We start from the raw sequence: 54,580 nt of genomic DNA on the forward strand, positions 1-54,580 counted from the left end.
CATTGCGGTGAACGTGGGAGTGATCACAACGGGGACCAGCGCTGGCGTGGGAGCGCCGACACGCTCGAACAGCAACTTGCGCCAGCGGAACAGCTAACTGACGTATAGACCGGCCCGGCGGGCGACATCCGAGGTCGACACACCCGGTTCAAACGAAGCGGCGACCAACCGCTGCTTCTCCGCCCGCGTCCAGCGTCGACGCGGCTCGGCTCGGCTCTCACCAGTTCGATACCTGCCGGAGTCATGCTCAAGGACCTAGGATTACTCCTATGACCTCAGCCTCGACGGGCCAGCTCACAAGGCGGCCTTCGCCGGATGCGCACGACGGTTCGGGCTTCGCCGGTCTTCGTCACCCTCAGATGCACAAACGGAATGCCGCCTTCGGTTCGTATGTCCTCACGGTGAAGGTTCGTCAGTTCGGCAATTCGTGCCCCACTGTAGGCGGCCAACCACGGGCACCACCGACGGGCGGCACGCCGGGTCGGGTTACGTGCGTCTGGTGTGACCTCAAGGGCTGCCGACAGAATCACCGCAATCTCGTGGTCCCGGAAAGTCCGCTCCCGCTGTGGTGCGATCCTTGGCTCATCCAGGGATATGCCGGCCGCCGGGTTTGAGGACAGGAGTTGACCTGAGGCCCGACCCGCACCCCATCGGAGCACCGAACTGAGGGCTACCAGATCGTTCTTGTTGATCGCGCGTGGGCTGATGCCTTCCACGTCACGTCGGCGCACAGCCCATGCGAACACGTCATCCCCGGTCAGCGTCCGAACGTCCCGCCCTTTGGCGAAGGCTTCGAATGACCGGATGCTCCCACGGTAACGCTTGATCGTGTTCGGGGCCCGCTTGTCCGCGCGGTCCGAAGCCCATCGTTCAAACAGGTCCCCTACGTTCAGGGAAGGCGTTTCAGACGCGATAGGAGAGGGGACTAGGGCTGGCGTGATGATGCGTGCAGGGGAGGGGGCCACGACGGCATCCGCTGCAATCTGAGCGTCTGAGGGAGTTCCGCATCGTTTATCGTGCCAAAACCCTTTGAGTGCACCATCGGCTATCGAGTGCCTGATCCGTGCTTCCCGAGGCTCTTTGGTCCTGAGCGATGCCTGGACGATAGAGCCCACGGTTACGGACGCCCAGGCTCCACCGATTGGAAGGGAGACGGTCTGCCCCTTCAACCGTGGGATCAGATCGGTCGGGGTGCGTTGGCGAAGATGGTAGACCCCCGTCTTAGGGTCCTTCCACGGTCGGGCAGTTCTGAGGGACAATGGGTGGGACCGCTGTGTGAGAGTCGGTCGCCTTCACCACATCGTTCTGCTCCTAACCTTTTCTCATCATTGAAGAAAAGGTTGGTGCGGCCAAGAGGACTCGAACCTCCACCCCTCTCGGGACTAGCACCTCAAGCTAGCGCGTCTACCAATTCCGCCATGGCCGCATCGGACGCGAAGACCGGTCCGTTCGCCCGACCGTCGCGCGCCGCGGGAGAACCCGGGGCCGCTTTCGTGTCGCGCGGCGCAGCGGATAACAGATCGTCCGGCCGCCGACAAGCGCAGTCACGGGGAATCGTAGCCGCCCTCCAGGAAAGGCGCCGCGCCGTCGCCGATGCTGACGCCCGGCTCGACGATCGAGGCCGCCTTGCGGATCAGCTCGGTCACCTCCACGGAGATGCGGTCGCCCGTCACCACGATCTGCCCGCGCGCGATCGGGTGGTCGTTGGCCAGGATCTCGACCATGTCGCTGTCGCTGGCTTCGAGCTCGATCACGGCGCCGCGGCCCATCCGGAGGAGCATGTGCAGCGGCATGCGGGCCCGGCCCAGCACCACCGTCAGATCGACCTTCAGGGTCTCGAAGACCGCCACCGTCCGCCATCCCGTCTCGCAGCCGGAACCTTGCAACCGCCGGCCGCGGATGTTGAGGCTTCGACCATCGACGCAGGATGGTGAACTCTTGGTAAACGCGCCCCGCCTCACGGTCAGCCCGCCCGCCTTCCCGAAGCGGCCCGGCACCGATCCGGTCGCCGGCCCGGTGGGCTGGCGCGTGAGCGACGCGGCAGTGGATTACGCCGCCGCCCTCGCCTGGATGGAGGCGCGCGCGGAGGCGATCGCCCGCGGCGCGGCGCCCGAATGCGTCTGGCTGCTGGAGCACCCGCCGCTCTACACGGCGGGCACGTCGGCCCGGCCGGAGGATCTCGTCGCGCCGGACCGGTTCCCGGTCCACGCGACGGGGCGGGGCGGGCAGTACACCTATCACGGCCCCGGCCAGCGGGTGGCCTACGTGATGCTCGACCTCGACCGGCGCAGCCGCGACCTGCGCGCCTACGTGGCGAGCCTGGAGGCGTGGCTGATCGAGACGCTGGCCGCCTTCAACGTCCGCGCCGAGCGCCGCGAGGACCGGGTCGGCGTCTGGGTGCGCCGGCCCGAGAAGGGGCCCGGCGGCGAAGACAAGATCGCGGCGATCGGCATCCGGGTCCGCCGCTGGGTCAGCTTCCACGGCATCAGCCTGAACGTGGAGCCCGACCTCGCGCATTTCGACGGGATCGTGCCGTGCGGCGTCCGGGAGCACGGCGTGACGAGCCTCGTCGACCTCGGCCTGCCGGTGAGCATGGCCGAGGTCGACATGCAGCTCCGCGCCGCCTTCGAGGCGATCTTCGGGGCGACCGCGATCGAGGCGGCGGAGTGAGCAGGGCCGCGCCATCGGGCGATGCCGCCGTCGTCGCGAGCGCAGCGACCCAGGGGGCGTGTCGTCCGGAGCCCGGACCGGATCGCTTCGCTCGCGAATACGCATAGCGTCCGAACGCTCCGGCCGGAGGCCGTCTCACCGGCGCCGATCAGAAATCGGCGTGCAGCCGCGAGGCGAAGAAGTGCGCCGGCCCGCGGTCGCGATTGTATCCGGGATTGTCGATGAACTGGTAGTCGAAGGTCAGGGTGACGAACTTCGTGAGGTTCAGGGCGTAGTAGGTCTCCAGCGCGCGCTCGGTGCCGTAGTTGAGACGCCCGTCGCCGATCAGCAGCCCGAGATAGCCGGCCGCGAAGGCGGCCCGGTGCGAGGGCGAGAGCCCGTTCATTGCGGCGCCGATGCCGACCGTGTCGTCGGGGCGGTCCCAGGCCTTGCCCTTCAGCGACAGGCCGCCGGAGAAGCTCCGGTCGATGTCGGTGAACGAGATGTTCTCGGTGCCCCCGTCGTTCAGGCTCGCCCGGGCGAACAGCCCGAGTTCGGGCGTCAGCGCCTGCTCCAGGTTGATGTAGCCGCCGGTCTTGCGGCGGGGACGCCGGGTCGCCGCGACGGCGTCGTTGATGTCGTCGAACAGGCCGAGCTGGGTCAGGGTGACGACGTCGCGGTTGTTGGCCGAGACGCCGACATTCGAGAACAGCCCGATGCGGATTTTGCCGGGCTGCTCCAGCCACGGGAGCACGTGCCGCTCCTCGAACTCGACGTTCAGCCCCGCGCGCCGGAACACCCGCGGGTCGAGCACGTCGCTCGACGGCTCCTTGGGCACCTGCGTGTAGGCGGCGCGGATCGCGAATTCGGGGCGGTTGTACTCGGCGTAGACGCCCTGCGTGAAGCCCGGGAGATTGGCCGGGAAGTCCCAGGCCGAGGAACCCCAGAGCGACCAGTTGAAGAAGTCCACGCGCGGGTCGTGCGCGTAGATGTTTCCGTCGAAGAAGTCGCCCAGCGCGAACTTGCCGGCGATCAGCGTGATCCGCTCGGCGTCGTAGCGGGTGGCCACTTGGTTCGGTCCGTCCGGCACCTCCACGGTCTCGCCGCCGAGCCCGAAGGTCTGCTTCACGTAGTAGCGGTTCGAGCGCAGCTTCGGGAACGGGGCGCCGGCCTTCTGCGCCTCGCCGTTGACGAAGCCGGCGACGCCGAGCGTCCGCGACAGGCCGAAGCCCTGGCTGAACTCGGGATTGTAGTAGATCTCGGTGCTGTCGGTGAGCTTGAGGCCGAGGAAGATCGTGGCCGTCGTGGTCTGCCGGGCCTGATGGGGGATCAGGCTCTGCGCGCCCTCGTAGGGCGAGCGGAAGCCGGGAACGCCCTGCGCGATCAGCGTCGTCTGGCCGTGGAGCGAGAAGCGGCCAGTATCGCCGTTGTCGGGATCGTGCGGGGCGGTCTCGTCCGGGTCCGGCGGGACCTTCAGCCCGTCCGGAAACCACATCAGCCGCGCGAACAGTTCGTTGGACGTGAAGCGCGCCCGGGTCGTGACCGGCCCGCCCGCGTCGCCGGGCACCGTGCCCAGCGGGAAGCGCCGGCTGCCTCCGAGATCGATGTAGCGGTAGTCGATGCCCAGCGCGAGGCTGTCGGTGATGGCGTACTGCACGCCCGCGCCGAGGGTGAAGCCGACGTAGCCGAGGTCCCGCCGCGCGGTGGTCTGGCCGCCCGTGTCGAGGTCCGGGTAATTCGCCAGGATGCGCGCGTTCGCCCCCGCGAGGCCGAAGGTGCCGTAGATCAGGTAGCGGTCGAAGCTGTAGCCGAGCCGGGCGCGCAGGGTGCCGTAGAGATCCGTCTTGGCGCGCACGATGTTGAAGGCCGGGTCCACGTTCGCGTAGCCGAAGCCCGCGATCGTCGAAGGGACGGGCCGCTTCAGATTCGCCGCGTCGAGACTCGCCTCGACGCCGTAGACCCACGGCCCGGCCTGCCAGTTCCAGCCGCCGAACAGGCCGCCGACCGCCGTCGTGGCGTTCTTGCCCTGGTCGCTGCGGCCGGTGGAATCGCCGCTCTTGAAGGCCGGGACCGGCCGGGCGCCGATCGTCGTCGGACCGAAATTGTAGGCGCCGTAGGACCCGCCGGCACTGCCCTCGAGGCCGACATAGCCCCCCGACCAGTCGGTGTAGGACGGCGCCTCGGCGGGGCGCAGCGGGGAGATGTCGGCCGCCCGCGCGGCGGCGGGCGCGAGGAGGGGGACGGCCAGGACGAGCGCCGCGGTGCGGACCAGGGACACGGAACGGGATCTCATCCGACTCACAGAAAAGTATAGCATTTGCTAAAACGCGTCACGGGGCCGCGCAAGCCGGGTCGCGCGCTCGTGATCGCGGGCCATCATGCGATCCATGGCCTTGCTGCATCGCATCCTCGGTTCGTCGCATGGCACTGGCGTGACGATCCAGCCCGCGTTGGATTCGTCAAGATCCAGAGGGCATCGCACCGCGAATAGCTTCGTGAAAGTGCGTCGTAATCGACCTTTTTCGATGCAACGACATGCGAATACCGTAATGTCGATGCAGCTGACCGGCAGATTAGAATTGTTATTATTTGACTGTCGTGCGATTCCGGTTTGAACTTCCCGCGGCCTGGATTATGTGCGGTCGCATGCACGCCTCGCACATCCTCCCGGTTCTCCGCGGCCTCGCCGCGGCCTCGCTCCTGGCGTTCGCCGGTGCCGCGGCCGCCAAGGAGGTGCCGATCGGTCCGCACGTGACGCGCAACGGCCTGGAGGTCGCGGCCGTCTATCTGCAGCCGATCGAGATGGATCCGCCCGGCATGATGCGCGAGGCCGCCAAGTCGGACATCCACCTCGAGACCGATATCCGCGCCGCCAAGGACAACCGCAACGGCTTCGCGGAAGGGGACTGGGTGCCGGCGCTCGACGTCCGCTTCGAGGCGGTGAAGCTCGACGGCGACAAGCCCACCGACCAGACGGTGTCGGGCATGCTGATGCCTATGGTCGCCAACGACGGGCCGCATTACGGCGACAACGTCAAGCTGTTCGGCCCGGGTCGCTACCGTCTGAAGGTCACCGTCGCGCCGCCCGGCAAGGACAGCCATTTCGGCCGCCACGTCGACAAGGAGACGGGCGTCGGCCCGTGGTTCGAGCCCTTCGAGATCACCCAGGACTTCACCTTCGCCGGCGTCGGCAAGAAGGGCGCCTACTGAGAGTGCCGGAGCTGACCGTGTCCCGCCTGCCGCGCTCCCTCGTCCGAGCCATCCCGCTGCTGCTGGTCGCCGCCGCGTCGGCCTTCGCGCCCGCGCGCGCCGACGACATGCCGGTCATCAAGGTGGAGATGCGCGACGGCGTGATCATCCCGACGGTGATCGAGGTTCCGGCCAACACCCGGTTCAAGCTCGAGATCTCGAACACCGGCCAGACGCCGGTGGAGTTCGAGAGCACGGAGCTGCGCCGCGAGAAGGCGCTGGCCGCTGGCTCGACCTCGGCGATCGTCTTCCGCACCCTTGATGCCGGCACCTACCAAGTGTTCGACGATTTCCACCCGGAAGCGAAGGCGACCCTGGTGGCCAAATGAGCGCGTCCACGACAGCGCCCGGCTCCCTGGCCGTCGCCGACGTCACGCCGCGCCGCTCCGCGGTCGACGCGCGGCTCGCCCGGTTCGGCGACGCGTTGCGCCGGTACGGCTGGATCATCCGGTCCGTGCAGTGGCTGATCGTCGCCGTCTACGCGGTGCTGGTGATCGTGCCGGCCCTGCTGCCGCTGCCCGACAACGCCGCCCACATCTGGACCAACCTGACGCTCGCCGCGCAGTTCGCCTTCTGGGGGATCTGGTGGCCGTTCGTGCTGGTCAGCATGGTCCTGGTCGGCCGGGCCTGGTGCGGCGTGCTCTGCCCGGAGGGGGCCCTCAGCGAGTTCGCGAGCCGGTGGAGCCGCGGCTACGCCGTGCCGCGCTGGATCACCTGGCAGGGCTGGCCGTTCGTGGCTTTCGCCGGAACCACCGTCTACGGGCAGATGACCAGCGTCTACGGCTACCCGAAGCCGGTGCTCGCGGTGCTCGGCGGCTCCACCCTCGCGGCGATCGTGGTCGGCCTGCTGTACGGGCGCAACAAGCGCGTCTGGTGCCGCTATCTCTGCCCGGTCAACGGCGTCTTCGCGGTGCTGTCGAAGCTCGCGCCGGTGAGCTTCCAGGTTGACCGCGCCGCGTGGGCGGCCTCGCCCAAGCCCGTCGGCGGCACCGAGGCCTTCAACTGCGCGCCGCTCGTGCCGGTCAAGACCATGCGCGGCGCGGGCGCCTGCCACATGTGCGGGCGCTGCAGCGGCCATCGCGGCGCCGTGCACCTCGCCCTGCGCTCGCCCAACCACGAGATCGTCCACGTGGCCGGCGAGGAGCCCAGCCTCGACCAGACCATGCTGATCCTGTTCGGCATGCTGGCCCTGGCGGTAGGCGCGTTCCAGTGGTCCTCGAGCCCCTGGTACGTCGACGCCAAGCAGTGGGCCGCCACGTGGCTCATCGAGCGCGGGACGACGTGGCCGCTGGAGCACTCGGCGCCCTGGTTCGTGCTGACGAACTATCCCGACCGCAACGACGTCATGACGCTCCTCGACGGCGGGCTGCTGCTGGCCTACATCGGCGCCGCGACCATCGTGCTCGGGCTCGCCCTGTCGGGGATCGTGGCGCTCGCGACCCTGAGCCTCGGGGGCTGGTCGCTTCGGCGCTTCCACCACCTGACCCAGACGCTGATCCCGGTGGCGGGCTGCGGCGTCTTCCTGGGCCTGTCGGCGCTCACCGTGACGTTCCTGCGCGGCGACGGCATCGTGATCCCCTACGTGGCGGAGATCCGCGCGGGCCTGCTGGCCGGCGCGAGCCTGTGGAGCGTCTGGCTGGCCTGGCGTGTGGCGGGTCTCGCCGCCGGCGGCCTCCGCCGTGTGGCGGCCTCCGCCTGCATCGCCGGCGCGGCCGCCCTCTCGGTGGCCAACTGGGTGCTCCTGTTCTGGATCTGGTAGCGCGCGGTTCGCGCGCGACGTCACACGACCTCACAACTCTTGGAGACCGCCATGATCGGCGCCTTCGTCATCGCCTTCCGCGAAGTCATCGAGGCAGGCCTCATCATCTCGATCGTGCTGGCGGCGACCCGCGGCATCCCGGGCCGGATGCGCTGGGTCCTGCTCGGCATCGCCGGCGGCCTCGCGGGCGCCGCCCTGGTGGCGCTGTTCGCCGAGACGATCTCGGACGCGTTCGAGGGCAGCGGGCAGGACATCCTGAACGCCGCGGTCCTGATCGTCGCGGTGCTGCTGCTGATCTGGCACAACACTTGGATGAGCAAGCACGGCAAGGAGCTGGCGGGCGAACTGCGCGCCGCCGGCGCGGCGGTGCGCTCGGGCGAGCGGGAGGCGGCGGCCCTGTCGATCGTGATCGGCGCCGCGATCCTGCGCGAGGGGGCCGAGCTGGTCCTGTTCCTCTACGGCCTCGTGGCCTCGGGCACCTCGGGCGCCGACATCCAGTTCGGTGCGGTCGCCGGCATCGGCGCCGGAGCGCTCCTCTCGGCGGTGACCTATCTCGGGCTCGCCTCGATCCCGAGCCGCTACGTCTTCTCGGTGACCAGCGTCCTGATCATCTTCCTCGCGGCCGGCCTCGCCGCGCAGGCGGCGCAGTTCCTGGCGAATGCCGGGGTGGTCGAGGTTCTCGGATACACCCTCTGGAACAGCTCCGGCGTGATCGCCGAGAATTCCTGGCCGGGCCGCGTCCTGCACGCCCTGGTCGGCTACACCGACCGGCCGACCGCCCTCCAGGGGCTGGTCTACGTCGCCACCATCGCGGTGATGGTCGGCCTGATGCAGTGGAGCGCCGCCGACAAGCGCCGCGTGGTGCGGCCGGCCTAGTTGCGACGGGCCGGCGGGCGGCGGGCATCGACCTCGCCCGCCTCCGCGGCGTCCGATCGCCGCGCGCTACGGCGCCCCCGTCGCCACCGCCCGGGCCGGGTCGGCGCCCCATTCCGACCAGGAGCCGTCGTAGAGCCCCCGCGCCGGGCGGCCCATGGTCTCCAGCGCCAGCGCGATGATCGCCGCGGTCACGCCGGAGCCGCAGGTGGTCACGATCGGCCGGTCCGGATCGACGCCGTTCTCGGCGAAGACCGCCTTCAGCTCCTCGGGGCTCTTCAACCGGCCGTCGCGCTGGAGGGCCGCGTAGTGCAGGTTGCGCGCGCCGGGCATGTGCCCCGGCCGGACGCCGGGGCGGGGCTCCGGCTCCTCGCCGCGGAACCGCGTCCCCGAGCGGGCGTCGACGACCTGCGCCGAGCCGCTGCCCAGGGCGCGGGCGACGTCGTCCGCGTCCGCCACGGCGCCGTGGTCGAAGCGGGCGGTGAAGTGCCGCCGCTCGGGCTGGCGCGGGTCGCCCTCCTCGGTCGGGTAGCCCGCCGCCACCCAGGCCGGCAGGCCGCCGTCCAGCACCAGCGCGTCGCGCACGCCGAAGGCCTTGAGCATCCACCAGACCCGCGGGGCGGAGAACAGCCCCTGCCCGTCGTAGACGACGATCTGAATGCCGTCGCCGACGCCGAGCGCGCGCATCCGCGCCGCGAACACCTCGGGCCGCGGCAGCATGTGCGGCAGGCTCGACTCGGTGTCGCTCATGGCGTCGAGATCGAAGCGGCGGGCGCCGGGTATGTGGGCGGTGCGGAACTCGGCCTCGGGATCGCGGCCCGCCGCGGGCAGGTACCACGAGGCGTCGAGCACGACGATGTCGGGGGCCGCGAGGCGGTCGTGCAGCCATTCGGGTGACACGAGGGGCGCTTGGGCCATGGTCGGCGGATCCGGCTCTGTTCGCGTTGCGGGCTCACAGAACCACAGGTCGCACCGCGTTGCACGCCCGGGCCATCGCGGGACGGCGGCGTTCGGGCGGATTCGTCAGCCGCGCCAATGCCAATCGAGCGCGCGCCGGATCGGGGGAGCTACGCATCCCGCACCGTGGTCCGATGCATCCAGCGCAGGCTGGTCTTGTTTTAAAGAGCCGTAACCCCAGTTACGACACCATGATGACGCCAATCGCGTCGGCCGTCCGGCCGGCATCGTGTTGGCCGCCCCGGACGTTCCGCTCGCGGACGCGATACGGGGACGTCGCCTGAACGAGATGCGTTCAAACCTTCCCTGTCTGCCCGGGTGCCCGACCCACCGTGCAGGATGCTTATTGAGCCGATCGACACCATGAATCAACTCGTCCGCATGTCCCAGATCGGCGACGCCGAGTCCGTCGAGGAGCCGTCGGCCGACCTGCGCGTGCCCTTCGCGCAGTCCGGCGCCTTCGTGTGCAAGTACATCATCGGCGAGCCGAACGACCGCGCCGTCTGCTGCGGCGCCCCCGTGTCCGACGGCAAGAGCTGGTGCGCCTACCACCGCCGCATCGTGTTCGAGCCGACCCGCCCCGGCCGCATCCGCTGAGCCTCTCCCTGCGCCATCCCGGCCGTCACTGCGTCCGCATGATCTGGATGACCGCCGGGGTGATGATGACGACGAACAGCACGGGCAGGAAGAACAGGATCATCGGCACGGTGAGCTTCGGCGGCAGCCCGGCCGCCTTCTTCTCGGCCTCGTTCATGCGCATGTCGCGGCTTTCCTGGCTCAGCACCCGCAGCGCCTGACCGACCGGCGTGCCGTAGCGCTCGGCCTGGATCAGCGCCGTCGCCACGGACTTCACCGGCTCGAGGCCGGTGCGCATCACGAGGTTCTCGTAGGCCTGGCGCCGGTCGGGCAGGAACGACATCTCGGCGGTCATCAGCGCGAGTTCCTCGGCCAGCACGACCGAGGACGTGGCGATCTCGGTGCTCACCTTCCGGAACGCGTTCTCGATCGCCATGCCGGATTCGACGCAGATCAGCGTGAGGTCGAGGGCGTCCGGCCACGCCTTGCGGATCTCGGTCTGGCGCTTCTTGGCGGTGTTCACCAGGAACAGCTCGGGCGCCTTGATGCCCATGTAGGCCGCGCCGATCACCAGCCCGAACCGCATGAGGTACGAGGCGTCGAGCACCTCCAGCACGAACAGGTAGAACAGGGCCGCGATCACCGCCGCGACCGGCACGACGAGGCGGAAGAACAGGAAAGCGGTCTCCGCCCCCTGGCCGCGGTACCCTGCCTGCATCAGCTTGCGCTTGGCCGTGTCCGTGCCGAGCCAGCGGCGCAGCTGGTACTTCTCGACGACCGACTTCATGTAGGCCTTCGGCTCCGTGCGCAGCGTCGCCCGGCTTCCGGTCCGCTCCGCGCTCAGCCGCTCGCGCCGCCGGATCTGCTCGCGCTCGTCGCTGACGAGCTTCATCCGCTTGCCGAGGCGGTCGGTCTCCAGGAAGGGCTGCGCCACCGCGTAGGCGGTCGCGGCCGCCGCGACGGCGGTCAGCAGCGTGCCCATGAAGCGGGGATCGAACAGCTTCTCGGCGATGGCGTCGATCATCGGGCGGGATCCGGCAGACGGCGCACCGCGCCTAGAACTCGAAGGCGATCATCTTCTTGATGGTGAAGATGCCGATGGACATCCAGATCGCCGCGCCGACCAGGGCGATCTTGCCCGTGTCGGTGGTCCAGAGCAGCGAGATGTAGTCGGGGCTGGTGAGCGCGGTGATGCCCGCCACAGCGAAGGGCAGGCAGGCGATGATCGAGGCCGAGGCCTTGGCCTCCATGCTCATCGCCTGGACCTTGCCGCGCATCTTGGCGCGGTCGCGCAGCACCGTGGAGAGGTTGTTCAGCGCCTCGGAGAGGTTACCGCCCGATTGCTGCTGGATGTTGATCACGATAGCGAAGAAGTTCACCTCGGCGGTGGGCACGCGCTCGAACAGCCGCGTGCAGGCCTCGCCGAGGGACAGGCCCATCGCCTGCGTCTCCACCACGGTCCGGAACTCGCTGCGCACCGGCTCCTCGGCCTCGCGCGAGACCATGCGGAAGCAGTCGCCCACCGGGATGCCGGTGCGGATGCCGCGTACCACCACGTCGACGGCGTTGGGCAGCTCCTTGTTGAACTTCGCGATGCGCTTGAGCCGCAGGTGGCGCAGCAGGTAGGCCGGCAGGCCGAAGCCGCCCGCGAAGGCGGCGCCGAGCGCCACCAGGGCGTTGTCGGTGATGACGAAGAGCAGGAGCCCGAAGACGACCCCGCTCAGGGCCGAGACCCCGTAGAAGGTCTGCTTCGTCCAGCCGAGGCCGGCGCGGGCGAGCTTCAATTCCACGCTGGCCTTCGAGGCGCCCTTGGCCTTCGCCTCGATCTCGCTCAGCGTCTTGGCGACCTGCTCGCGCCGGTTGACGGCGACGCCCCGGGTCGCCGCCCCCGAGGCGGAGACGCTGATCGTCTTCAGGCGCTTGGTGGCCCGGCGCTCGCCGCCGAGCAGGGGCAGGACCGCCACGTAGGCGATGGCGGCCACCGCGATGCCGGCGAGGCCGGCGGCGATCGGCAGGTTGGAGGCGTCCGCCATCGGCTCAGTTCCGGTCGACGACCTCGGCGGCGTCGAGCGCCTCGCCGAGCCGCTGTTCGAGGCCGTAGTAGCGGGCGCGCTCCCAGAATTTCGGCCGGCCGACGCCGGTGGAGCGGTGACGCCCGATCAGCTTGCCGTTCGCGTCCTCGCCGACGATGTCGTAGAGGAACACGTCCTGGGTGGTGATGACGTCGCCCTCCATGCCGAGCACCTCGGTGATGTGGGTGATGCGCCGGGAGCCGTCGCGCAGACGCATCGCCTGGATCACGACGTCGATCGAGCCGCAGATCATCTCGCGCAGGGTCCGCGACGGCAGTGTGAAGCCGCCCATCGAGATCATCGATTCGATACGCGACAGGCACTCGCGCGGGCTGTTGGCGTGGAGCGTGCCCATCGAGCCGTCGTGGCCGGTGTTCATCGCCTGGAGCAGATCGAAGGCCTCCGGTCCGCGCACCTCGCCGACGATGATCCGCTCCGGGCGCATGCGCAGGCAGTTCTTGACGAGGTCGCGCATGGTGACCTGGCCCTGGCCCTCCATGTTGGGCGGCCGTGTCTCCAGGCGCACGACGTGCGGCTGCTGGAGCTGCAGCTCGGCCGCGTCCTCGCAGGTGATGACCCGCTCGTCGTGCTCGATGAAGGCGGTGAGGCAGTTGAGCAGCGTGGTCTTGCCCGAGCCCGTGCCGCCCGAGATGACCACGTTGCAGCGCGACTGGCCGATGATCTTGAGGACCTCGGCGCCCTCGGGCGAGATCGCCCCGAAGCGCACGAGCTGCTCCAGGGTGAGCTTGTCCTTCTTGAACTTGCGGATCGTGAGCGCCGGGCCGTCGATGGCGAGCGGCGGCGCGATGACGTTGACGCGGGACCCGTCCGGCAGGCGCGCGTCGCAGATCGGCGAGGCGTCGTCGACGCGCCGGCCGACCTGGCTGACGATGCGCTGGCAGATGTTCATCAGCTGCTGGTTGTCGCGGAACCGCACGCTGGTCAGCTGGATCTTGCCGTTGACCTCGATGAAGGTCCGGTGGGCGCCGTTGACCATGATGTCGGCGATGTCGTCGCGGGCGAGCAGCGGCTCCAGCGGGCCGTAGCCCAGCACGTCGTTGCAGATGTCGTCGAGCAGTTCCTCCTGCTCGGAGATCGACAGGACGATGTTCTTGAGCCCGATGATCTCCGTGACGATGTCGCGGATCTCCTCGCGCGCGGTCTCGGCGTCGAGGCGCGAGAGCTGCGTCAGGTCGATCGCCTCGATCAGGGCGCCGAAGATCAGGCTCTTGGTGCGGTAGTAATCCTCCGAGCGCGCGGTCTCGACGACGACCGGGGCCGCCGGCGCCGGGCGCTGGGCCGGCGCGGGCGCCGGCGCGTCGCGCAGCACCGGCGTGGCCGGGGCCGGGGTCCGCATCTGCGGCATCGGCGGGGGCGGCGCCGACGCGCCGCCGGACTGTCGCCTACCGAACATGGGTCAGAGCCCCGACGCTGACCCGCGGCACCGGCCGGGTGAGGGATCGCGTCCGCATCAGGATGCCTTGCGGCCGGAAAGCTTGGCGAGCAGCGGCTCCAGCAGGCTCGGACGGCCCCGCCGGCTCTCGGGACGCCCGAGGGTCATGGCCGCCAGGTCGTTGAACAGCTCCGCCACCTTCGAGCCCGCCTGGATCTCGGCGATCATCTGGCCGTTGTTGGCGGCCGTGCCGAACAGGGTCGGCTCGAACGGGATCGTCAGGGCCACCGGCGCCTCCAGGGCCTTGGCGAACTCGGCGGTGCCGATCTCGGGGCGCTTGGGCACGCCGACGCCGTTCAGCACGATGCGGGGCGGCTGGTCGTTCGGGCGACCGTGCTTCAGCGCGCCGAGGAGGTTCTTGGCGTTGCGCAGGCAGGCGAGGTCGGGCCCGGTCACGATCAGGATCTCGTCGGCCGCCGTGAGGACGCGCTTCGTCCACGCGTTCCACTGGTGGGGGATGTCGAGGACCACGCACGGGACGCTCGCCCGCATGTGCTCGATCAGGGTGTCGAAGGCCGGCTCGGACAGGTCGATGGTCCGGTCGAGGCTCGCCGGGGCCGAGAGCAGGCTCAGGTTGTCGCTGCACTTGGACAGCAGCCGCTCGACCAGGGCGGAGTCCAGCCGCTCGGGGGCGAACACCGCCTCGGCGATCCCCTGCGGCGGGTCCTGGTTGAAGTTGAGCGAGGCGGTGCCGAAGGCGATGTCGAGATCGGCGATCACCGTCTGGACGCCCTGGCCCCGGGCCACCGACCACGCGAAGTTGTGCGCCACGGTCGAGGCGCCGATGCCGCCCTTGACGCCGTAGACCGCCACGGTCCGGCCCACCGGCTTGACGCCCGGGGCCGTGAACAGGTCGGAGATCGCCGCGATGAGCGTCAGGGGCTCGACCGGCGCCATCAGGTAATCGGACACCCCGCGCTGGATCAGCTGGCGGTAAAGCATCACGTCGTTGACGTGACCGATCACCAGGACGCGGGTCCCCTCGTCGCAGACCTCGGCCAGGGCGTCGAGGCACTCGATCGGCCGCGAGCGCGCGCCCTGGATCTCGAGGACGATGACGTTGGGCGTCGGCGCGTGCCGGTACGCCTCGATCGCCGCGGCCCCGCCGCCCATCCGGACCTTGACCTGCGCCTTCTGCATGCGCCGGTCGAGGGCCGCGCCCTCGATCATCGCCGCGGTCTCGCCGGTCTCGCAGAAGGCCTGGATGGTGATCCGGGGCACCGGGGCGATCGTGCGCTCGGTTGTCTCGGACAGCTCTGCCATGACGGCGCTTTCGGGTTCGCGTGCGGGGTGCGGCGTTGCGATCGGCGGCGGGGCTGCCCATCCCCGGCGCCGGCTGTCTCAGTTCGTGACCTGGGCCTTCACGGCGGTCTGACCATCTTGCCGCCATGTGGTTGACGGATCCTTGCCGTCCCGCAACTGGCCAATGTCCCGGACCCGCTTGACCGTGTCGATGCGGCCCTCGGGCCGGCCGCGCACGAGGTCGACCGGGTCGGCGACCTGCGCGGCGACGTTGGACTGCATGGCGCAGCCCAGGTTCCAGCTCGGCCGATTGTTGTAGTCGGTCGCGAAATTGCCGGCCCCGAGGTCCTGAGGCCAGAGGCCGCAGGCGTCGGCCACCTTGGCCTGCATGCGCTGGAAGCTCAGCCGGATCGGCGCGGCGAGGGTCGGCGCCGCCACCGCGTAGCCGCTGACGGCGATCTCGCGGGCGTTGACGCCGTTCTGCGTGCCGAGCCGGCCGAGAACCGAGGCCGTCCGCTGCACGGCGGCGACCTGGTCGGGCGGGACGCCCTGGGGTACCTGCATCAGAAGGGTTCCGCGGCCGTAGCGCCGGTACTCCAGCATGAAGGCGTCGACATCGGTCGCCTGGCGCGGGTCCAGATGGCCCGTGCCGGTCGGGAACACGTCGAGGCTGCGGGGCCCGTCGGTCAGCACGATCGGGTGGCGCGCGCGGTAATCCGTGACGTCGATGCCGCCGGTCGTGACGGGATCGGTCTTGCAGGCCGCCGCGAGGGCGGAGAGCGCGCAGGCGGCGAGCACGCTCGCGGCGCGGCGCGGCAGTGCGGGCGGGTGACGTCCGGTCGTGGGTCCGGTCATGGGTCCGATCCTGGGAGGCGCGGCGGGGCGCTACTCGACGATGAAGCCGACGCGGCCGCGGTAGGTGCGGCCGAGCGGCGCCGCGGCGGCCGCGCCGGGCGGGGCGACCTTGCCGTAGATGCGGTTGATCTGGCCGAGCAGCACGGCTTGGCCGTCGCTTGAGTCGACGAAGTTGTCGTCGGGCCGGCTGACCTGCTTCGCCTCCATCGGCCGGGCGATGTAGGGCGTGCACATGATCATCAGCTCGGTCTCCTGGCGCTGGTAGTCGCGGGAGCGGAACAGCGCGCCGAGGATCGGGAGGTTGATCAGGCCGGGCAGGCCGGCGATCGCCTGCTTGTTGAACTGCTGGATCAGGCCGGCGGTCATCATCACACCGCCGGAGGGCAGCTCGACGGTGGTCTCGGAGCGGCGCACCCGGGTGCCCGGCACTGCGACCGAGGTGTTGCCGATCACATAGTTGAAGCTCTGCTGCGTATCGATCTCGGTCACGTCCGTGGCGACGCGGATCGAGATCCGGTTGTCGGCCAGCACCGTCGGTGTGAACGACAGGGCGACGCCGTAGGGCTTGTATGTGATGCCGGGCGAGCAGACGCCGCCGACGGCGCAGGTTGCCGAGGCCGGCACCGCGAACTCGCCGCCGGCCAGGAACTTGGCGGCCTCGCCCGAGATGGCGGTCAGCGTTGGCTCCGCCAGGATGCGCGAGACGCCGGCCTGCTCGAACGCCTTCAGGGTCGCCTGGAGCGAGAAGCCGCCCCCCTGCACGGAGGCCTGAACCAGATTCCCGGTCGGCGTGTTCGTGTTGATCGGGAAGGGCAGGTTGTTGGTGATAACATTCGGGATGTACGCCGGGACCTGCGTGGCCGCCGCGGTGCCGCCGTTCACGAGCGTCTGCCCCAGGTTTCCGACCGGGTTCAGAGCCGACCAGTTGCCGGCCATGTTGATCCCGAACTGCTTCAGGACGTTGCGGGACACCTCCACCACGGTGACGCGGAGCATCACCTGATCCTTGTTGCGGATCGTGAGGTTGTTGATCACCGCGCCCCGCGAGCCGGCGGCGACGCCGCCGCTGGCCGCGCCCGCGGCCCCCGCGGCCCCGGCGCCGCCCAGGCCCACGAAGGCGTTGGCGATGTCGATCGCCTGCTGCGCGTCCGCCGAGGAGTTGACCGCCCCCGACAGGAGCACCGAGGCGCCCGAGGAGCGCACGTCGAAGCGTCCGCCCGGGATGCTCTGGTTGAGCAGCTCGCGCAGGGTCCCAAGGTTCAGGTCCCGCGCCACCGTCACGTCGAGAGCGGCAATCTGGCGGCCCTCGGCATCCATGATGAAGATCGAGGTCGCGCCGTCCGCCATGCCGATCACGAAGACCTTGCGGGTCGAGCGGACCACGGCGTTGGCCACCGCGGGGTTGGCCACGAACACCTCCTTGGCGTCCCGCGGCAGGTCGACGATGACGGACCGGCCCGCGGTCAGCTCGACCCGCCGGGTCGAGCTCGCTTCCGCGGCTCCGACCGTCAGGATCGGCGCCGGGCCGAAGGTCTGGCGGTCCTGGGCAGAGGCCGGCCCGGTCAGGGCGACGAGCAGCGCGAGGGCGCCGGCCGAGCAACGGCGCGGGCCGCGGTCAGGGCGCCGCGTCGGGCGCGTGAGGGGCAGCGAAGCGGTCATGGCGGTCACGGCGTCTGCTGCCGCGCGACGCCGAAGCGCACCACGGTCAGGGCGGGTTCGGGCATCTGCGCGGCGGACGCGTCGGCCAGCGGCACGGCTTCCGGCGGCAGCCCGGCATCGGCGAGGCTGCGCAGGGAGAGCGTCAGGGCGCCGACCTTCTGGGCGAGCGCCAGGGTCTCGGCCTGTGCGGGCGTCACGGCCAGCGTCGCGGTCTCGCCGGTGACGACGTTGGTGCCGTTCTTCTCTTGGACCAGCTGACCGATCGCCAGGACGCGGATGTCGGTGAGGATCGTCTGGGAGAGCTGCACGTCGCTGTTGTTGGCCCGCGAATTGGACTCGTCGCGGAAGGTGCGGATCACGTCGACGCGGTCGTTCGGCAGGATGAAGCCGCCGGCCGAGTTGGTTCCGCGGCTGTCGGTGACGATGGCGACCGCGCGCATGCCGGGCGGCAGGATCGCCGCCATGAACCCGCTCTCCGGGCGCACCAGCTTCTGCGCGCGGATCGGCTCGCCCGTCAGGAAGCCCGAGCGCACGGACGCACCGACGGTCTCCTCGAGGGCCTTGGGGTTGATCTTGCGGGTCATGTAGCCGTTGGCCACGGCGCCGTCCGGCCAGGGCTGCCAGCGCAGGTCCGCGGCCCGGAGCACTTGGCCCATGGGCATGTCGATGGCGGCCACGAGCACGTCGGTCGTCGGCTGCGGCGGCGCCTCGGCCGTCGGCGGAGGTGGCGGCGGTGGCGGATCGCCGCCGCTCATCAGGAAGGCCGCCCCGGTGCCCGCCGCGAGGGCGATTCCGAGGACGGCGAAACGGGCTGGGTTCATCGCATCGCCACGCGCCGGAGACGGCCGGATTGCCGTCCATGACGGGAACCTGCGCGGGGATTCGTGTAATTATGGTTAAGGTATTATAACCTCTGCCGTTGTCGCCGGTCCGGAAACGGGTCGATCGGAACCGCGTCACAATCCGCGGAATCCTTCAGCTCCCGCCCGACCTCGGCCGTGGCGCGGCGCCGGGTCGTCCCCTATCGTGCCGCCGGAACCGCCTCAGAAGCGGGCACTCGGGCGAACCGGGGGGAGACATGATCAGGACAATCGGCGGCGCGGTGATGGCGGCCGCTCTCGCGGGGACCGCGCTCGGCTCCGCTCCGGCGGCCGCGCAGGGAAGCTTCTCGGACAACGCCATACGGATCGGCGTCCTCAACGACCAGTCCGGCCTCTACGCCGAGTACGGCGGCCAGGGCTCGGTCGAGGCCGCCCGGATGGCGGTGGAGGATATGGGCGGCAAGATCGGCAGCGTGCCGATCGAGATCCTCACGGCCGACCACCAGAACAAGCCCGACATCGCCTCGGCGATCGCCCGGCAATGGTACGACCGCGACAATGTCGACGCGATCATGGAGCTGACCACCTCCTCGGTGGCGCTGGCGGTCCAGGGCCTGTCCAAGGAGAAGAAGAAGATCACCATCACCACCGGGGCCGCGACCAGCGACCTCACCGGCAAGGCGTGCTCGCCCTACGGCTACCATTGGGCGTTCGACACGCGGGCGCTGGCGGTGGGCACCGGCGGCGCGCTGACCCGGGCGGGCGGCAACACGTGGTTCTTCCTCACCGCCGACTACGCCTTCGGCTCGGCGCTGGAGGCCGACACCAGCAAGGTCGTGCTCGCCAACGGCGGCAAGGTGCTGGGCAGCGTCCGGCACCCGCTCTCGAACCAGGACTTCTCGTCGTTCCTGCTCCAGGCGCAGGGCTCGAAGGCCAAGGTAATCGGGCTCGCCAATGCCGGCCTCGACACCTCGAACGCGATCAAGCAGGCCGCCGAGTACGGCATCGTCGAGGGCGGCCAGAAGCTCGCGGCGCTGCTGTTCACACTCTCGGAGGTGCACGGGCTCGGCCTCAAGGTCGCCCAGGGCCTGACGCTCACCGAGGGCTGGTACTGGGACGCCAACGACGAGACCCGCGCCTTCGGCCAGCGCTACATGAAGCGCACCGGCCGGATGCCCAACATGATCCAGGCCGGCACCTACTCGGCGGTCCTGTCCTACCTGAAGGCCGTCAAGGCGGCCGGCACCGACGAGACCGACGCGGTGAACGCCAAGCTCAAGGAGCTGCCGGTGGACGACGTCTTCGCCCATGGCGGGATCGTGCAGCCGAACGGCCGCATGGTCCACGACATGTACCTGTTCGAGGTCAAGAAGCCGGCCGAGTCGAAGGGTCCGTGGGACCTCTACAAGCTGATCTCGACGATCCCCGGCAAGGAGGCCTTCGCCTCTCCGGCCGAGAGCGGCTGCCCGCTGACGGCGGCGAAGTAGGTCTCACCCCGTCATCGCGAGCGCAGCGCAGCGACCCGGGGCGGCGCGTCCCTGGATTGCTTCGCTCCGCTCGCACAGACGGCGGCGGGTCGAATGTCCCGTCTCAGGATGTGCTCTACTCCGAGAGGGTATCACCCCGCCCAGACGCGCCGGTACAGCGCCACGATCTCGTCGGCGCTGGGCTCCACCGGGTTGTTGGCGGGGGAGCCGGAAGCCAGCGCCTGGGCCGCCATGGTGGGGAGCAGCGCCTCCCAGCGGGCCGGGTCGATGCCGTATTCCCGCGGTCCCGGCACGTCGAGGTCGTCGTTCAGCGCCTCGAGCTCGGTCACCAGGGCCGACACCGCCGAGCGGTCGTCGGTGTCCGGGCCGGCGATCTTCATGGCGCGGGCGCAGGCGGCGTAGCGGTCGATCGCGGCCGGGGCCGAGAAGGCCGTGACCGCCGGCAGCAGCATCGCGTTCGAGAGCCCGTGCGCGACGTGGAAATGCGCGCCGATCGGCCGGCTCATGCCGTGGACGAGCGCCACGGAGGCGTTCGAGAAGGCGATGCCGGCCTGGGTCGCGCCGAGCATCATCGCCTCGCGGGCCGCCCGGTCGCCCGGATCAGTCCAGACCCGGCGCAGGTTCGGGGCGATCAACCGCATCGCCTGAAGCGCCAGCCCGTCCGAGAACAGGTTCGACTTGCGCGAGACGTAGGCCTCGATCGCGTGGGTCAGGGCGTCGATGCCGGTATCGGCGGTGAGCCGCTTCGGCTTGGTGAGCGTCAGCTCGTAATCGACCAGGGCCGCCACCGGCAGGTAGGCGAGGCCGATGCAGAGCATCTTCTCGTCCGAGGCCTCGTCGGTCACGATGGTGAAGCGGGTCGCCTCCGAGCCGGTGCCGGCGGTGGTCGGGATCGCCACGATCGGCAGGCCGGGCTCGTCCTGCTGGCGCGGCGCCTTGTAGTCGCGCATGTGGCCGCCGTGGCGGGCGAGCACCGCCACCGCCTTGGCGGTGTCCATCGGGCTGCCGCCGCCGAAGCCGACCACGCAGTCGAAATCGCCCGCTTGGAGGGCCGCCAGCGCCGCCTCCACGGACGCCACGGTCGGGTCCGGCACGGTCTCGGAGAAGATCGTGGCCTGCGCGCCCGCCTTGGTCAGCCGCTCGAGCAGCGTGTCGGTGCGGCCGCTGCCGGCGAGATAGGGATCGGTGACCACGAAGGGCCGCGACAGGCCCAGCTGGCCGAGCACCTCCGGCAGGAGCCGCGAGGCGCCGGCGCCGACGCGCATCAGCCGGGGCAGGGCGATCGAGGCGACCATACTCTTGCTTCTCCCACCCGGCGCCTCTGCTGGTGCGCCGGAACGACGATCTTAGGACCTGCGCCCGCCGGGCGAAACTGCCGGTGCTTACACTGCCGGCCCGGCGAAGAGCGCGGCGGCGGCCTCCACCTCGCCCGCGATGAAGCCCGCCACGGCGCGGATATGGGCGGCCTTCCGGTGATCCTCGTGGATGTGCATGTGGAACGAGCGGGTCAGGGACACTGCCCCGGGCAGCACCGGCACGAGACCCGGATGGGCCGCCGCGATGAAGGCCGGCAGCACGCAGAGGCCGGCGCCGCCGAGCGTCGCGTGGACCTGGGCCAGGAGGTTGGTGGAGCGCAGCCGCGCCGAGACCGGCGGGCCCAGGGCGCCGAGATAGTTCAGCTCGCGCGTGAACAGCATGTCCTCGATGTAGCCGACGAAGGGATGCCCCGAGAGATCCCCGACCTCCGCGATCGGCCCGGTCCCGGCGAGGTAGGATTCGGCCGCGTAGACGAGCAGCCGGTAATCGGTCAGCCGGCGCGCCACCACCCGCGCCTGCTGCGGGCCGGACAGGCTGATGACGATGTCGGCCTCGCGCTTCGACAGGCTGAAGATCCGGGCGGTCGCCATGATCTCCACCTCCAGCCCCGGATGGCGCGCGGTGAGCCGGTGCATCCGGGGGGCCAGGAATACGCTGCCGAACCCGTCCGGCGCGCCGATCCGCACCGTGCCGGAGACCGCCTGGGCGGCCTCCGTGGCGGCGCTCGCCGACAGGAACGCGCTCTCCATGGCCTCGGCGACGCCGAGCAGGTTCGCGCCATCCTCGGTGAGCGCGTAGCCGAGGTTGCTGCGGTGGAACAGCCGGGCGCCGAGCCCTTCCTCCAGGGCGCGGATCCGGCGCCCGACGGTGGTGTGCTCGGTGCCGGTACGGGTCCCGGCGGCGCTCAGCGTTCCGGTCCGCGCCACGGCGAGGAAGAAGCGGAGGTCGTCCCAGTTGGGCCCCGTCCTGGCCATGATCGCACCCTCGCTGTGCATCGATGCACGACGGCTGTAAGCGCATCCGGCTTTATCGCTCAAGCGATCCTGATAGGGTGCGCCAAAATCGAACGCCACATCACAGGGAGGCGCGCATGCGCACGATCGGGCATTACATCGGCGGCCGGAACGTCGGCGGCGAGAGCGGGCGGTTCGCCGACGTGTTCCACCCCTCGACCGGCGAGGTGCAGGCCAAGGTCGCGCTCGCCAGCAAGGCCGAGATGCGCGCCGCGGTCGAGAACGCCGCAGCGGCCCAGCCGGCCTGGGCGGCGACCAATCCGCAGAAGCGCGCCCGCGTGATGATGCGCTTCCTCGAGCTCATCCGCGGCGAGAACGATTCGCTGGCCGAGCTGCTGGCCTCCGAGCACGGCAAGACCGTGCCGGACGCCAAGGGCGACATCCAGCGCGGCGTCGAGGTCGTGGAGTTCGCCTGCGGCATCCCGCACCTGCTCAAGGGCGAGTACACGGAAGGGGCGGGTCCCGGGATCGACGTCTACTCCCTGCGCCAGCCGCTGGGTGTCGTCGCCGGCATCACGCCGTTCAACTTCCCGGCCATGATCCCGCTGTGGAAATGCGCCCCGGCCATCGCCTGCGGCAACGCCTTCATCCTGAAGCCGTCCGAGCGCGACCCGAGCGTGCCGATCCGCATCGCCGAGATCTTCCTGGAGGCGGGCCTGCCGCCGGGCATCCTCAACGTCGTCAACGGCGACAAGGAGGCGGTCGACGCGATCCTCGACGACGAGGACATCAAGGCGGTGGGCTTCGTCGGCTCCTCGCACATCGCCGAGTACATCTACGTGCGCGCCGCCGAGACGGGCAAGCGCGCCCAGTGCTTCGGCGGCGCCAAGAACCACATGATCATCATGCCGGACGCCGACATGGGCCAGGCGGTCGACGCGCTGATCGGCGCCGGCTACGGCTCGGCCGGCGAGCGCTGCATGGCCATCTCGGTGGCGGTGCCGGTGGGCGAGCAGACCGCCGACCGCCTGATGGAGAAGCTGGTCCCGCGGGTCGAGTCGCTCAAGATCGGTCCCTCGCACGACGGCTCGGCCGATTACGGCCCGCTCGTCACCCGGGAGGCCGTGCAGAAGGTCGCGAGCTACATCGACAAGGGCGTCGCCGAGGGCGCGCAGCTCGCCGTCGACGGCCGCGGCTTCAAGCTCCAGGGCTACGAGAACGGCTTCTACATGGGCGGCTCGCTGTTCGACCGCGTGACGCCCGACATGACGATCTACAAGGAAGAGATCTTCGGCCCCGTGCTCTCGGTGGTTCGGGCCAAGGATTACGAGGAGGCTTTGGCGCTGCCCTCGACCCACCAGTACGGCAATGGCGTCGCGATCTTCACCCAGGACGGCGACGCGGCCCGCGACTTCACCGCGCGGGTCAACGTCGGCATGGTCGGCGTGAACGTGCCGATCCCGGTCCCGATCGCCTACCACACCTTCGGCGGCTGGAAGCGCTCGGGCTTCGGCGACCTGAATCAGCACGGGCCGGACTCGATCCGGTTCTACACCAAGACCAAGACTGTGACGCAGCGCTGGCCGAGCGGCATCAAGAGCGGGGCGGAGTTCTCCATCCCGACGATGCGGTAGAGCGCGACGGCTCGAGGTGGGGCCCGGGTCCCCCTCTCCCGCGCGGGGAGGGGGTACGGCCCGCCTTGGGGCGGCCGATGTGCGTACCTCGCGCGGTGGCTGACGAACATGAGGGAGTGCCCATGAGTTTCGGGCTCGACGAGGACCGGACCGCGATCCGCGAGATGGCCCTCGGCTTCGCGGCCGAGCACATCGCGCCGCACGCCCTCGACTGGGACCGCGACAAGACCTTCCCGGTCGAGACCCTGCGGGAAGCGGCCGCCCTCGGCATGGCGGGCATCTACGTCCGCGAGGATGTCGGCGGTTCCGGCCTGTCGCGCCTCGACGCGACGCTGATCTTCGAGGCGCTCAGCACCGGCTGCCCGACCGTGGCGGCGTTCCTGTCGATCCACAACATGTGCGCCTGGATGATCGACGCCTACGGCGACGACGATCAGCGCCGCCGCTGGCTGCCGTCGCTCATGGGCATGGAGCGGATCGCCAGCTACTGCCTCACCGAGCCGGGTTCGGGCTCCGACGCTGCGGCGCTCCGCACCCGCGCCGAGCGGGACGGCGACCATTACGTGCTCTCCGGCGAGAAGCAGTTCATCTCGGGCGCCGGCGCCAGCGACCTCTACGTCTGCATGGTCCGCACCGGCGAGGCCGGCCCGGCGGGGATCTCCGCGATCGTGGTCGAGACGGGCACGCCCGGCCTGTCCTTCGGGGCCGACGAGCGCAAGATGGGCTGGAACGCCCAGCCGACCCGCGCGGTGCGCTTCGACGGCTGCCGTGTGCCGGTGGGCAACCGCCTCGGCGCCGAGGGCCAGGGCTTCAAGATTGCCATGAGCGGCCTCGACGGGGGGCGGCTCAACATCGCGGCCTGCTCGCTCGGCGGCGCGCAGGCGGCCCTCGACAAGGCGCTCGCCTACATGGGCGACCGCCGCGCCTTCGGGGCGAGGCTCACCGACTTCCAGGCGCTGCAGTTCCGCCTCGCCGACATGGCGACGAGCCTGGAGGTGTCGCGCACCTTCCTGCGGCACGCGGCCGCCGCGCTCGACGCCAAGGACCCGGCCGCGACCCAGCTCTGCGCGATGGCCAAGCGCCACGTCACCGACGCGGCCTTCGAGGTCGCCAACCAGGCGCTCCAGCTTCACGGCGGCTACGGCTACCTCGCCGAGTACGGCGTGGAGAAGATCGTCCGCGATCTGCGCGTGCACCAGATCCTTGAGGGGACCAACGAGATCATGCGGCTGATCATCGCCCGCGGGCTGACCGGGGGCCGCCGATGAGCGACGTGATCGTCGAGCGGGTCGGCGCGCTGGGCCGGCTGCGGCTCAACCGGCCGAAGGCCCTCAATGCCCTGACCCACGGCATGGTCGGCGAGATCTACCGGGCGCTCGACCGGTTCTCGGCCGATCCGGGCATCGCCGCGGTGCTGCTCACCGGGGAGGGCGAGCGCGGCCTGTGCGCCGGCGGCGACCTGCGCTCCCTCTACGACAGCCCCGACACCGCCTTCGCCGAGACCTTCTGGCGGGACGAGTACAGGCTCGATGCGCGCATCGCGGCCTACGAGAAGCCCTTCGTGGCGGTCATGGACGGCATCACCATGGGCGGGGGTGTCGGGCTCGCGGGCCACGCCGCGCACCGGATCGTCACCGAGCGTTCCCGCGTCGCCATGCCGGAGACCGGCATCGGCTACCTGCCGGATGTCGGCGGAACGTGGCTGCTGCCGCGCGCGCCCGGGGAACTCGGCACCTATCTCGGCCTGACCGGCGAGCCGGTCGGCGCCGCCGACGCGATCTTCTGCCGGCTGGCCGACGCCCTGGTGCCCTCCGCGGGTCTGCCTGACCTGATCGACGCCCTCGTGGCGGTCGACCCGGATGCCGGGCAGGCGGGCGTGCGGGACGCGATCGCACGGCTCGCCCGTGATCCGGAGCCGGCACCGCTCGCCGCGCACCGGGCGGTGATCGACCGCTGCTTCGCCTTCGACATGGTGGACGAGATCCTGTCGGCCCTGGCGGCGGACGGCTCGGATTTCGCCGCCGCGACCCGGGCGACGCTCCTGACCAAGGCGCCGTCGAGCCTCGTCCTGACGCTGTGCCTCCTGCGGCTCGGCCGCGGCGCGCCGAACCTGGAAGCCTGCCTGGAGCGCGAGTTCCACGCCTCGCTGGCGCTGCTAGCGGAGGGCGATTTCCGCGAAGGCATCCGCGCCGCGGTGATCGACAAGGACAAGAGCCCGCGCTGGAACCCGCCGACCCTCGACGCGGTCGATCCGGCGCAGATCGCCCGCTGGCTGGAGAAGCGGGCGGAGCCGGTTTTTTCGGAATCGCGCACGGGGCCGGTGTGATGACGCGTCGCTCGTTCCCACCCACACCCTCATCCTGAGGTGCCGAAGCGTAGCGTAGGCCTCGAAGGAGGGCTCCGGAAGCCGCCGTGATTCCTGGAGCCCTCCTTCGAGGCCCGCGTCGCGGTCACTTCAGGATGAGGACGCGCGTGGAAGACGCGAACGACAGCAATCAAGGGAGAAGCAGGATGGCGCAGACCATCGGGTTCATCGGTCTCGGCAACATGGGCGGGCCCATGGCGGCCAACCTCGTGAAGGCGGGCCACACCGTGCGCGGCTTCGACCTGGTGCCGGCCTCGCTGGAGGCGGCGCGCGCCGGAGGCGTCGCTGTCACCGGCTCGGCCCTGGAGGCGGCCCAAGGGGCGGACGTCGTCATCACCATGCTGCCCGCCGGGCGGCACGTGGTCGAGGTCTGGACGCAGCTCGCCGAGGCCCTGCCCGCCGGCACGCTCCTGATCGATTCCTCCACGGTCGACGTCGAGAGCGCCCGCAAGGCCCACGCCCTCGCCGAGGCGCGGGGCTGCCTGTCGGTGGACGCGCCGGTCTCCGGCGGCACCGGCGGCGCGAAGGCCGGGACGCTGACGTTCATGGCCGGCGGCGCCGCGGCCGCCTTCGCCAGGGCCGAGCCGCTGCTGAAGGTGATGGGCAAGAACGTGTTCCATTGCGGCGATGCCGGCGCCGGGCAGGCGGCCAAGATCTGCAACAACATGATCCTCGGCATCTCGATGATCGGCGTCAGCGAGGCTTTCGCGCTCGGCGAGAAGCTCGGCCTGTCGCACCAGGCGCTCTACGACGTGGCCTCGGTCTCCTCGGGTCAGTGCTGGTCACTGACCACCTACTGCCCGGTGCCGGGCCCGGTGCCGACCTCGCCGGCCAACAACGGCTACAAGCCGGGCTTCGCCGCCGCGCTGATGCTCAAGGACCTCCGACTCGCTCAGGCCGCCGCCATCGCCGCGGGGGCGGCGACGCCGCTGGGCGCGGAGGCCGCGCAGATCTACGGCCTGTTCGAGGGCGCGGGCCACGGGGGAGAGGACTTTTCCGCGATCATCCGTATGCTCCGCGGGCGGGGAGGCGAGTCGTGAGCGACACGTACGAGACGATCCTGACGGAGACGCGCGGGCGCGTCCTGCTGATCACCCTCAACCGGCCGAAGGCCCTGAACGCCCTCAACGCGCAGCTCACCCGCGAGGTGATCCGGGCGGCGACCGAGGCGGATGCGGATCCGGGGATCGGCTGCATCGTCCTCACCGGCTCGGCGAAGGCCTTCGCGGCCGGCGCCGACATCAAGGAGATGCAGCACGCCACCTACGCGGAGATGTATTCCGGCGACCGGTTCGCCGACTGGGACCGGTTCGTCGCCGTGCGCAAGCCGATCATCGCCGCGGTGGCGGGCTACGCGCTCGGCGGTGGCTGCGAGCTCGCCATGATGTGCGACATCATCCTGGCAGCCGACACGGCGCAGTTCGGCCAGCCCGAGATCAAGCTCGGCGTGATGCCGGGGATCGGCGGCAGCCAGCGGCTGACCCGCTTCGTCGGCAAGGCCAAGGCCATGGAGATGTGCCTGACCGGGCGGATGATGGACGCCGCCGAGGCCGAGCGTGCCGGCCTCGTCTCGCGCGTGATCGCGGCCGACCAGCTCCTCGACGAGGCACTGAAGGCGGCCGAGACCATCGCGTCGATGTCGCTGCCGATCGCGATGATGACCAAGGAGGCGGTCAACCGGTCCTACGAGACCACGCTGACCGAGGGCATCCGGTTCGAGCGGCGGGTGTTCCACGCCATGTTCGCCACCAAGGACCAGAAGGAGGGCATGGCCGCCTTCGTAGAGAAGCGGCCGCCCCGGTTCGAGAACACCTGAGCGGGGACCAGGCGATGGATGTGCTGGACCACGACGAAGTCCGGTTCGAGATGGCCTTCCCGCGCGCAATCGTCGCCCAGAAGGCGCGCGGGCGCGAGGAGACCATCAACGAGCACCTCGTGAAGCTGCTCGCCTTCGACGTGCCCCAACGGACGCGGTCGGTCTGGCGGAAAGAGCTGACGCGCCATTTCCGTTTCCTGGCGGCGCTGCGGGTCAAGCCCGGCGCCAGCCTGATCCCGCTCCGCGATTGGTGGGCATGGCTCTACGCGGATCCGTTCGAACACAACGAGGCCGGCTACACGGCCGGCCTGATCGCGCTGAACGCCGACGATTTCGCCCGCAACGACCGCAGTGTTGGGGCGATTGCCGGGCAGATCCGCGACTTCCACGCCGCCATGGTTCAGCGCCTCGCGCAGGGCGAGGCCGGTGAGGATCTGATCCCGGCCTGAAGACGCCGGGTCGGGATCGGTCAACGAGGACGAGGGGGAACGACCATGCCGAGCTTCCGGGAGGCCCGCGACCTTCTGCTGGCCCATCGCACCGACTACGCCGCCGCCGTCGCGGCCTTCGCGTGGCCGGACCCGGTGCCGTTCAACTGGGCGCTCGACTGGTTCGACGCCGTCCTCGCCGGCCCCGAGAGCCGCGACCGCGCCGCCCTGCGGATCGTCGAGGCCGGCAGCGGGGCCGAGCAGAGCCTCAGCTTCGGCGAACTCGCGGCACGGTCCAATCAGGTGGCCAACCACCTGCGTCAGCTCGGCCTGAAGCGCGGTGACCACCTGCTCCTGCTGCTCGGCAACGTGCCGGCCCTGTGGGAGACCATGCTGGCCGCGATGAAGCTCGGCGCCGTGGTCATCCCGGCGACCACGCTGCTCACCGCCGACGAGCTCGCCGACCGCCTCGCCCGCGGCCGCCCGCGGGCGATCGTGGCCGGGCCGGAGCAGATCGCACGGTTCGCTGGCCTCGACACGGGCGGCGCCGTCCGCCTCGTCACCGGGGCTCCGACGGAGGGCTGGGCGGCCTACGACGACGCCTTCACGGCCTCGGACAGCTTCGCGCCGGACGCCCCGACCGCCGCCGACGACCCGCTGCTCCTCTACTTCACCTCCGGCACCACGGCGAAGCCGAAGCTGGTGCGCCACAGCCACCGCTCCTACCCGGTGGGCGCGCTCTCGACCATGTACTGGCTCGGGCTGCAGCCGGGGGACGTGCACTGCAACGTCTCCTCGCCGGGCTGGGCGAAGCACGCGTGGTCCTCGTTCTTCGCGCCCTGGAATGCCGGCGCGACGATCCTGGTGATCAACCAGGCGCCGTTCAACGCGGCCGCGCTGCTGGCGCAGCTGGAGCGCACCGGCGCCACGACGCTCTGCGCGCCGCCGACCGTCTGGCGGATGATCATCCAGGAGGACTTGTCCGGGAAGCGGCTCGCCCTGCGCGAGGTCTGCGCGGCGGGCGAGCCCCTGAATCCCGAGGTGATCGAGCGCGTGAAGAGTGCCTGGGGCCTCACGATCCGCGACGGCTACGGCCAGACCGAGACCACCGCGCTCATGGCCAACACGCCGGGGCAGCCGGTGGTGCCGGGCGCCCTGGGCCGGCCTCTCCCGGGCTACCGGGTGCGCGTCCTCGACCTCGACGGTCAGCCGGCCACCGAGGGCGAGGTCTGCCTCGAACTCGGGGCCTACCGGCCCGCCGGCCTGATGCAGGGCTACGACGACGGCCAGGGCAACCTGTCGGGCGCGGCCGGCGACCTCTACCACACCGGCGACGTCGCCTTCGTGGACGAGCAGGGCTGCTACACCTTCGTCGGCCGCGCCGACGACGTGTTCAAGTCGTCGGGCTACCGGATCAGCCCCTTCGAGCTGGAGAGCGTGCTGATCGAGCACCCGGCCGTGGCCGAGGCGGCGGTGGTGCCGGTGCCCGACCCGATGCGTCACACCATCCCGAAGGCCTACGTGTCCCTGGTGGCCGGAGCGAGCCCCGGACCCGAGACGGCGCTCGACATCTTCCGCTTCACCAACGCCCGGCTCGCGACCTTCAAGCGCCTGCGCGGGCTCGAATTCGTCACCGATCTGCCCAAGACGATCTCGGGCAAGATCCGGCGGGTGCAGCTGCGCCGCCTGGAGCACGAGGGCATCACCGAGGACCCGCACCGGGGCCGCGCCTACACGCAGGCGGACTTCCCGGAGCTGAAGGGCGAGGCCGAGCGCAAGCTCGACCAGACGGCGGGCTGAGCGTTTCCACCTTGTGATCGCGGGCGCAGCGAGGCGACACAGGGCAGCGCGACATCGGTCGGCCTAGCGCAGTCCTGGCGCGCCCCGCTGCGCCCGCGATGGCGGCGGCGCTCCTGAAGGCTCGGGTCCCCGGGTGACGAACCCTCAAGGTTTCCGGTTTCCGAAGCCGAAGCCGCCGATTTACAGGGGTTCTCAAGTCTCCCGTCGACGCTGTCGCGCGTGAGCGGGCCCGCGCCGGCGGATCGGTAAAATTGCGCGCATCCGCTTCAGCGCCGCGGAGGCTCTGCGGCGCAATCCTGTCCTCAACAACGGGGACGGGTTCGATGGGCGCGGCGCTTCTCAGGACGGTTCGGGGGATGCTGGTCGGAGCGGCGACGCTGCTCGGCCTCGCCGCTCCGGTTCAGGCGCAGACGCTGGCGAGCCTGCCCGCGGACGTGGGCGCCAAGATCCTGGGCGACGCCAAGCCGATCGCGGCGTGGGTGACGTTCTGTCAGAATTACGCGGCGGAGTGCGCGCTGGACCGGGGCGAGCCGGCCCGGATCAGCCTGACGCCCGCCACCTGGGCGACGATCGTGTCGGTGAACCGGCGGGTCAACAAGGCGATCGAGCCGATGACCGACCAGGACCACCTGCACGTGGCCGACCGCTGGGACCTGGCCGAGGACGGCATCGGCGACTGCGAGGACTTCCAGCTGCTCAAGCGCCACATGCTGGCCGAGGCCGGCCTGCCGCGGCGGGCGATGCGCATGACCGTGGTGATCGACGAGAAGGGGGAGGGCCACGCCGTGCTGACCCTGATCACCGACCGGGGCGACCTGGTGCTCGACAACAAGACCAGCGCGATCCTGCCCTGGCACAAGACCGGCTACGTGTTCATCAAGCGCGAGAGCCAGGACGCCGTCGCCTGGGTCTCCCTCGGCGGCGTCACCTCCCCGGTCACCACCGCAAACCGGTGAAGCGGCCTCAGGCCGCCCGGCTCAGCGACGGCTGGGCGAGGCTCGCCACGTAGGACTCCACCCGGCCGATGAAGGCCGCGAGATGCGGGGCGACGCCCCGGAGACTGGCGAGATCCCGGACCAGGATGTCCCGCGACAGCGCCCTGTCGCCCTCGCTCGGCGCGTCGGCGAGGTAGGAATCGACCGCGTGCTCCGCGATATTGATCGCGCCGGCCCGACCATCTTCGGCGAGCGCTCTGATCACCTGCTGGATGGCGGGCTGCATGGCGGGTCCTTTCCTGGGGTGCGGCCCCGTCGGCGACGGGCTGGCCGGCTTCACGCGTCTCGATCGAGCCCGCCGCGAATCCCCCGTGCGAGCCGTGCTGAGAAGCCGGCAAAGCTGACCTGAATCAAGGCCTTCCGAGAAAGCGCAGAGCGGCTATTCACTCAGTGCATACGGCTTCGGCCAGCCCCGCGGATGCAACACTCTCTTAAATCGGAACCGATACGGCTCCCCGCGCGTTAGCTACCTCGCCCTGACCCATTGTGCGTCGCACGTGGCCGTGTCACCCTTCCGTCATCATCGGGCGGCGGGGGCTTGAACCATGCGGCACGCGGATGGCGATATCTCGTGTCAGGTCTTCGGCCCGCTCCGTTGGCGCGGGTGGACGCACGCGGCGTGCCGCGCGCGGCAGGCGGCGAGTTTCGCCCTGCTGTGCACGATCCTCGCGATGGGCGGCGCCACGACCCACGCCCACGCGCGGCTGGTCCTGCCGGATCAGGTGACCGCCGCCGAACCGACCGGGCCGGTGCGGGCGATCGCGGGCTGGACGGATTTCTGCGCCCGCACGCCTCAGGAATGCACGGTCGACACGGCCGAGCCGGCCGAGATTTCCCTGACCGTGGCGGTGTGGCGGACCCTGCAGATCGTCAACCGCCGCGTGAACGCGCGCATCCGGCCGATCACCGATCAGGCGCATTGGGGCGTCGTCGACCGCTGGGACTTCCCCGATGACGGGTTCGGCGATTGCGAGGATTACCAGCTGCTGAAGCGGCGGATGCTGGTGGAGCGCGGCCTGCCGCGGCGCGCCCTGCTGATGACCGTGGTGATCGACGAGACCAACGAGGGCCACGCGGTGCTGACGGTCCGGACCGACCGCGGCGACTTCATCCTCGACAACAAGACCGACGCGATCCGCTCCTGGCGCCGCACCGGCTACAACTTCATCAAGCGGGCCGGCCAGGACGGCGCGGCCTGGGTGTCCCTGGAGGGCAAGGACGGGACCGCGCAGGTGGCTACCGCCGAGCCCTGAACCCGGTCAGGCGCCGACCAGCATCGCGGCGAGGTCGAGGGCGACGCGGCCGGAGAGCAGGCTCCAGCCGCACGCGATGACCGTCGCCAGCATCACGAACGGGATCGGGCGCCCCTCGATCCGCCGGCCGCGCACCGTGTTGCGCAGGATGATGAACGGCGCCGAGAAGGCCAGCATCGGCAGGGCGGCGACCGCCGGCAGACCACCGCGCTCCAGCAGGCTGAAGCTCGCCCGCCGCGCCGCGAACAGCTCGAAGGCGCTGGCGATCAGGCCGGACAGCGCCAGTCCGATGCAGAGGGTCCGGATCGACTCGAGGGCGACGGGCGTGAGGACCATTATTCGCGCTCCTGATACAGGTTGCGCGCACTGTACTCACGCCGTTTACCGGTTGTTAAGCACGAGTCTTTGTTAGCGTTAATCCGTGCACAGGTGCGGCCGGCGGGACCCGATCCGAGACGCGGGTCCGGCCGGAGCGCGGGGCCTCAGGCCTCTTCCTCGAGATCGATGTCGAGGATCGCCATCCGGAAGACGAAGGAATCGTCGCCGTCCTCCTTGTCGTCGGCGATCACGCCGATCGACTCCTCGCCGATGAACACCTCGGCGGAGTCGCCGGTCTTCATCGCGGTGAGGCGGATATTGTTGTTCGCGAACTTGCGGCGCAGATAGTCCTGAAGCTTCGCGGTCTCGGCTTTGGTCACGCTGGTCGATCTCCCCTGGCGGCGCTGGCGCCGCGGATGGGCCGAGGGCTTGCCACGCCGCGGGCGGAGCGGCAAGCGCGACGGCCCCGGGTCAGATCCCGTCGCCCAGGTGGATGAACTGATCGAGGGCGACGAGCTGGTCCATCGCCCGGGCCGGATCGTCGCAGCCGGCGGTGCCGACCACGCGCGCCGGCACGCCGACGACCGTCGTGTTCGGCGGTACCGGCCGCAGCACCACCGAGCCCGCCGCCACCCGGGCGCAGGCCCCGACCTCGATGTTGCCCAGGATCTTGGCGCCGGCGCCGATCATCACGCCGCGGCGGATCTTGGGGTGGCGGTCGCCGCGCTGCTTGCCGGTGCCGCCCAGGGTCACGGCGTGGAGGATCGACACGTCGTCCTCGATCACCGCGGTCGACCCGACCACGAGGCCGGTGGCGTGGTCGAGGAAGACGCCCCGACCGATCCGCGCCGCCGGATGGATGTCGCACTGGAACACCTCCGAGACCCGGCTCTGGAGGTAGAGGGCGAGGTCGCGCCGACCGCGGTTCCAGACATGGTGGGCGAGGCGGTAGGCCTGCAGGGCGTGGAAGCCCTTGAAGTACAGGACCGGTTCGAGGGCCCGGAGCGTCGCCGGATCCCGGTCGATCACCGCGCCAATATCGGCGCGGAACGCCTGGCCGATTTCGGGATCGACCGTGATCGCCTCGTGGAAGGCGTGGGCGACGAGTTCGGCCGGGAGCGACGGGTGCCCGAGCCGCGCCGCGACCCGGTGGGAGACCGCGCCTTCCAGCGTGGTGTGGTTCAGGATGGTGGCGACGATGAAGGAGGCGAGCTGCGGCTCGGTCCGCAGGACATCCTCCGCCTCGTCCCGCAACCGCGACCAGACCGGGTCGACGACCGCGAGGTCATGCGATGGGTGAGTGAAGGCAGGACTGGCGCTCATAGTCGGATGCTCATGTCCGGGACTTCGCAGGGTCTGCCGGTCGCGCGTAGGGCGGGGCCGGTTCAGCGCCCGCTCGAGCGGGGTGGTTGTCCCGCCCGGAGAGACGGCAGCGGCGGCGACGGACCGCGGGTACTGCCCTAGCGTGGTGCGCTGCACCGCGGCGATCAAGGGCCGGCGCGGCCCGGGGGTCGCATCGGTCGCATGGCTGTCAGCGAACGCGGGCGGGTCAGTCCGCCAGCGGCACGCCCTGCCCGAACCGCGCCTCGATCGCCGCCGTCAGGCGGTCCAGCATCGTCTGGACAGGGATGTTGGAGGTGTCCACCGTCGCCGGGGCCCGGGCGTAGAGCGGCTCGCGGCTCGCCAGCACGGCGCGCAGCTCCTGCATCGCGGAGGCGTGGTCGCCCGTCGTGGCGAGGTGTCCCTGCTCGCGGACGCGGCTCATATGCTCCTCCGGCCGGGCGCGCAGCCAGATGGTGTAGAACGCCTGGAGGAGCAGATCGTAGGTCAGCGGTTCCGCGACGATGCCGCCGCTCGTCGCGAGGATCAGCGGCCCGGGATGCTCGGTCAGGCGCCGCAAGGCCGCCTGCTCGAGCCGGCGGTAGCCTTCCTGGCCGTAGATCGCGAAGATCTCCTGGACCGAGAGGGCGTTCTCCCGCTCGATCTCGGCGTTGAGCTCCACGAAGGTCCAGCCGAGGCGCTCGGCCGCGAGCTTGCCGAGGGTCGACTTGCCGGCGCCGCGCAGTCCGGTCAACGCCACACGCGGCCGGTTGCTCGATTCGGGCCGACTACCGCCGGACAGGGCCTCCTTGGCGGCGACGATCTGGGCCGGGCTCGCCTGGGCGAGGAGGTCGCGCACCACGGGCCAGTCGGGCAGCGCGTCGTTGCCGGTGATCAGGTCGTCCAGCCGCACACCCATGGCGTTCGCCACCCGCCGCAGCAGGATGATCGAGACGTTGCCCTGGCCGCCCTCTAGCTGCGCGATGTAGCGCTCGGACAGGCCCGAGGTCTGCGATAGAACCTTGCGCGACAGCCCGCGCACGGTGCGCGCGTGCCTGACGCGTCGCCCGAGGTCCGTGAGAAAGAGAGATTCCTGTTCCACGCCGGTCATGGCGCCGTCCGCTTTCCTGCCAGCTCGAAAGCAGAGTCCGTGCCCTGCATGCCTGCCGCTTCGAGATCCATTGCGCTATGGCGTTCCGCCAGACAGGAAGCTGCCTGAGAACGTGCGCGTGTAGACCGGCGTTTCCTGCCCTGAGATCCGTCGTGCGCCACCCGCGTACGGCCGCTATCTCGCGGCGCCGGTCCGTACCGTAACGATCCAACCACGTTGCTGGCGTGGCGCCTATGTGTTGCGGATCGACCCGATGGTCAAGCCTTGGGCATGATCCTTGTGTGGGCAGAAGGCCCGGCCGGGCGGGCGATCGGCGGTCTGCACCCGCGCCGGAGAGGGCGCGCTACTCGACCGGCAGGGCCGTGGCCTCGCGCACCGGCGCGGCGGCCGGAGCGCGCCGCGGCGTCGCGGCGGCGAGCATCTGGAGCGACGGACGGCGCGGCGGCAGCGGCACCTCGACCGCCTCGACTGCCGCCTCGGTGGCCGGTGCCGAAGCGGCCGCGGGGGTCATCGGGGTGGCGGCCGCCGCGGGCTGCGGCGAGAGCCGGAGTTCCGCTATCTGCGCCGGCGAGGCCTCCGCGCTCCCGAGTGCGGTGGGTCGGCGCGGCGGCAGCGGCACCTCCACGGCGGGAACCGAGGCGGCCTGCGGGGCGGCCGGGGTCGCGCCTGCGGCCGGGTCGATGGAGAGGCTGGCGAGTTCGACCGCGGCGCCGGCCAGGGCGGCGGGCCGACGCGGCGGCAGCGGCACCTCGACGGTCTCGGTCGGAACCTCCGCCACGGCGGCGGCCGTCGGCGCGTAGGCCAGGGCGGCCGCGGGGTTGGGTTTGGAGTCGGCGACGCCGCCGCCGAACAGGCTCGCGAGGGCGCTGGCCGACGCCGCCACGGGGGCGACCACCGAGGCGACCTCGGTGGAGATGCCCTGGCGCTTGGCGGCGTAGTAGTAGCCGCGGTTGTAGTACTGGTAGGCCTGGGCGACGTTGCCCTTGGCCGTGCGGTAGGCGCCCGCCAGATAGGCCACGCCATAGCGCAGGTTGGTCTCCGGATCGTACAGGCCGGCGGCGTCGCCGGTGTAGCCCATGCCGCGCGCGGTCGCGTGCTTGATCTGCATGAGACCCAGGGCGCTGCCGCCCTTCGCCCGCGGATTGTAGTTGCTCTCGCGCTTGACCACGGCGTGCACGAAGCTCGCCGGAACGCCGTTCGCCTTCGCCTGCTGCTCGATCAACGCGTCGATATTGTCGCGCGCGCCCTGCCCGAAGGCGGCGGCGGGCGCGACCGCGAGGACGGCGGCCAGGATGAGGCGATGCATTCCGAGACCCGGTGCTGCTTGTTCTGTAGTCAAGCTAGGTCACGGGGAAATGAGGCCGGAAAGCGGCCCCCGTTCGGCAGCCTGTGGGCGGCCGGGGCGACGGGCGTGCTTGTGATCCGCGCGCCACAGGGCGGCGCGCGGACGCGGTCGGCCGGTCTGGGGAGCCGGTCAGGGAAGGATGAAGCGCTCGACCGCGCGGGCGAACCCGTCGGCGTCGTTGCTGTCCGTGACCGCGCTGGCCGCCGCCTGGACGCTCGCCTCGGCATTGCCCATCGCCACGGAGTAGCCGCTCTGCGCGAACATCGGGCGATCGTTCCCGGCATCGCCGAACGTGGCGATCCGCTCGCGCGGGATGGCGAGATGCGCGCTCATCCAGGCGACGAAGCGACCCTTGTCGAGATCGGGCGGCGTCACGTCGAGATAGTACTTCTGCGAGCGGTGGACGGTGGCCCGGCCGGCCAGCGCCGCCGCGATTCGCGTCTCGCAGGCCGCGAGATGGGCGTGGTCGCGGCTGACGCCGACGATCTTGGCGGCCGTACCCATGAGCGTTCCGAGATCCGGCACGACCCGGGGCTCCGCGTCGATCGTGCGGCGCTCCAGGTCGGTGTAGGGACCGTCCGGGTCGCGCAGGCACCACGCGCCGTCGGCGAAGACCCAGACGTCCAGCCCCTCGGCCAGGAGCCGGTCGAGGGCCGCCCGGGCCGCCGGCTCCGGGATGGTCCGCTCCTCGATGATCGACAGGTCCGGCCGGACGACGCTCGCGCCGTTGAAGGCCCCCATCGGCAGGTCGAGGCCGAGCTCCGCCACGAGGCTCCGCAGCCCGATCGGCGGCCGCGCCGAGGCGATGCTGAAGCCGATCCCGGCCGCGCGCAGGCGGCGGACGGCCGCCACCGTCGCTGCCGTCAGGCGCTTGTCCCCGGTGACCAGGGTGCCGTCGACGTCCGAGATCACCAGGGCGATCCCCGCGGCCTTGCCGGTTCCTGCAGTCATCGCGTCACTCTCCACCCGGATCCCGGCGCGCCGCGGTGGCGAGTTCCGCCACGACCCGGTCGGCAATCGCCTCGGGCGGCTCGAGGATCCCGACGGTGATCGGGTGCTCGTCGGGGCCCGGGACCTCGAGGGTCGCGAACTGGCTGTCCAGGAGATGCGGCGACATGAAGTGACCCTGGCGTTCCGCGAGACGCCGCGCGATCAGAGCCTTGTCGCCGTCGAGGTAGACGATGCGGACCCGCCGGCTGCCCCGGGTGAGGACGTCCCGGTACGCGCGCCGGAGCGCCGAGCAGACCACCACGCCGGACTCGCCGGCGTCGAGGCGCTGCTGGATCCAAGTCGCGATCCGGGCTAGCCACGGCGCGCGGTCCGCGTCGTCGAGGGCGTGGCCCGCGTGCATCTTCGCCACGTGCTCCGGCGCGTGGAAGCTGTCGCCGTCCACGAAGATCCAGCCGAGCTTCTCGGCGATCAGCGCCGCCACGGTGCTCTTCCCGGACCCCGAGACGCCCATGACCACGAGCACCTGAGCGGCCGTCCCGGCATCGAATGGCGAGTCTGATTGGGACGTCATCCGGACCACCGTGGCTCCGAGGCGCGCCGGGGCGCCGCGCGTCACGATCATGCGGAGCGCGCGCGCGGAAGGGAAGATCGCCGCGCCCGACGTTGCCGCCGTGTCGGCAGGAACCGTCGCGGCGCGGGCCGCGTTGACGACCCAGAACGCGAACATTTAGGGAACATGAGTCGCATGGCTGCCACCACCGCGAAGGCGACGTCGAAGGCCGATCGGGATTCCGGAGCGCGCCAGGATGCGCACCAGAACGCGCCGGAGAACCCCAAGACCGACCCGAAGGACGTGTCGAACCAGATCAAGGATCCGGACCAGTGGACCACCGGCGGCGAGCCGATGACCGGCGCGCAGGCCTCCTACCTGAAGACGCTCTCCGAGGAGGCGAAGGAGCCGAAGGCGTTCGATCCCGACCTCGACAAGGCCGAGGCCTCCAAGCGGATCGACGACCTGCGCCACAAGGCCGGCCACGCCTGAGCCGTCGCGGGCGCGCCCTCGCCGGGCGCGCCCGCCGCGCGGCGCGGTGCATATCCCGCCCGGAATCAGCCCGATGCCCTGTTTCAGACACTTCGTTAAGCCGGCGGCAAGCGCGGGCCGGTAACAGCCTTCCGAGCGCGTGAGGCCACGCGGACGGCGGGACGGGAAGGCGCGTTCGACTATGGATGAGCCGGGCGGCGACGGGGCGGGGCGGCGCGCGGTGCGATCCCGGGCGGCGGCCGCCCTGACGGATCGGATCCCTGTCGCGGCCGCGCGCTTCGCCCGCGACGTCCGCGGATCCACCGCGACCGAGTACGCCCTGCTCGGGGGCCTGATCTTCCTCGTCGCGGTCGGCAGCATCCGCTACTACGTGTCCCGCGTCAGCGCCGTCTACGGCGACATCACCGCGGCGGTGACCCAGGGTCAGTGAGCGGATCGCGCCGGGGCCGTGCGGCCCTGGAGTCGATGGGGCGACCCGTTACCGTCGACAGCGCCCGGATTTGTGTCCCGATATTTCAGCAGCGCGCGCTGCGCCCGGCATTCGTCGTCCCTGTGCCCCGAAAAAGCTGTGCTTAACGAGGATGACTTAGCAGTCTCGGTCGTGGCGGGCGGAGTGTGGCTCACCCGCTACGGACACCTGGGCCGCTATGGGCTAGGCACGGGCTCGGCAATACCGATGGGCAACATCTGGATGCGCAAACTTCCCCTCGTCCTGCTCGCCGTCACGGCGATGTCGGGCTGCACGTACCTGCCCGCGGCGGGTCCGACGGCGAGCGCGATCCAGGCCGGGGCCGAGGTCGCCACGGCCGACGGCGGGATCCTTGCCCGCTACGAGATCATCGACGTCACCCCCTCCGTGGTCGAGGCCCTGCGCGGCCGCCCCCTCGACAGCCTGCTCGCCTCCTTCGGCGACCATCGCCCCTCCTCCGAGCCGGTGATCGGCATCGGCGACATGGTCTCGGTCTCCGTCTGGGAAGCCGGATCCGGCGGCCTGTTCTCCGGACCCCTCGTCGCCGACCGCTTCTCCGCCGGATCCAAGTCCGCCCTCATCCCCGAGCAGCCCGTCGGGCGCGACGGCGCCATCTCGGTGCCCTATGCCGGCCGCATCAAGGTCGCCGGCCGCCGCACCCAGGACGTCCAGGCGCTCATCGAGAACGAGCTCGCCGGCAAGGCCATCCAGCCCCAGGTGCTGGTCTCGGTCACCCGCCCGATCTCCCAGGCCGTCACCGTCACCGGCGAGGGCGCCGCCGGCGCCCGCCTGCCGCTCTCGGGCCACGGCGACCGCATCCTCGACGTCATCGCCGCCGCCGGCGGCAACCGCGCGCCGGTCAACGAGACCTTCGTGCGGCTCTCGCGCGGGCCGGTGACCGCGACCGTGCCGCTGACCACGGTGGTGTCGAACCCCAGGGAGAACATCTACCTGCGGCCCAACGACGTGCTGACGCTGGTGCGCGACCCGCAGACCTTCATCGCGGTGGGCGCGCTGGGCAACAGCACCGAGCTGCCGTTCCAGGCCGACGGCATCACGCTGGCGCAGGCGCTGGCCAAGGCGCGCGGCCTGTCGGACTTCGCCGCCGACCCGGCCGGGACGTTCATCTTCCGGTTCGAGCCGGCCAGCGTCGTGCGCCGGCTCAGCCCCGGCTCGAAGCTTCTGGGCACGCCTCTGGTGCCGGTGGTCTACCGGATCGACATGCGCGACCCCAACAGCCTGTTCGTGTCCCAGGCGTTCCGGATGCGCAACCGCGACCTGATCTACGTGTCGAACGCCCCCTTCACCGAGGTCCAGAAGGTCCTCACCGCCTTCAACGGCGTCACCGGACCGGTCGCATCCGCCGCGACGGCCTACGCCTACGCCAAGTAGGGACCAAGTCGTCGACAGGACCGCCGCGGAAAAAAATCGCGTTTCGCCGCGTCCTCGCGTATGGGCACTGGGTGCGGGGCGGGATCGAGGCTACGGAGCCGCATCCGCCGTCGCGCCGACGTGTCGCGCAAGGATGCCCAGAAGAGCCCGATGAAGATCGGACGTTTCGTCCCCGCCCACGGGCCGCTCCGGCCCGCGCTGATCGCCCTGAGCCTGTGTCTCGCGCTCCTGCCCGCCACCCAAGCGGTGGCCGACGTGGTGGTCGGCGTCGCGGTTCCGCGGTCTGGTCCCTACGTGGCGGTCGGCGAGCAGGTTCTGCGCGGCGTCGAGGCCGCCGCCCGGGACGCCAACGCCATGGGTGGCCTCGACGGCCAGCCCGTGACCCTCGACGTGCAGGACGATGCCTGCGACTCGAACACCGCCATGGCGGTGGCCAACCACTTCGTCCGGTCGAACGTCCGTCTCGTCGTCGGCCATGTCTGCTCCAACGCCTCCATCGCGGCCTCCGACATCTACGCCCAGAACGGGGTGGTGATGATCACCGCGGCCTCGGTGGCGGCCCGGCTCACCGACCGAGGGCTGCCGAACATCTTCCGGGTCTGCGGCCGCGACGACGACCAGGCGCGCCTGTCCGCCGCCGTGCTGGCCGAGCGGTTCCGCGACCGGAAGATCGCGCTGATCCAGGACCAGACGCCGGCGGCGCGCAGCCTCGCCGCCGCCACCAAGGACAACCTCAACCGCATCGGCGTGAACGAGGCGCTGTTCCTGTCGTTCTCGCCGAGCGACGCCGACGACGCCGCCCTGGTCGACCGCCTCAAGGGCGCGGGGATCGAGGTCGTCTACTACGGCGGCGACGCCGCCGAGATGGGCCGCCTCGTGAAGATCGCGGCGGACCGGGGCTTCCGGCCGCAATGGTTCGGTACCTCGGCCATCGCCACGCCGGACTTCGCCAAGATCGCCGGATCGGCCAGCAACGGCGTGCTGATGACCTTCTACCTCGACCCGAGCCGGCAGCCCGCCGCCGCGGCCGTCGTGAAGGCCTTCAAGGCCGAGGGCGTCGATCCCACGGGCTCGACGATCTACGGGTACGCAGCCATGCAGGCGCTGGTGGCGGCCGGCAACTTCGCCCACTCCACCGAGCCGAGGCCGATCGCGCAGGCCCTGCACACCGAGCGCTTCGATCTCGTGCTCGGCACCGTCGGCTTCGATGCCAAGGGCGACGTCACCGCCCAGGGCTACGTGCTCTACGTGTGGAAGGACGGGAGCTTCACGCCGGCCGGCAAGTGAGGGGCGGACCCCGCACAGACAACCTCACAAGGTCTCTGCGGCCTCGACCTCCGCGCCGCGGCCGAGGCCGCGCAGCAGCTCTGCCAGATGCGGGCGGACCCGCAATTGCAGGGCGTGCAGCCGCCGCACCGCCGCGCTGAGTTCCCCGTCCCGCCCGAGCATCACGTCGGCGTAGCCGATCATGCGCGCGTTCGGCCAAGCCGGCTCGCGCAGGGCGTGGAGCCGCTCCACCAGGGCGGCGGCGGACGCGTCCGGCTCGGCCTGCGCGAACAGGGTCAGCAGCGCCGCCGTGGAGCGCGACAGGCCGTAATGGCAGTGGACCAGGAGATGGCCGGCCCCGTCGAGCGCCCGCCCGAAATCCAGGATCGCCGCGACGTGCTCCGGCTCGGGCGGGACGAGACCGTCGCCCGGGCCGAGGCAGTCGTGGAACCGGAGGGTCGTGCGGGCGTGGGCGCCGTAGGCGGTGAAGGCCGCGGGCTCCGGCGTGCCGGGATCGAGCAGCGACAGGACGTGGCTCACGCCGCGCGCGCCGTGGCCGGCCAGTTCCTCCAGGCCGCAGACGGTGTGCAGGGTGACGGCGGGCTCGGTTCGCATCCCGGGCGCCTAGCACGGGCACGGTCCGGTTTCGAGGCGCCACGGAACTGCCCGGGCGGCCCACGGCTTTCGAGAACCGGCACGCACGTGCTACCTGCGACCCCCGATCCGGCCCGGACGGGTCGGACCTGCTCGGACGAGATGCCGTTGGACGAACCTCACCTCGCGCGATCCCCCGCGGCCGGGACGCGGCGCCGCAGCGTGCTGACCGCCGGCCTCGGCGCCGCCGCGGCCCTGACCGGGCCGCTCGCCGCGCCGGCCCGGGCCGAGTCCGCCCCGGAGCTGCGCTGGCGCCTGTCCTCCGCCTACCCGAAGACCCTCGACATCCTGTACGGCGCCCCCGAGGCGCTCAGCCGGATCGTCGCGGAGGCCACCGACGGGCGCTTCCAGATCCAGGTCCAGGGCCCCGGCGAGCCGGTCCCGGCCGAGGGCCTGCTCGACGCCGTGGCCGCCGGCACCGTCGAGATGGGACACGGTCCTGCGACCCTCGGCATGGCCAAGGATCCGACCTTCGCGCTGGCCACCGCGGTGCCCTTCGGCCTCAACGCCCGGGGCGCCGCCGCGTGGTGGCAGGCGGGCGGCGCCGCCGAACTCTTCGCCGAGGTCTTCGCCAAGGCCGGGCTGGTCTGCCTGCCGGGCGGCAACACCGGCGCCCAGATGGGCGGCTGGTTCCGTCGCGAGATCAAGACCCTCGCGGACCTGCAGGGCCTGAAGTTCCGGATCGGCGGCATGGGCGGCCAGGTGCTCGCCAAGTTCGGCGTCCAGCCGCAGGCGGTGCCGGGCCCGGAGATCTACGCGGCCCTGGAGAGCAAGAAGCTCGACGCCGCCGAGTGGATCGGGCCCTACGACGACGAGCGGCTCGGCCTGCAGAAGGTCGCGCCGATCTACCATTATCCCGGCTTCTGGGAGGGCGGCGCCCTGCTGCACTTCTGGTTCAACGCCGAGAAGTGGAAGGCGCTGCCGAAATCCTACCAGGGGATCCTTCGGGCCGCGGCGGCCGAGGTCGGCGCCGACGTCCAGGCCAAGTACGACGCCCGCAACCCGCAGGCCCTGCGCCGGCTGGTGGCCGGGGGCGCGCAGCTGCGGCCGTTCCCCCAGGACGTCATGGAGGCCGCCCTCAAGAACGCCAATGACGTCTACGCCGAGATCGCCGCCAAGAACGCCGATTTCCGCCGCGTCTACGAGGCGATGCGGACCTTCCGCAACGAGGAGTACCTCTGGTTCCAGGTGGCAGAGTACACCTACGACAACTTCATGATCCGCGCCCGGGCGCGGGGCTGAGGCGCGCGCCGCCGCGGGAGGCCGGCGCGGCGCCCCGGGGGCGCTTCAAAGATGGGGACGTCGGGGCCGCGCCCGATTGCCACGCGATCGGGAACGGCTCTAGCGTCCGGCACGGCATCCGCGAGGGGAGGGCTGCATGTTCGGGACGCTGCGGGTCGGATTGGCTCTGCTCGGGGCGGCGCTGCCCCTCCAGGCCTTTGCACAGTCGGCCGCCAACCTGTCGGCCCTGCGCGGGCTGGTCCCGGTGGCCCGGCTGCAGTTGACCCCCGACGGCAAGGCGGCGCTCGACGCGAACCTGCGGGTCACCGGCGACATCCAGAGCGGCGCGCTGAAGCAGCCGACGCTCCTGCCGTTCCCCGAGCAGCAGCAGCTCGCCCTCCGGGACTGCTTCATCACCGACGGCAACGCCGCCAACCTCGCCGACGGCCTCGGCACCACGCTGGCCCAGGCCTACCACGCCAAGGCGACCTACAGCGACTACAAGACCTTCACCAGCATCGCGCCGGCGGTCGCCAACCTGATCGGCTACACCAACAACGTGACCAAGTCGGATTCGAATTCCGGCAAGTACTTCTTCGCCAACGCCACGACCAACGGCAAGCATCCGGTCTCGGACGAGGCCGCCGCGATCCTGTCGAACGGCGCCGTCACCGACGTGTTCGGCAAGGCCTACGACCGGCCGGCCGGGAGCCCCGGCGCCGACCGCTACGGCAATTCGCGGCCGTTCCAGACCCTGCCACGCCTCCTCTCTTATCGCGGCAAGGACTATTTCGGTGACGCGTCTGACAGCCTCGACTGGCTGCGCGGCCCCTCGCAGGACCTCGTGAACAGCCCGTCCTACCCGAGCGGGCACACCACCTACGGCTACACCGAGTCCATGGTGCTCGCGCTCCTCGTGCCCGAGCGCTACCAGCAGATGGTCGCCCGCGCCGCCGAGTACGGCAACGACCGGATCATCGTCGGGGCGCACTACGCCATGGACGTGCTGGGCGGCCGGGCGACCTCGCTGCACGCCCTCGCGCACCTGCTCGCCAACGATCCGGCCTATGTCGGCCAGATCCGGAAGAACCCGGCCGTTCTCGACAAGGCGTCCGCCGAGGCCGACAGGACGGTCGGCGTGACGGATTACCGGGCGCTCCTGACGGAGGCCCGCGCGGCGATGACCGAGGCGCTGAAGGCCGGCTGCGGCGACGCGGTCTCGGCCTGCGCGGCGAAGGATACCGGCCGGTTCAAGGACGCGGCCGCCAACGCCGCCTTCTACGCGGCGACCCAGACCTACGGCCTGCCCGTGGTGCATCCGGACACCGCCGGCCGGCGGGAGGACGTGGGCAAGGTCGCGCCGGAGGCCGGCCACCTGCTGACCGCGGCCTTCCCGGCGCTGACGCTCGACGAGGCCAACGCGATCCTCACCGAGACGCAGGGGCCGGGCGGCGGTTTCCTCGACGACGGCTCGGAATTCGGCGTCTACGCGCGCCTCGACCTCTACACGGCGGGCGGCAAGGCCGCGGCGCTGGCGGCGAGCCGGGCGGGGTCCAGCGCGACGCGCTGACACGCCGTGGCCGAGGGCCTGTCGGATCGCCGGCGGCGCGGATCTCCGAGAGAGGCAGGGCCGCCGGAGAGGGGTCCGTCGCGCCCCGGGCGCCCCGCCTGCGCGGGAAGCGCGCTGCCCCTCAACGCGCCCGTGGAAGGGCCGTACCGGGGCCCGCGCCTGCTCCGGACAGAAAAAAGGCCACTCCCGAAGGAGCGGCCCGAAGTCTAGGGAGGAAACGCCCAAGAAGGGCTGCGGAAGGGCGACGCCATCGCCTTCCCGCGCTGCACAATCTGCGCTCCTCGACGGAAAATTCAAGAGCGTCAGGACAGCAGGGCTGTCCTTTCGTGCGCTCGCGCACGCGTCGCTTCCCGCCTGTGTTGAAAATGTCGCAGGCCGTCGAGCGCGATCGAAACCTGCATTGTCGCGGGCGGGGCCGATCGATCGCCGTGCAAGTCCCTGATGAGGCGGGGTTTTGGCGGCTGGAGTCAGAGTTCGGCCCGTCGCCTCGACTGCGGCTTTTCATCCGTCCGGTCCGGACGGACGAAAATCCCGCCCGCTCTACCTTCTCCGGCCAAGGTTCCGGCGCGGCGCGCCAAGCAAGGAGCAGGTGAGCATGGCGATCCAGGGCGAACGGATCCGGATCCTCAACGATGTCGAGCCGCGCGAAGACGGCGCCTACGTCCTGTATCTCCTGCAGCAGGCCAACCGGGCGACGTTCAATCCGGCTCTCGAACTCGCCATCGAGGAGGGAAACCGCCTCGATCTGCCGGTCGTCGCCTGCTTCGGCCTGCTGGACGGCGCGAGCGGCTTTCCCGAGGCCAATGCCCGGCACTATGCCTTCCTGCTCCAGGGTCTCGCGGATGCGAAGGCAGGCCTGGAGAAGCGCGGGATCGGCTTCGTCATGCGCAAGTGCTCGCCCGCCGAGATCGCCATCGCCCTCGCCGAGGACGCCGCGCTCCTCGTGCTCGACCGCGGCTACCTCGCGATCCAGAAGGGCTGGTACCGGGAGATCGCCAAGTCGGTGAAGACGCGGATCGTCCAGGTCGAGGGCGACGTCGTCGTGCCGGTCGAGACGGCCTCGCCGAAGCACGAGTACGCCGCCCGGACGCTGAGGCCGAAGCTGAACCGGCTGTGGGACCCGTTCCTCGCGGCGCTGAAACCCCGCCGGGTGAAGCGCGCGGCCGATCGCCTGACGCTGAAGAGCGCGATCGACGTCTCCGATCCGGAGGCGGTGCTCGCCGGGATGACCCTCGACCGGGAGGTCGGCCCGGTGAAGCGCTTCACGGGTGGCGAGACGCAGGCCCGCAAGCGCCTGAAGGCGTTCCTGAAGGACGGGTTCTCGGGCTACGGCGCGGGGCGCAACATGCCGGAGGCGGCCGCCGCCTCGCACATGAGCCCCTACCTGCATTTCGGGCAGATCTCGCCGGTGGAGATCGCCCTGGCGGTGCGGGAGGCCAAGGTCGGCGATGCCGACGACCGCGGCGCCTACCTGGAGGAGCTGATCGTCCGACGCGAGCTCGCCATGAACCACGTCTTCTACACGGAGGGCTACGACGCCTACGACAGGGCCGTGCCGGACTGGGCGCGCAAGACCCTGGCCGAGCACGCGAAGGACGAGCGCCCCCACGCCTACTCGGAGGCGCAGCTCGCCGCCGGCGAGACCCACGACCGCTACTGGAACGCCGCGATGCGCGAGATGCGCGAGACCGGCTACATGCACAACCAGCTGCGGATGTACTGGGGCAAGAAGATCCTCGAATGGTCCCCGTCGCCCGAGGAGGGCTTCGCGCGGACGCTCCGCCTGAACAACCGCTACTTCCTCGACGGGCGCGATCCGAACTCCTTCACCAACGTCGCCTGGGTGTACGGCCTGCACGACCGGCCCTGGCAGAAGCGCGAGATCTTCGGCACGGTCCGCTATCAGAGCGAGAACTCGCTCAAGAAGTTCGACGCCAAGGCTTATGTGCGGGCGGTGGAGAAGCTCTGCGCCGCCGAGGGCTGAGGCGGGACGGCCGCGCGGCCGCTGGGGCGCTTCGGTATCCTCGCAATCGTCGCACGATGACCGGACCGGGCGGCAGCGTATTGCGACGCTTGTCTTCGCGGAGGCTCAGTCGTCTCGCGCGCACAGGTTCGTGAAGAAACGCTTCCCCAGCCTCGGATGTTTCGAGCCCACTTCCGGCCCGTCGCGGACGGCCGGACATGATCCGGCGACAACTCGGTCGGACTGGGGTCGGATCATCGCGCTGCTCGAAACTGAACGGAGGACGACGATGCGGATGAAGCTGGCAGGCGCAGCACTCCTCGCGCTCGGAACCTTGGCCGCCACGGCCGGTACGGCGGAGGCTGCCCAGGGCTGCGGCCCGGGCTTCCACCGGGGCTGGTCAGGCTGGTGCAAGCCGAACTGGCGCCCCTACGCGTACCGCCCGGTCTACTACGCCCGGCCGGTGGCTTACGGCTGGGGCCGTCCCTGGGGCTGGCACCATCGGTGGGGCTGGCGCCACGCGGGCTGGCATCGCCCCTGGGGCTGGCACCATCACGGCGGCTGGCATCGGGCGGCCTGGCACCACAGGTGGTGATCGGCTGAGCGGCGGGGCCGGCACGCCGGTGCCGGCCCCCGTCTAGCCCGCGGAGGGGCCTTTCCTTGACCATTGCGCTATAGCGTCCGCTCTCACTGCGCGGACGAGGTGCTCTTTCATGGTCGAGAAGCGGGACGAGGTGCGGGACACGACGGATGCTCCGCCCCCGCAACGGTCGCGCTACCGCCGCTCGATCATGCGCCTGCGGTCGGCCTCGATGGAGGCCTATCCGCTCTGGCGCGGGCGGCTGCTCTTCCTCGTGGGCGGCATCGGCGTGGGCCTCGCCGCCGTGCTGATGGCCAAGGGCGCCGACCTCGCGCAGGACGGGTTCCGGCGGCTCACCGCGCCGTCGCCGCTGATCGCCCTGGTGCTGACGCCCGCGGGCTTCGCCCTCGCGGCGCTGCTCGCCCTCACGGTCTTCCCGAACTCGCAGGGCTCGGGCATCCCGCAGGTGATCGCCGCCCGCCACGCCCGAGATACCGGCTTCCGCTACTCCCTGATCTCGCCGCGCGTGGCCTTCGGCAAGGTACTGGTCCTGTTCCTGGGCCTGTTCTGCGGCGCCTCCGCGGGCCGCGAGGGGCCGACCGTGCAGGTCGGCGCCGCGATCATGGCCGCCTTCGGCCGCCTGACCCCGGAGCGCCTGCCCGGGCTGCTCCTCGCGGGCGGCGCGGCCGGCGTCGCGGCGGCCTTCAACACGCCCCTCGCCGGCATCGTGTTCGGCATCGAGGAGCTGGGACGCGCCTACGAGGCGCGCTCCTCCGGCCTGATCGTGGCCGGGATCGTGGCCGCGGGCCTGACCTCGCTCGGGCTCCTCGGCAACTATACCTATTTCGGGACGACCGACGCCGCCCTGCCGCTGGCGGCCAGCTGGATCGTGCCGCTGATCGCCGTGGTCGGCGGCCTCGCGGGCGGCCTGTTCAGCCGCCTCGTCATCCTGTTCGCCCGCGGCCTGCCGGGCGCGGCCGGACGGATGATCCGGAAGCGGCCCGTGATCTTCGCGGCGGCCTGCGGGCTGTGCGTCGCCCTGTGCGGCCTCGCCTCCGGGGGCGCCGCCTACGGGACCGGCTACGAGGAGGCCAAGGCCATCCTCCACGGCGACGCGACGGCCGGCTGGACCTACGCGCCCCTGAAATTCGCCGCCACCGTGCTCAGCTCGATCAGCGGTATCCCGGGCGGCCTGTTCGCGCCGTCCCTGGCGGTCGGGGCCGGCCTCGGCGGCACGGTCCACGGATTCCTGCCGGGCATGCCCGTCGGCGCCGTCGTGCTGATCGGGATGGTGGCCTACCTGACGGGCGTGCTGCAGGCGCCGATCACCAGCTTCGTCATCGTCACCGAGATGACCCAGAACCACGCGATGGTGATCCCCCTGATGGTCGCGGCGCTCCTGGCCGACGCGGCCTCGAAGGCGATCTGCCGCGGCGGCCTCTACCACACCCTGGCGGAGATCATGCTGGAACGGGCCGACGTGCCGGCGCAGCCCGTGGCGAAGACCGGCTGACCGCATCCCCGACCGAGCGGCCGGACGCGGGTAAGAATAAAAGCGGACCGGCCCCGAATCCGCGGAACGGTCTCGCTTGGCGTCGGTTGAGGCAGCAGCATCAGGCCCCGCGCCGGGGCGCAGCCGGAGTGACGCCATGACCCTTCTGAAATGGGCCCTCATCTGCTTCGTGATCTCGCTGATCGCCGGCGGTCTCGGCTTCACCGGCATCGCCTCCGGCGCCGGCTCGCTGGCCCGAATCCTGTTCGGCCTGTTCCTGCTCATCGCCATCGTGATCGTGGTCATCGCCTTCGCGGTCGGCCAGGCGGTGTTCTGAGGCCGGCGCGGTGCGCGGCGCGGTCTGCCTCGTCACCGGGGCGACCGGCGGCATCGGCTACGAGACGGCCCTCGGTCTCGCGCGCCTCGGCGCGCGGGTCGCCATGGTCGGCCGGGACAGCGGGAAGCTGCAGGCCTGCGCCGACAGGATCCGCGCCGCGGTGCCCGGCGCCGCCGTGGAGCCGCACCGCGCGGACCTGTCCGCGCAGGCCGAGATCCGCCGGCTCGCCGGGACCCTGCGGGCGGCCTATCCGCGCCTCGACGTGCTGGTGAACAATGCCGGCGCGATCTTCGACCGGCGCACGCTGACCGTCGACGGGATCGAGCGGACCTGGGCGCTCGACCATCTGGGCTACGTGCTCCTGACCCTCGAACTCCTCGACACGCTGAAGGACGCGGCGGCGGCGGGCGGGAAGCCGCGGATCGTCAACGTCGCATCGGCGGCCCATTACCGGGGGCACATCGACTTCGACGACGTCGAGGGCGCCCGGCGCTACCGGGCGATGGGCGCGTATGCCCAGGCCAAGCTCGCCAACGTGCTGTTCACCTACGCGCTCGCCCGGCGCCTGCGCGACAGCGGCATTACGGCGAACGCCGTCCATCCGGGGGTGGTCAATACCGGCTTCGCCAAGAACACCGGCGGCCTGCTCGGCGCGGCCTGGGCACTGATTCGGCCGTTCCTGATCACGCCCGAGAAGGGCGCGCGGACCTCCCTCCACGTGGCCAGCGACCCGGAACTGGACGGGGTCACCGGCCAGTACTTCTCGCACGGGCGGCCGAAGGTCTCCTCGGCGGAGAGCCGCGACGAGGCCGTCCAGGAGCGGCTCTGGGCGCTGAGCCTCCGGCAGGTAAGCCGGAGCGACTGAAGTCGGATCGTTCGGCGGTGGCGGTCTCAGGCAGCCGGCGGGTCGAGCAGCACCCAGAGTCGCGCGATCCTGCCGTCGACGATCTCGGCAACGTCCGTCCCGGTGACCGCGACCGGGCCGCCCTCCGGACCGGCTTCCCAGCGCAGCGATCCCACGCCGTGGTGTCCGGCGGCCGTGCCGACGGGCACGAAGCGGAAGGTCGGCCCGAACCGGTCCAGGAGCGCCCCGGCGACCGCGGCGATCGCGGCCCGCCCGCGCACGACGTTGTCCGGCTCGAACAGGGTCGGCTCGGCCACGTAGAGCTCGGCCAGGGCGGCCGCCCGCGCGCCGGCGTCCCGCGCGTTGAAGATCCGCGCGAGATTGGCGCGCAGCAGCCGGTCGTAGTCCGGCTCCGTCGCCGGCGCGGCCTCCGTGCCATCGGACATCGCGCGTCTCCTTCGAAGGGGGTTGTCGGGCGTGCCGCGCGGCGGCCGGCAGCTCAGATCAGGCGGCCGCCGCCGTCGATGTGCAGGGTCTCGCCGTTCATGAAGCCGCTGCTCATCAGGAAGACGACGGCGGCACCGGCCTCCTCGGCGGTGCCGAGGCGTCTCTGCGGCAGCCTCTCGGTCAGCCCGGCCACGTAGGCGTCACGGTGGGCGCCGAGCGTGCGGGCCAGGAGCGGGGTGTCGGTGGTGCCGGGCGAGAGTGCGTTCACCCGCACCGGTGCCAGTTCGAGCGCGAGGCCGCGGGCGAAGGCCTCCATCGCGGCCGACGCCGCCGCCAGCACGGCAGTCCCCTGGGCGCTCGGGCGGTCCGCCAGGGCGCCGGAGATGAGGGTGACCGAGCCGTCCCCGGCGAGCCGGCCGCCGAGGGCGCGCAGGGCGTGAATGGCGGCCCAGATCCGCTCGTCGAAGGCCCGCGCGAGGTGCTCGACCTCGGCCTCGAGGACCCTGCCGGCCACGAAGGTCCCGGCCAGCAGCGCGAGGTGGTCCACGCGCGGGATGTCGGCCAGGGCGGTCGCGATCGTCTCGGGCCGCGTCACGTCGGCGGCGCGCCAGCCGGCGAAGCCGTTCTCCGCCGCGGCCCGCTCGGCGCCCGCCGCGTGGCGGCCGACGACGACGACCTCCGCGCCCGCCGCCCTGGCCTGGCGGGCGGCCGCGAGGCCTATGCCCGAGGTGCCGCCGAAGACCACGACGGTGCGATCCTGAAGGGTGCTGCTCATGGCGGGAAACCTGGCCGGTCGCCGCCAGCGCGGCGCCGATGGACGGGAGATTGGGCCAGCGATCCCTCCTTGATAATCGGTCCGCTCTTCGCTTCAGTCGTGCCGTCATGGAACAGATCGGACTCGACCGGCTCACGGGCATCGTCGCCTTCGCCCGCTCCGCCTCCCTCGGCAGCTACTCGGCGGCCGCCCGCTCCCTCGGCATCTCGCCCTCGGCGGTGAGCAAGAGCGTGCAGCGGCTGGAGGCGCGGCTCGGCGTGAGCCTCTTCACCCGGACCACCCGCTCGCTGACCCTGACGCCGGAGGGGCGCGACCTGCAGGAGCGCGCGCTGCGGCTCCTCCGCGAGGCCGAGGCGATCGAGCAGGCGGCGGTCGCGGCACGCTCCGAGCCCGCCGGCACTCTGAAGGTGGCGGCGTCGATCCCGGTCGGCGTCCACCTGCTCGCGCCGGCCCTGCCACGCTTCCGCGCGCGCCATCCGAAGCTGTCGGTCGACCTGCGCCTGAGCGACCGCTTCGTGGACCTGATCGAGGAGGGCATCGACGTCGCGATCCGGGTCGGCGACCTCGCGGATTCCCGGCTGGTCTCGCGCCGCCTCGCGCCGCACCGGGTCTGCGCCTTCGCGGCCCCGGCCTATCTGGCGCGGCGCGGCACGCCGCGGCATCCGGACGATCTGGTCCACCACGACTGCGTGAACTTCCGCTTCCAGAGCACGGGGCAGGCCCTGCGCTGGCCGTTCCACGTGGGCGGCCGCAGGGTCGAGATCACGCCGGATACCGGCATCGTCGCGGATTTCAGCGACGCGGTGACGGCGGTGCTGGTGGCCGGTGGCGGTATCGGCATCTCGCCGACCTACATCGCCGCACCGCATGTCGGGCGGGGCGCGCTCATCCCGATCCTGCAGGACTTCGCGGTCGAGCGCTCGGTCTTCACGGCGCTCTGGCCGGAGAGCCGGCGCGGCAGCCCGAACGTGCGGGCGTTCCTCGCTTTCCTCGACGAGGTCTTCCCGTCGCCTGTCCCCTGGGAAGGCGTGCTCGCGCCGGCCCCGACGCCCGGTGCGGCCGCCTGACAGAGGTCCGTGCGCGCCGGCGAGGCGGCACCCCTCAGGCGGCCGCCCGGACCGTGTGGTCGCCCTGCTGCTGGATCTCGATGAAGACCCGGGTCACGTCGGGGCTGCGCGCCTTCAGCGCCCGGTCGAGGCGCGTGACGAGGCTCTCGACCTCGCCGGCGCTGAGATCGTCGGTCATGTCGATGCTGAGATTGACCAGGATGTCGGACGGGCCGAGGTGCTGGGTCAGCACCTCGTTGACATGGACCACGCCCGGCTCGCCGCGGACCAGCTCCGCGATCGCCGCTACGACCTCGGGATCGGCCGCCTCGCCGATCAGCAGACCGTGCGTCTCGACCATCAGGAACGCCGCCATGCCGATCAGCACGAGGCCGATGCCGACCGACGCCCAGCCGTCGAGGCTCGGCATCTCCAAGAGGTGGGACAGGGCCACGCCGGCGAGCGCGATCAGCAGGCCGATCAGGGCGGCGGTGTCCTCCGCGAGCACCGTGAACAGGGTCGGGTCCTTGCTGCGCCGGATCGCCCGCACGGCCGAGTGCTTGCCCTTCTCGGCCCAGAACTGGCGCATCGCAACGAAGAACGACGTGCCCTCCGCCGCGATGGCGAAGCCCAGGATCGCGACGTTCACCCAGAGGCCGGGCAGGCGGTAGCCGAACAGCTCGGCATCGACGTCCGGCTCGGGATGGCGGACCCGCTCGATCCCCTCGTAGGCGGCGAACAGTCCGCCGCCGAGGAAGATCATCAGCGCGACTACGAAGGCGTAGAAGTAGATCTCGCGCCCGTAGCCGAACGGGTGGCGGGCGTCGGCCGGGCGCTCGGCCCGCTTCATGCCGACGAGGAGCAGCACCTGGTTCGCCGTGTCGACCACCGAGTGTACGCCCTCGGCGAGCATGGCGGTCGAGCCGGTCAGCGCCCCGCCCACGAACTTCGCCGCCGCGATGGCGAGGTTGGCGCCCGCCGCCGCGTAGATCGCTCCCGTGCTCTCGTGCGCCATCCGGAACTCCCTGCGCGGTCTGGGGGACACCGGGCTCTCGGACCCCGGCACGGCGCCGCCGCCGCGGCGATGCAAGCGTCGCTGCGCGCAGGTTGTTCCCGTGTGGACGCGGGCCGGTGCCCCGTGCAACCTGCGGCCGCTCAAGGAGTCCCGGAGGCAGCATGGCCGACGCCCGCTACGATCCCGACAACATCTTCGCCAAGATCCTGCGGGGCGAGATCCCCTGCCACCGCGTCTACGAGGACGCCCACACCCTGGCCTTCATGGACGTGATGCCCCAGGGCGAGGGCCACACGCTGGTGATCCCGAAGGCGCCGGCCCGGGGCCTGCTCGACGCCGACCCGGACTCGCTCGGCGCCCTGATGGCGAGCGTCCAGAAGGTCGCCCGCGCCTTGAAGGCGGCGTTCCGGGCCGAGGGTCTGACCGTGTTCCAGTTCAACGAGCCGGCCGGCGGCCAGACCGTCTTCCACCTGCACGTCCACATTATCCCACGGCGCGAGGGCGTGCCGCTGAAGCGCCACGAGGGCGGGATGGCCGATAACGGGGTCCTCGCCGAGCACGCCGCCCGCATCCGCGCGGCGCTCGAGGCACAGGCCTGACGCCCAGGCATGAGGATCAGGCCGCGCTCGCCGAGTCGCCCGACTGGGCCATGCTGGCGAGCAGCCGGCGCAGGGCGGCGTTCTCGGTCTCGAGCTCGCTGATGCGCTTCAGCAGCAGGGTCACGGAGGCGTCCGTCGCGGCCGGATCGGGCGAAGCGGGCGCGGTGCCGGCCCGGGCCGGCGCCTCGAAGGTCACGCCGATGCCGTCCTCCCGGCGCCAGCGCAGGGTGGCTCGGTAGGTCCGGTCTTTCTGCGGGATGTAGAGGTCGAACGCGTCCGGAAGCGTGGTGGCCTCGCTCATCACGAGGCGCGCGCCGGTGGGGGACATGTCGCGCACCAGGCAGTCGAGGCTCGACGACCCGTTGTTGAAGACGATGCGGCCCTTGAGGAAGACCCTCTGGCGCGCCTCTCTGCGATGCTCCGACATGCGGGCGGCTCCGGACAGCTGACGGTTCAGCGAAACCTGCACGCGAGCCCTTAAGGAATCTTGGTCGCGATCGCCGAGTCGAGGCCCGCTATAGGGCTCGATACCGGTAACGTGCTGCCGCCAAGGCTCCGGAAGAGCGAGTCCGCGCCCCGGGCCGGTCCAATTTACCCGCGACGATTTCGG

At 71.1% G+C, this 54,580-nt stretch carries 55 protein-coding genes, 1 tRNA gene and 1 pseudogene; 29 read left to right on the plus strand and 28 right to left on the minus strand.

Annotated features, from left to right (window positions below; translation table 11 throughout):
* Positions 1–93: 93 nt before the first annotated feature.
* The 4 genes and pseudogenes from ACQKQD_RS30420 to ACQKQD_RS30435 form a co-directional block, all read right to left on the minus strand.
* A pseudogene (locus ACQKQD_RS30420) lies at positions 94–189 on the minus strand (hypothetical protein); the annotation flags it as partial.
* Positions 190–275: 86 nt separating this feature from the next.
* A complete protein-coding gene (locus ACQKQD_RS30425) occupies positions 276–1,259 on the minus strand; it encodes a DUF6538 domain-containing protein (protein ID WP_427510476.1) in 984 nt (327 codons plus the stop codon).
* A gap of 82 nt (positions 1,260–1,341) precedes the next feature.
* Positions 1,342–1,426 (minus strand) — tRNA-Leu (locus tag ACQKQD_RS30430).
* A gap of 118 nt (positions 1,427–1,544) precedes the next feature.
* Complete coding sequence (locus ACQKQD_RS30435; protein ID WP_020095633.1) at positions 1,545–1,850, minus strand: FliM/FliN family flagellar motor switch protein; 306 nt, start codon at positions 1,848–1,850, stop codon at positions 1,545–1,547.
* A gap of 88 nt (positions 1,851–1,938) precedes the next feature.
* Here ACQKQD_RS30435 and lipB point away from each other — a divergent pair, with 88 nt between their 5' ends.
* The gene (gene lipB / locus ACQKQD_RS30440; protein WP_020095634.1) at positions 1,939–2,670 is read left to right on the plus strand and encodes a lipoyl(octanoyl) transferase LipB; all 732 of its coding nucleotides are present in this window, start codon (positions 1,939–1,941) and stop codon (positions 2,668–2,670) included.
* Positions 2,671–2,818: 148 nt separating this feature from the next.
* Here the strand turns inward: lipB and ACQKQD_RS30445 are convergent, their stop codons facing one another.
* A complete protein-coding gene (locus ACQKQD_RS30445; RefSeq protein ID WP_427510477.1) occupies positions 2,819–4,942 on the minus strand; it encodes a carbohydrate porin in 2,124 nt (707 codons plus the stop codon).
* Positions 4,943–5,295: 353 nt separating this feature from the next.
* On the opposite strand from ACQKQD_RS30445, the gene ACQKQD_RS30450 reads away from it, so the two are divergent.
* The 4 genes from ACQKQD_RS30450 to ACQKQD_RS30465 are packed head-to-tail and all read left to right on the plus strand — an operon-like array spanning position 5,296 to position 8,533.
* Positions 5,296–5,859, plus strand: a complete 564-nt coding sequence (locus ACQKQD_RS30450; RefSeq protein WP_020095636.1) for an iron transporter — start codon at positions 5,296–5,298, stop codon at positions 5,857–5,859.
* A gap of 17 nt (positions 5,860–5,876) precedes the next feature.
* Complete coding sequence (locus tag ACQKQD_RS30455; protein WP_427510478.1) at positions 5,877–6,227, plus strand: cupredoxin domain-containing protein; 351 nt, start codon at positions 5,877–5,879, stop codon at positions 6,225–6,227.
* A complete protein-coding gene (locus ACQKQD_RS30460; RefSeq protein WP_427510479.1) occupies positions 6,224–7,657 on the plus strand; it encodes a 4Fe-4S binding protein in 1,434 nt (477 codons plus the stop codon). Before ACQKQD_RS30455 ends, ACQKQD_RS30460 begins: the two co-directional genes overlap by 4 nt.
* Positions 7,658–7,708: 51 nt before the next feature.
* The gene (locus tag ACQKQD_RS30465; protein ID WP_427510480.1) at positions 7,709–8,533 is read left to right on the plus strand and encodes an FTR1 family iron permease; all 825 of its coding nucleotides are present in this window, start codon (positions 7,709–7,711) and stop codon (positions 8,531–8,533) included.
* A 66-nt stretch (positions 8,534–8,599) separates the two neighbouring features.
* Here the strand turns inward: ACQKQD_RS30465 and sseA are convergent, their stop codons facing one another.
* Entirely contained in the window at positions 8,600–9,448 is an 849-nt protein-coding gene (sseA, locus tag ACQKQD_RS30470) for a 3-mercaptopyruvate sulfurtransferase (protein ID WP_427510481.1), read from the minus strand.
* A gap of 402 nt (positions 9,449–9,850) precedes the next feature.
* Between sseA and ACQKQD_RS30475 the strand changes: the two genes are divergently transcribed.
* Complete coding sequence (locus tag ACQKQD_RS30475) at positions 9,851–10,084, plus strand: GcrA family cell cycle regulator (protein WP_337251946.1); 234 nt, start codon at positions 9,851–9,853, stop codon at positions 10,082–10,084.
* A 25-nt stretch (positions 10,085–10,109) separates the two neighbouring features.
* Here the strand turns inward: ACQKQD_RS30475 and ACQKQD_RS30480 are convergent, their stop codons facing one another.
* From ACQKQD_RS30480 to cpaB, 7 genes are all read right to left on the minus strand, one after another.
* On the minus strand, positions 10,110–11,087 hold the full coding sequence (locus ACQKQD_RS30480) for a type II secretion system F family protein (protein ID WP_020095643.1): 978 nt from the start codon (positions 11,085–11,087) through the stop codon (positions 10,110–10,112).
* Between the two features lie 31 nt (positions 11,088–11,118).
* Positions 11,119–12,096 (minus strand): type II secretion system F family protein, encoded by a 978-nt coding sequence (locus ACQKQD_RS30485; protein ID WP_427510482.1) that lies wholly within the window; start codon positions 12,094–12,096, stop codon positions 11,119–11,121.
* Positions 12,097–12,100: 4 nt separating this feature from the next.
* A complete protein-coding gene (locus tag ACQKQD_RS30490) occupies positions 12,101–13,549 on the minus strand; it encodes a CpaF family protein (RefSeq protein WP_026605321.1) in 1,449 nt (482 codons plus the stop codon).
* A 57-nt stretch (positions 13,550–13,606) separates the two neighbouring features.
* Positions 13,607–14,851 carry an AAA family ATPase gene (locus ACQKQD_RS30495; protein ID WP_056526226.1) on the minus strand — a complete coding sequence of 415 codons (1,245 nt, stop codon included), beginning with the start codon at positions 14,849–14,851 and terminating at the stop codon, positions 13,607–13,609.
* Between the two features lie 78 nt (positions 14,852–14,929).
* On the minus strand, positions 14,930–15,685 hold the full coding sequence (locus tag ACQKQD_RS30500; protein WP_170863029.1) for a CpaD family pilus assembly protein: 756 nt from the start codon (positions 15,683–15,685) through the stop codon (positions 14,930–14,932).
* Positions 15,686–15,715: 30 nt separating this feature from the next.
* Entirely contained in the window at positions 15,716–17,344 is a 1,629-nt protein-coding gene (locus tag ACQKQD_RS30505; RefSeq protein WP_354456371.1) for a type II and III secretion system protein family protein, read from the minus strand.
* 5 nt (positions 17,345–17,349) lie between these two features.
* Positions 17,350–18,165 carry a Flp pilus assembly protein CpaB gene (gene cpaB / locus ACQKQD_RS30510; protein WP_020095649.1) on the minus strand — a complete coding sequence of 272 codons (816 nt, stop codon included), beginning with the start codon at positions 18,163–18,165 and terminating at the stop codon, positions 17,350–17,352.
* Positions 18,166–18,422: 257 nt separating this feature from the next.
* Here cpaB and ACQKQD_RS30515 point away from each other — a divergent pair, with 257 nt between their 5' ends.
* Positions 18,423–19,652, plus strand: coding sequence for an ABC transporter substrate-binding protein (locus ACQKQD_RS30515; RefSeq protein ID WP_020095650.1), 1,230 nt, complete (start codon positions 18,423–18,425; stop codon positions 19,650–19,652).
* Between the two features lie 131 nt (positions 19,653–19,783).
* Here the strand turns inward: ACQKQD_RS30515 and ACQKQD_RS30520 are convergent, their stop codons facing one another.
* Both ACQKQD_RS30520 and ACQKQD_RS30525 read right to left on the minus strand, forming a co-directional pair.
* Positions 19,784–20,947 (minus strand): iron-containing alcohol dehydrogenase, encoded by a 1,164-nt coding sequence (locus ACQKQD_RS30520; RefSeq protein ID WP_427510483.1) that lies wholly within the window; start codon positions 20,945–20,947, stop codon positions 19,784–19,786.
* A gap of 87 nt (positions 20,948–21,034) precedes the next feature.
* A complete protein-coding gene (locus tag ACQKQD_RS30525) occupies positions 21,035–21,943 on the minus strand; it encodes a LysR family transcriptional regulator (protein ID WP_244491912.1) in 909 nt (302 codons plus the stop codon).
* Between the two features lie 116 nt (positions 21,944–22,059).
* On the opposite strand from ACQKQD_RS30525, the gene ACQKQD_RS30530 reads away from it, so the two are divergent.
* The 8 genes from ACQKQD_RS30530 to ACQKQD_RS30565 all read left to right on the plus strand — a co-directional run bounded on the left by ACQKQD_RS30530 (position 22,060) and on the right by ACQKQD_RS30565 (position 30,921).
* Positions 22,060–23,556 (plus strand): CoA-acylating methylmalonate-semialdehyde dehydrogenase, encoded by a 1,497-nt coding sequence (locus tag ACQKQD_RS30530; protein WP_020095653.1) that lies wholly within the window; start codon positions 22,060–22,062, stop codon positions 23,554–23,556.
* 122 nt (positions 23,557–23,678) lie between these two features.
* On the plus strand, positions 23,679–24,824 hold the full coding sequence (locus ACQKQD_RS30535; RefSeq protein WP_427510484.1) for an isobutyryl-CoA dehydrogenase: 1,146 nt from the start codon (positions 23,679–23,681) through the stop codon (positions 24,822–24,824).
* Positions 24,821–25,882, plus strand: coding sequence for an enoyl-CoA hydratase/isomerase family protein (locus ACQKQD_RS30540; RefSeq protein ID WP_427510485.1), 1,062 nt, complete (start codon positions 24,821–24,823; stop codon positions 25,880–25,882). The genes ACQKQD_RS30535 and ACQKQD_RS30540 overlap by 4 nt, the downstream gene beginning before the upstream one ends.
* Positions 25,883–26,067: 185 nt before the next feature.
* Entirely contained in the window at positions 26,068–26,961 is an 894-nt protein-coding gene (gene mmsB / locus ACQKQD_RS30545) for a 3-hydroxyisobutyrate dehydrogenase (RefSeq protein WP_427510486.1), read from the plus strand.
* On the plus strand, positions 26,958–27,737 hold the full coding sequence (locus ACQKQD_RS30550) for an enoyl-CoA hydratase (protein ID WP_020095657.1): 780 nt from the start codon (positions 26,958–26,960) through the stop codon (positions 27,735–27,737). The genes mmsB and ACQKQD_RS30550 overlap by 4 nt, the downstream gene beginning before the upstream one ends.
* A 14-nt stretch (positions 27,738–27,751) precedes the next feature.
* A complete protein-coding gene (locus tag ACQKQD_RS30555) occupies positions 27,752–28,186 on the plus strand; it encodes a hypothetical protein (protein WP_132367111.1) in 435 nt (144 codons plus the stop codon).
* 45 nt (positions 28,187–28,231) lie between these two features.
* The gene (locus ACQKQD_RS30560; RefSeq protein WP_427510487.1) at positions 28,232–29,965 is read left to right on the plus strand and encodes an AMP-binding protein; all 1,734 of its coding nucleotides are present in this window, start codon (positions 28,232–28,234) and stop codon (positions 29,963–29,965) included.
* Positions 29,966–30,321: 356 nt separating this feature from the next.
* Positions 30,322–30,921 carry a transglutaminase-like cysteine peptidase gene (locus tag ACQKQD_RS30565; RefSeq protein WP_020095660.1) on the plus strand — a complete coding sequence of 200 codons (600 nt, stop codon included), beginning with the start codon at positions 30,322–30,324 and terminating at the stop codon, positions 30,919–30,921.
* A gap of 7 nt (positions 30,922–30,928) precedes the next feature.
* On the opposite strand, the gene ACQKQD_RS30570 is transcribed toward ACQKQD_RS30565, so the two are convergent.
* Positions 30,929–31,186 (minus strand): hypothetical protein, encoded by a 258-nt coding sequence (locus ACQKQD_RS30570; RefSeq protein WP_012320711.1) that lies wholly within the window; start codon positions 31,184–31,186, stop codon positions 30,929–30,931.
* A gap of 319 nt (positions 31,187–31,505) precedes the next feature.
* Between ACQKQD_RS30570 and ACQKQD_RS30575 the strand changes: the two genes are divergently transcribed.
* Positions 31,506–32,213, plus strand: coding sequence for a transglutaminase-like cysteine peptidase (locus tag ACQKQD_RS30575; RefSeq protein WP_427510488.1), 708 nt, complete (start codon positions 31,506–31,508; stop codon positions 32,211–32,213).
* A 6-nt stretch (positions 32,214–32,219) separates the two neighbouring features.
* Here ACQKQD_RS30575 and ACQKQD_RS30580 read toward each other — a convergent pair whose 3' ends face one another.
* The 7 genes from ACQKQD_RS30580 to ACQKQD_RS30610 all read right to left on the minus strand — a co-directional run bounded on the left by ACQKQD_RS30580 (position 32,220) and on the right by ACQKQD_RS30610 (position 37,829).
* Complete coding sequence (locus tag ACQKQD_RS30580; RefSeq protein WP_020095662.1) at positions 32,220–32,549, minus strand: DUF6949 family protein; 330 nt, start codon at positions 32,547–32,549, stop codon at positions 32,220–32,222.
* Positions 32,550–32,695: 146 nt separating this feature from the next.
* Positions 32,696–32,911, minus strand: a complete 216-nt coding sequence (locus tag ACQKQD_RS30585) for a DUF3126 family protein (protein WP_007565940.1) — start codon at positions 32,909–32,911, stop codon at positions 32,696–32,698.
* Positions 32,912–33,002: 91 nt separating this feature from the next.
* Entirely contained in the window at positions 33,003–33,854 is an 852-nt protein-coding gene (gene cysE / locus ACQKQD_RS30590) for a serine O-acetyltransferase (RefSeq protein ID WP_091684043.1), read from the minus strand.
* Between the two features lie 226 nt (positions 33,855–34,080).
* On the minus strand, positions 34,081–34,962 hold the full coding sequence (locus tag ACQKQD_RS30595) for a helix-turn-helix transcriptional regulator (protein ID WP_020095664.1): 882 nt from the start codon (positions 34,960–34,962) through the stop codon (positions 34,081–34,083).
* A 343-nt stretch (positions 34,963–35,305) separates the two neighbouring features.
* Positions 35,306–36,268 (minus strand): lytic transglycosylase domain-containing protein, encoded by a 963-nt coding sequence (locus ACQKQD_RS30600; RefSeq protein ID WP_427510489.1) that lies wholly within the window; start codon positions 36,266–36,268, stop codon positions 35,306–35,308.
* Positions 36,269–36,436: 168 nt separating this feature from the next.
* Positions 36,437–37,258 (minus strand): Cof-type HAD-IIB family hydrolase, encoded by an 822-nt coding sequence (locus ACQKQD_RS30605; RefSeq protein ID WP_427510490.1) that lies wholly within the window; start codon positions 37,256–37,258, stop codon positions 36,437–36,439.
* A gap of 4 nt (positions 37,259–37,262) precedes the next feature.
* On the minus strand, positions 37,263–37,829 hold the full coding sequence (locus tag ACQKQD_RS30610) for a gluconokinase (protein ID WP_427510502.1): 567 nt from the start codon (positions 37,827–37,829) through the stop codon (positions 37,263–37,265).
* A gap of 174 nt (positions 37,830–38,003) precedes the next feature.
* On the opposite strand from ACQKQD_RS30610, the gene ACQKQD_RS30615 reads away from it, so the two are divergent.
* The 4 genes from ACQKQD_RS30615 (at position 38,004) to ACQKQD_RS30630 (ending at position 41,448) form a co-directional block, all read left to right on the plus strand.
* A complete protein-coding gene (locus ACQKQD_RS30615; protein WP_427510491.1) occupies positions 38,004–38,300 on the plus strand; it encodes a DUF3072 domain-containing protein in 297 nt (98 codons plus the stop codon).
* Positions 38,301–38,481: 181 nt separating this feature from the next.
* Positions 38,482–38,730 (plus strand): hypothetical protein, encoded by a 249-nt coding sequence (locus ACQKQD_RS30620; RefSeq protein ID WP_132367116.1) that lies wholly within the window; start codon positions 38,482–38,484, stop codon positions 38,728–38,730.
* A gap of 261 nt (positions 38,731–38,991) precedes the next feature.
* Complete coding sequence (locus ACQKQD_RS30625) at positions 38,992–40,161, plus strand: polysaccharide biosynthesis/export family protein (RefSeq protein ID WP_132367117.1); 1,170 nt, start codon at positions 38,992–38,994, stop codon at positions 40,159–40,161.
* 150 nt (positions 40,162–40,311) lie between these two features.
* Positions 40,312–41,448, plus strand: a complete 1,137-nt coding sequence (locus ACQKQD_RS30630; RefSeq protein WP_026604861.1) for a branched-chain amino acid ABC transporter substrate-binding protein — start codon at positions 40,312–40,314, stop codon at positions 41,446–41,448.
* 24 nt (positions 41,449–41,472) lie between these two features.
* On the opposite strand, the gene ACQKQD_RS30635 is transcribed toward ACQKQD_RS30630, so the two are convergent.
* Entirely contained in the window at positions 41,473–42,042 is a 570-nt protein-coding gene (locus ACQKQD_RS30635) for a tyrosine phosphatase family protein (protein WP_427510492.1), read from the minus strand.
* A 147-nt stretch (positions 42,043–42,189) separates the two neighbouring features.
* Between ACQKQD_RS30635 and ACQKQD_RS30640 the strand changes: the two genes are divergently transcribed.
* The 7 genes from ACQKQD_RS30640 (at position 42,190) to ACQKQD_RS30670 (ending at position 50,109) form a co-directional block, all read left to right on the plus strand.
* Positions 42,190–43,323: a TRAP transporter substrate-binding protein gene (locus ACQKQD_RS30640; RefSeq protein WP_244435295.1), complete on the plus strand. Its 1,134-nt coding sequence runs from the start codon at positions 42,190–42,192 to the stop codon at positions 43,321–43,323.
* A gap of 136 nt (positions 43,324–43,459) precedes the next feature.
* On the plus strand, positions 43,460–44,872 hold the full coding sequence (locus ACQKQD_RS30645; protein WP_427510493.1) for a phosphatase PAP2 family protein: 1,413 nt from the start codon (positions 43,460–43,462) through the stop codon (positions 44,870–44,872).
* Between the two features lie 595 nt (positions 44,873–45,467).
* Positions 45,468–46,856, plus strand: coding sequence for a deoxyribodipyrimidine photo-lyase (locus ACQKQD_RS30650; RefSeq protein WP_427510494.1), 1,389 nt, complete (start codon positions 45,468–45,470; stop codon positions 46,854–46,856).
* A 268-nt stretch (positions 46,857–47,124) separates the two neighbouring features.
* Positions 47,125–47,430: a GCG_CRPN prefix-to-repeats domain-containing protein gene (locus ACQKQD_RS30655; RefSeq protein WP_082557827.1), complete on the plus strand. Its 306-nt coding sequence runs from the start codon at positions 47,125–47,127 to the stop codon at positions 47,428–47,430.
* A gap of 118 nt (positions 47,431–47,548) precedes the next feature.
* Positions 47,549–48,928 (plus strand): chloride channel protein, encoded by a 1,380-nt coding sequence (locus tag ACQKQD_RS30660; RefSeq protein ID WP_020092746.1) that lies wholly within the window; start codon positions 47,549–47,551, stop codon positions 48,926–48,928.
* Between the two features lie 136 nt (positions 48,929–49,064).
* Entirely contained in the window at positions 49,065–49,244 is a 180-nt protein-coding gene (locus tag ACQKQD_RS30665; protein WP_010685332.1) for a DUF1328 domain-containing protein, read from the plus strand.
* A gap of 10 nt (positions 49,245–49,254) precedes the next feature.
* Positions 49,255–50,109, plus strand: a complete 855-nt coding sequence (locus tag ACQKQD_RS30670; protein WP_427510495.1) for an SDR family oxidoreductase — start codon at positions 49,255–49,257, stop codon at positions 50,107–50,109.
* Between the two features lie 26 nt (positions 50,110–50,135).
* Here ACQKQD_RS30670 and ACQKQD_RS30675 read toward each other — a convergent pair whose 3' ends face one another.
* Together ACQKQD_RS30675 and ACQKQD_RS30680 are read right to left on the minus strand one after the other, a co-directional pair.
* The gene (locus tag ACQKQD_RS30675) at positions 50,136–50,534 is read right to left on the minus strand and encodes a nuclear transport factor 2 family protein (protein WP_427510496.1); all 399 of its coding nucleotides are present in this window, start codon (positions 50,532–50,534) and stop codon (positions 50,136–50,138) included.
* A 53-nt stretch (positions 50,535–50,587) separates the two neighbouring features.
* Positions 50,588–51,310: an SDR family oxidoreductase gene (locus ACQKQD_RS30680; protein ID WP_427510497.1), complete on the minus strand. Its 723-nt coding sequence runs from the start codon at positions 51,308–51,310 to the stop codon at positions 50,588–50,590.
* Positions 51,311–51,417: 107 nt separating this feature from the next.
* Here ACQKQD_RS30680 and ACQKQD_RS30685 point away from each other — a divergent pair, with 107 nt between their 5' ends.
* Complete coding sequence (locus ACQKQD_RS30685; protein WP_427510498.1) at positions 51,418–52,377, plus strand: LysR substrate-binding domain-containing protein; 960 nt, start codon at positions 51,418–51,420, stop codon at positions 52,375–52,377.
* A gap of 34 nt (positions 52,378–52,411) precedes the next feature.
* Here ACQKQD_RS30685 and ACQKQD_RS30690 read toward each other — a convergent pair whose 3' ends face one another.
* The gene (locus ACQKQD_RS30690; protein ID WP_427510499.1) at positions 52,412–53,371 is read right to left on the minus strand and encodes a cation diffusion facilitator family transporter; all 960 of its coding nucleotides are present in this window, start codon (positions 53,369–53,371) and stop codon (positions 52,412–52,414) included.
* A 161-nt stretch (positions 53,372–53,532) separates the two neighbouring features.
* Between ACQKQD_RS30690 and ACQKQD_RS30695 the strand changes: the two genes are divergently transcribed.
* On the plus strand, positions 53,533–53,970 hold the full coding sequence (locus ACQKQD_RS30695) for an HIT family protein (RefSeq protein WP_427510500.1): 438 nt from the start codon (positions 53,533–53,535) through the stop codon (positions 53,968–53,970).
* Between the two features lie 16 nt (positions 53,971–53,986).
* Here the strand turns inward: ACQKQD_RS30695 and ACQKQD_RS30700 are convergent, their stop codons facing one another.
* Positions 53,987–54,397, minus strand: coding sequence for a PilZ domain-containing protein (locus ACQKQD_RS30700; RefSeq protein WP_020092739.1), 411 nt, complete (start codon positions 54,395–54,397; stop codon positions 53,987–53,989).
* Positions 54,398–54,580 lie beyond the last annotated feature (183 nt).

Origin of the sequence: Methylobacterium sp. NPDC080182 (genome assembly GCF_050281105.1) — a bacterium.
Lineage (GTDB): Bacteria > Pseudomonadota > Alphaproteobacteria > Rhizobiales > Beijerinckiaceae > Methylobacterium.

Bases quoted from the DNA above. Each gene is read 5' to 3' on its own strand.
- ACQKQD_RS30530 (WP_020095653.1), top strand. From the start codon at position 22,060: ATGCGCACGATCGGGCATTACATCGGCGGCCGGAACGTCGGCGGCGAG.
- ACQKQD_RS30675 (WP_427510496.1), bottom strand. From the start codon at position 50,534: ATGTCCGATGGCACGGAGGCCGCGCCGGCGACGGAGCCGGACTACGAC.
- ACQKQD_RS30580 (WP_020095662.1), bottom strand. From the start codon at position 32,549: ATGGTCCTCACGCCCGTCGCCCTCGAGTCGATCCGGACCCTCTGCATC.
- ACQKQD_RS30500 (WP_170863029.1), bottom strand. From the start codon at position 15,685: ATGACCGGACCCACGACCGGACGTCACCCGCCCGCACTGCCGCGCCGC.
- ACQKQD_RS30620 (WP_132367116.1), top strand. From the start codon at position 38,482: ATGGATGAGCCGGGCGGCGACGGGGCGGGGCGGCGCGCGGTGCGATCC.
- ACQKQD_RS30560 (WP_427510487.1), top strand. From the start codon at position 28,232: ATGCCGAGCTTCCGGGAGGCCCGCGACCTTCTGCTGGCCCATCGCACC.
- cysE (WP_091684043.1), bottom strand. From the start codon at position 33,854: ATGAGCGCCAGTCCTGCCTTCACTCACCCATCGCATGACCTCGCGGTC.
- ACQKQD_RS30520 (WP_427510483.1), bottom strand. From the start codon at position 20,947: ATGGTCGCCTCGATCGCCCTGCCCCGGCTGATGCGCGTCGGCGCCGGC.
- ACQKQD_RS30660 (WP_020092746.1), top strand. From the start codon at position 47,549: ATGGTCGAGAAGCGGGACGAGGTGCGGGACACGACGGATGCTCCGCCC.
- ACQKQD_RS30465 (WP_427510480.1), top strand. From the start codon at position 7,709: ATGATCGGCGCCTTCGTCATCGCCTTCCGCGAAGTCATCGAGGCAGGC.
- ACQKQD_RS30460 (WP_427510479.1), top strand. From the start codon at position 6,224: ATGAGCGCGTCCACGACAGCGCCCGGCTCCCTGGCCGTCGCCGACGTC.
- ACQKQD_RS30565 (WP_020095660.1), top strand. From the start codon at position 30,322: ATGCTGGTCGGAGCGGCGACGCTGCTCGGCCTCGCCGCTCCGGTTCAG.
- ACQKQD_RS30630 (WP_026604861.1), top strand. From the start codon at position 40,312: ATGAAGATCGGACGTTTCGTCCCCGCCCACGGGCCGCTCCGGCCCGCG.
- ACQKQD_RS30615 (WP_427510491.1), top strand. From the start codon at position 38,004: ATGGCTGCCACCACCGCGAAGGCGACGTCGAAGGCCGATCGGGATTCC.
- ACQKQD_RS30575 (WP_427510488.1), top strand. From the start codon at position 31,506: ATGCGGCACGCGGATGGCGATATCTCGTGTCAGGTCTTCGGCCCGCTC.
- ACQKQD_RS30540 (WP_427510485.1), top strand. From the start codon at position 24,821: ATGAGCGACGTGATCGTCGAGCGGGTCGGCGCGCTGGGCCGGCTGCGG.
- ACQKQD_RS30605 (WP_427510490.1), bottom strand. From the start codon at position 37,258: ATGACTGCAGGAACCGGCAAGGCCGCGGGGATCGCCCTGGTGATCTCG.
- ACQKQD_RS30650 (WP_427510494.1), top strand. From the start codon at position 45,468: ATGGCGATCCAGGGCGAACGGATCCGGATCCTCAACGATGTCGAGCCG.
- ACQKQD_RS30485 (WP_427510482.1), bottom strand. From the start codon at position 12,096: ATGGCGGACGCCTCCAACCTGCCGATCGCCGCCGGCCTCGCCGGCATC.
- ACQKQD_RS30525 (WP_244491912.1), bottom strand. From the start codon at position 21,943: ATGGCCAGGACGGGGCCCAACTGGGACGACCTCCGCTTCTTCCTCGCC.
- ACQKQD_RS30570 (WP_012320711.1), bottom strand. From the start codon at position 31,186: ATGCAGCCCGCCATCCAGCAGGTGATCAGAGCGCTCGCCGAAGATGGT.
- sseA (WP_427510481.1), bottom strand. From the start codon at position 9,448: ATGGCCCAAGCGCCCCTCGTGTCACCCGAATGGCTGCACGACCGCCTC.
- ACQKQD_RS30645 (WP_427510493.1), top strand. From the start codon at position 43,460: ATGTTCGGGACGCTGCGGGTCGGATTGGCTCTGCTCGGGGCGGCGCTG.
- ACQKQD_RS30595 (WP_020095664.1), bottom strand. From the start codon at position 34,962: ATGACCGGCGTGGAACAGGAATCTCTCTTTCTCACGGACCTCGGGCGA.
- cpaB (WP_020095649.1), bottom strand. From the start codon at position 18,165: ATGAACCCAGCCCGTTTCGCCGTCCTCGGAATCGCCCTCGCGGCGGGC.
- ACQKQD_RS30665 (WP_010685332.1), top strand. From the start codon at position 49,065: ATGACCCTTCTGAAATGGGCCCTCATCTGCTTCGTGATCTCGCTGATC.
- ACQKQD_RS30635 (WP_427510492.1), bottom strand. From the start codon at position 42,042: ATGCGAACCGAGCCCGCCGTCACCCTGCACACCGTCTGCGGCCTGGAG.
- ACQKQD_RS30450 (WP_020095636.1), top strand. From the start codon at position 5,296: ATGCACGCCTCGCACATCCTCCCGGTTCTCCGCGGCCTCGCCGCGGCC.
- ACQKQD_RS30490 (WP_026605321.1), bottom strand. From the start codon at position 13,549: ATGTTCGGTAGGCGACAGTCCGGCGGCGCGTCGGCGCCGCCCCCGCCG.
- ACQKQD_RS30475 (WP_337251946.1), top strand. From the start codon at position 9,851: ATGAATCAACTCGTCCGCATGTCCCAGATCGGCGACGCCGAGTCCGTC.
- ACQKQD_RS30505 (WP_354456371.1), bottom strand. From the start codon at position 17,344: ATGACCGCTTCGCTGCCCCTCACGCGCCCGACGCGGCGCCCTGACCGC.
- ACQKQD_RS30610 (WP_427510502.1), bottom strand. From the start codon at position 37,829: ATGACGTCCCAATCAGACTCGCCATTCGATGCCGGGACGGCCGCTCAG.
- ACQKQD_RS30695 (WP_427510500.1), top strand. From the start codon at position 53,533: ATGGCCGACGCCCGCTACGATCCCGACAACATCTTCGCCAAGATCCTG.
- ACQKQD_RS30445 (WP_427510477.1), bottom strand. From the start codon at position 4,942: ATGAGATCCCGTTCCGTGTCCCTGGTCCGCACCGCGGCGCTCGTCCTG.
- ACQKQD_RS30480 (WP_020095643.1), bottom strand. From the start codon at position 11,087: ATGATCGACGCCATCGCCGAGAAGCTGTTCGATCCCCGCTTCATGGGC.
- ACQKQD_RS30495 (WP_056526226.1), bottom strand. From the start codon at position 14,851: ATGGCAGAGCTGTCCGAGACAACCGAGCGCACGATCGCCCCGGTGCCC.
- ACQKQD_RS30685 (WP_427510498.1), top strand. From the start codon at position 51,418: ATGGAACAGATCGGACTCGACCGGCTCACGGGCATCGTCGCCTTCGCC.
- ACQKQD_RS30600 (WP_427510489.1), bottom strand. From the start codon at position 36,268: ATGCATCGCCTCATCCTGGCCGCCGTCCTCGCGGTCGCGCCCGCCGCC.
- ACQKQD_RS30555 (WP_132367111.1), top strand. From the start codon at position 27,752: ATGGATGTGCTGGACCACGACGAAGTCCGGTTCGAGATGGCCTTCCCG.
- ACQKQD_RS30690 (WP_427510499.1), bottom strand. From the start codon at position 53,371: ATGGCGCACGAGAGCACGGGAGCGATCTACGCGGCGGCGGGCGCCAAC.
- ACQKQD_RS30655 (WP_082557827.1), top strand. From the start codon at position 47,125: ATGCGGATGAAGCTGGCAGGCGCAGCACTCCTCGCGCTCGGAACCTTG.
- ACQKQD_RS30515 (WP_020095650.1), top strand. From the start codon at position 18,423: ATGATCAGGACAATCGGCGGCGCGGTGATGGCGGCCGCTCTCGCGGGG.
- ACQKQD_RS30700 (WP_020092739.1), bottom strand. From the start codon at position 54,397: ATGTCGGAGCATCGCAGAGAGGCGCGCCAGAGGGTCTTCCTCAAGGGC.
- ACQKQD_RS30680 (WP_427510497.1), bottom strand. From the start codon at position 51,310: ATGAGCAGCACCCTTCAGGATCGCACCGTCGTGGTCTTCGGCGGCACC.
- ACQKQD_RS30625 (WP_132367117.1), top strand. From the start codon at position 38,992: ATGCGCAAACTTCCCCTCGTCCTGCTCGCCGTCACGGCGATGTCGGGC.
- ACQKQD_RS30535 (WP_427510484.1), top strand. From the start codon at position 23,679: ATGAGTTTCGGGCTCGACGAGGACCGGACCGCGATCCGCGAGATGGCC.
- mmsB (WP_427510486.1), top strand. From the start codon at position 26,068: ATGGCGCAGACCATCGGGTTCATCGGTCTCGGCAACATGGGCGGGCCC.